52 protein-coding genes, 2 tRNA genes and 1 pseudogene (1 of these 55 running past the window's edge) are annotated in these 57,671 nt (G+C 57.7%); 21 read left to right on the forward strand and 34 right to left on the reverse strand.

Annotated elements, in window-relative coordinates:
- A partial coding sequence (locus GOV88_RS10470) for a type ISP restriction/modification enzyme (protein ID WP_305848808.1) occupies positions 1-1,532 on the forward strand: 1,532 nt, incomplete at its 5' end.
- An 85-nt stretch (positions 1,533-1,617) separates the two neighbouring features.
- On the opposite strand, the gene GOV88_RS10475 is transcribed toward GOV88_RS10470, so the two are convergent.
- A tRNA-Thr gene (locus GOV88_RS10475) sits at positions 1,618-1,693 on the reverse strand.
- Positions 1,694-1,983: 290 nt separating this feature from the next.
- Here GOV88_RS10475 and GOV88_RS10480 point away from each other — a divergent pair.
- Genes GOV88_RS10480 through arsB form a run of 4 tightly spaced genes read left to right on the forward strand, consistent with a single transcriptional unit; the run spans position 1,984 to position 6,102 of the window.
- Entirely contained in the window at positions 1,984-2,817 is an 834-nt protein-coding gene (locus tag GOV88_RS10480) for a helix-turn-helix domain-containing protein (protein ID WP_171240387.1), read from the forward strand.
- Positions 2,814-3,812 carry an ArsJ-associated glyceraldehyde-3-phosphate dehydrogenase gene (locus tag GOV88_RS10485; RefSeq protein WP_171240388.1) on the forward strand — a complete coding sequence of 333 codons (999 nt, stop codon included), beginning with the start codon at positions 2,814-2,816 and terminating at the stop codon, positions 3,810-3,812. Before GOV88_RS10480 ends, GOV88_RS10485 begins: the two co-directional genes overlap by 4 nt.
- Complete coding sequence (arsJ, locus tag GOV88_RS10490; protein ID WP_171240389.1) at positions 3,809-5,074, forward strand: organoarsenical effux MFS transporter ArsJ; 1,266 nt, start codon at positions 3,809-3,811, stop codon at positions 5,072-5,074. The genes GOV88_RS10485 and arsJ overlap by 4 nt, the downstream gene beginning before the upstream one ends.
- Positions 5,075-5,115: 41 nt before the next feature.
- Complete coding sequence (gene arsB, locus GOV88_RS10495; RefSeq protein ID WP_254449223.1) at positions 5,116-6,102, forward strand: ACR3 family arsenite efflux transporter; 987 nt, start codon at positions 5,116-5,118, stop codon at positions 6,100-6,102.
- A 6-nt stretch (positions 6,103-6,108) separates the two neighbouring features.
- Here the strand turns inward: arsB and glf are convergent, their stop codons facing one another.
- The 3 genes from glf to GOV88_RS10510 are packed head-to-tail and all read right to left on the reverse strand — an operon-like array spanning position 6,109 to position 8,953.
- Positions 6,109-7,266 carry a UDP-galactopyranose mutase gene (gene glf, locus GOV88_RS10500; protein ID WP_217358917.1) on the reverse strand — a complete coding sequence of 386 codons (1,158 nt, stop codon included), beginning with the start codon at positions 7,264-7,266 and terminating at the stop codon, positions 6,109-6,111.
- Complete coding sequence (locus GOV88_RS10505) at positions 7,263-8,156, reverse strand: hypothetical protein (RefSeq protein ID WP_171240391.1); 894 nt, start codon at positions 8,154-8,156, stop codon at positions 7,263-7,265. The genes glf and GOV88_RS10505 overlap by 4 nt, the downstream gene beginning before the upstream one ends.
- Positions 8,153-8,953, reverse strand: coding sequence for a glycosyltransferase family 25 protein (locus tag GOV88_RS10510; protein WP_171240392.1), 801 nt, complete (start codon positions 8,951-8,953; stop codon positions 8,153-8,155). Before GOV88_RS10510 ends, GOV88_RS10505 begins: the two co-directional genes overlap by 4 nt.
- A gap of 542 nt (positions 8,954-9,495) precedes the next feature.
- Here GOV88_RS10510 and GOV88_RS10515 point away from each other — a divergent pair.
- A complete protein-coding gene (locus tag GOV88_RS10515; RefSeq protein ID WP_171240393.1) occupies positions 9,496-11,280 on the forward strand; it encodes an ABC transporter ATP-binding protein in 1,785 nt (594 codons plus the stop codon).
- Between the two features lie 149 nt (positions 11,281-11,429).
- Here the strand turns inward: GOV88_RS10515 and GOV88_RS10520 are convergent, their stop codons facing one another.
- The 3 genes from GOV88_RS10520 to GOV88_RS10530 all read right to left on the reverse strand — a co-directional run bounded on the left by GOV88_RS10520 (position 11,430) and on the right by GOV88_RS10530 (position 13,683).
- On the reverse strand, positions 11,430-12,464 hold the full coding sequence (locus GOV88_RS10520; RefSeq protein ID WP_171240394.1) for an NADP-dependent oxidoreductase: 1,035 nt from the start codon (positions 12,462-12,464) through the stop codon (positions 11,430-11,432).
- A 29-nt stretch (positions 12,465-12,493) separates the two neighbouring features.
- Positions 12,494-12,904: a DoxX family protein gene (locus GOV88_RS10525; protein ID WP_171124215.1), complete on the reverse strand. Its 411-nt coding sequence runs from the start codon at positions 12,902-12,904 to the stop codon at positions 12,494-12,496.
- Positions 12,905-13,002: 98 nt separating this feature from the next.
- The gene (locus tag GOV88_RS10530; RefSeq protein WP_171124660.1) at positions 13,003-13,683 is read right to left on the reverse strand and encodes a type 1 glutamine amidotransferase domain-containing protein; all 681 of its coding nucleotides are present in this window, start codon (positions 13,681-13,683) and stop codon (positions 13,003-13,005) included.
- Positions 13,684-13,970: 287 nt separating this feature from the next.
- On the opposite strand from GOV88_RS10530, the gene GOV88_RS10535 reads away from it, so the two are divergent.
- Entirely contained in the window at positions 13,971-14,555 is a 585-nt protein-coding gene (locus GOV88_RS10535; protein WP_171240395.1) for a TetR/AcrR family transcriptional regulator, read from the forward strand.
- A 121-nt stretch (positions 14,556-14,676) separates the two neighbouring features.
- Here GOV88_RS10535 and GOV88_RS10540 read toward each other — a convergent pair.
- Positions 14,677-14,753 (reverse strand) — tRNA-Arg (locus GOV88_RS10540).
- A 114-nt stretch (positions 14,754-14,867) separates the two neighbouring features.
- Between GOV88_RS10540 and GOV88_RS10545 the strand changes: the two genes are divergently transcribed.
- Positions 14,868-15,893, forward strand: a complete 1,026-nt coding sequence (locus GOV88_RS10545) for a LacI family DNA-binding transcriptional regulator (RefSeq protein ID WP_171124211.1) — start codon at positions 14,868-14,870, stop codon at positions 15,891-15,893.
- Between the two features lie 4 nt (positions 15,894-15,897).
- Positions 15,898-17,109 (forward strand): winged helix-turn-helix domain-containing protein, encoded by a 1,212-nt coding sequence (locus GOV88_RS10550; protein ID WP_171240396.1) that lies wholly within the window; start codon positions 15,898-15,900, stop codon positions 17,107-17,109.
- Between the two features lie 3 nt (positions 17,110-17,112).
- Here the strand turns inward: GOV88_RS10550 and GOV88_RS10555 are convergent.
- Together GOV88_RS10555 and hpaR are read right to left on the reverse strand one after the other, a co-directional pair.
- Positions 17,113-17,801, reverse strand: a pseudogene (locus tag GOV88_RS10555) (fumarylacetoacetate hydrolase family protein).
- Positions 17,802-17,914: 113 nt separating this feature from the next.
- On the reverse strand, positions 17,915-18,343 hold the full coding sequence (gene hpaR, locus GOV88_RS10560; RefSeq protein ID WP_171123943.1) for a homoprotocatechuate degradation operon regulator HpaR: 429 nt from the start codon (positions 18,341-18,343) through the stop codon (positions 17,915-17,917).
- Positions 18,344-18,580: 237 nt separating this feature from the next.
- On the opposite strand from hpaR, the gene GOV88_RS10565 reads away from it, so the two are divergent.
- Positions 18,581-19,351, forward strand: a complete 771-nt coding sequence (locus GOV88_RS10565; RefSeq protein ID WP_171240397.1) for an HpcH/HpaI aldolase/citrate lyase family protein — start codon at positions 18,581-18,583, stop codon at positions 19,349-19,351.
- A gap of 4 nt (positions 19,352-19,355) precedes the next feature.
- Here GOV88_RS10565 and GOV88_RS10570 read toward each other — a convergent pair whose 3' ends face one another.
- Positions 19,356-20,498, reverse strand: a complete 1,143-nt coding sequence (locus GOV88_RS10570; RefSeq protein ID WP_171124202.1) for a DUF3095 domain-containing protein — start codon at positions 20,496-20,498, stop codon at positions 19,356-19,358.
- 142 nt (positions 20,499-20,640) lie between these two features.
- Here GOV88_RS10570 and GOV88_RS10575 point away from each other — a divergent pair, with 142 nt between their 5' ends.
- The 4 genes from GOV88_RS10575 to GOV88_RS10590 all read left to right on the forward strand — a co-directional run bounded on the left by GOV88_RS10575 (position 20,641) and on the right by GOV88_RS10590 (position 25,035).
- Positions 20,641-21,813, forward strand: a complete 1,173-nt coding sequence (locus tag GOV88_RS10575; protein ID WP_171240398.1) for an MFS transporter — start codon at positions 20,641-20,643, stop codon at positions 21,811-21,813.
- 23 nt (positions 21,814-21,836) lie between these two features.
- Positions 21,837-22,871 carry a glycosyltransferase family 4 protein gene (locus GOV88_RS10580; RefSeq protein WP_171240399.1) on the forward strand — a complete coding sequence of 345 codons (1,035 nt, stop codon included), beginning with the start codon at positions 21,837-21,839 and terminating at the stop codon, positions 22,869-22,871.
- A 111-nt stretch (positions 22,872-22,982) separates the two neighbouring features.
- Entirely contained in the window at positions 22,983-24,005 is a 1,023-nt protein-coding gene (locus GOV88_RS10585; protein WP_171124196.1) for an aspartate-semialdehyde dehydrogenase, read from the forward strand.
- Positions 24,006-24,156: 151 nt separating this feature from the next.
- A complete protein-coding gene (locus tag GOV88_RS10590; RefSeq protein WP_171240400.1) occupies positions 24,157-25,035 on the forward strand; it encodes an endonuclease NucS domain-containing protein in 879 nt (292 codons plus the stop codon).
- 69 nt (positions 25,036-25,104) lie between these two features.
- Here GOV88_RS10590 and GOV88_RS10595 read toward each other — a convergent pair whose 3' ends face one another.
- The 7 genes from GOV88_RS10595 to GOV88_RS10625 form a co-directional block, all read right to left on the reverse strand.
- Positions 25,105-26,151: an ABC transporter ATP-binding protein gene (locus GOV88_RS10595; RefSeq protein ID WP_171240401.1), complete on the reverse strand. Its 1,047-nt coding sequence runs from the start codon at positions 26,149-26,151 to the stop codon at positions 25,105-25,107.
- A complete protein-coding gene (locus GOV88_RS10600; RefSeq protein ID WP_371808232.1) occupies positions 26,151-27,398 on the reverse strand; it encodes a hypothetical protein in 1,248 nt (415 codons plus the stop codon). The genes GOV88_RS10595 and GOV88_RS10600 overlap by 1 nt, the downstream gene beginning before the upstream one ends.
- A 5-nt stretch (positions 27,399-27,403) precedes the next feature.
- Positions 27,404-28,612 carry a carbohydrate ABC transporter permease gene (locus tag GOV88_RS10605; RefSeq protein WP_171124188.1) on the reverse strand — a complete coding sequence of 403 codons (1,209 nt, stop codon included), beginning with the start codon at positions 28,610-28,612 and terminating at the stop codon, positions 27,404-27,406.
- The gene (locus GOV88_RS10610; protein WP_171240403.1) at positions 28,612-29,844 is read right to left on the reverse strand and encodes a sugar ABC transporter permease; all 1,233 of its coding nucleotides are present in this window, start codon (positions 29,842-29,844) and stop codon (positions 28,612-28,614) included. The genes GOV88_RS10605 and GOV88_RS10610 overlap by 1 nt, the downstream gene beginning before the upstream one ends.
- 66 nt (positions 29,845-29,910) lie before the next feature.
- Positions 29,911-31,266 carry an ABC transporter substrate-binding protein gene (locus GOV88_RS10615; RefSeq protein ID WP_171123920.1) on the reverse strand — a complete coding sequence of 452 codons (1,356 nt, stop codon included), beginning with the start codon at positions 31,264-31,266 and terminating at the stop codon, positions 29,911-29,913.
- Positions 31,263-32,417: a LacI family DNA-binding transcriptional regulator gene (locus tag GOV88_RS10620; protein WP_171240404.1), complete on the reverse strand. Its 1,155-nt coding sequence runs from the start codon at positions 32,415-32,417 to the stop codon at positions 31,263-31,265. Before GOV88_RS10620 ends, GOV88_RS10615 begins: the two co-directional genes overlap by 4 nt.
- 306 nt (positions 32,418-32,723) lie before the next feature.
- Positions 32,724-33,374, reverse strand: coding sequence for a carbonic anhydrase (locus tag GOV88_RS10625; protein WP_171123916.1), 651 nt, complete (start codon positions 33,372-33,374; stop codon positions 32,724-32,726).
- A gap of 150 nt (positions 33,375-33,524) precedes the next feature.
- Here GOV88_RS10625 and GOV88_RS10630 point away from each other — a divergent pair, with 150 nt between their 5' ends.
- From GOV88_RS10630 to GOV88_RS10640, 3 genes are all read left to right on the forward strand, one after another.
- Positions 33,525-33,908: a hypothetical protein gene (locus GOV88_RS10630; RefSeq protein WP_171240405.1), complete on the forward strand. Its 384-nt coding sequence runs from the start codon at positions 33,525-33,527 to the stop codon at positions 33,906-33,908.
- Positions 33,909-33,972: 64 nt separating this feature from the next.
- Positions 33,973-35,355: a M17 family metallopeptidase gene (locus GOV88_RS10635; RefSeq protein ID WP_171240406.1), complete on the forward strand. Its 1,383-nt coding sequence runs from the start codon at positions 33,973-33,975 to the stop codon at positions 35,353-35,355.
- Complete coding sequence (locus GOV88_RS10640) at positions 35,352-36,089, forward strand: C40 family peptidase (protein WP_171240407.1); 738 nt, start codon at positions 35,352-35,354, stop codon at positions 36,087-36,089. Before GOV88_RS10635 ends, GOV88_RS10640 begins: the two co-directional genes overlap by 4 nt.
- Here GOV88_RS10640 and GOV88_RS10645 read toward each other — a convergent pair.
- From GOV88_RS10645 to GOV88_RS10690, 10 genes are all read right to left on the reverse strand, one after another.
- Complete coding sequence (locus tag GOV88_RS10645) at positions 36,086-36,436, reverse strand: DUF2794 domain-containing protein (RefSeq protein WP_171123908.1); 351 nt, start codon at positions 36,434-36,436, stop codon at positions 36,086-36,088. The two genes, GOV88_RS10640 and GOV88_RS10645, sit on opposite strands and share 4 nt — an antisense overlap.
- A gap of 72 nt (positions 36,437-36,508) precedes the next feature.
- Positions 36,509-38,176, reverse strand: a complete 1,668-nt coding sequence (locus GOV88_RS10650; RefSeq protein ID WP_171240408.1) for an iron ABC transporter permease — start codon at positions 38,174-38,176, stop codon at positions 36,509-36,511.
- Positions 38,177-38,286: 110 nt separating this feature from the next.
- Positions 38,287-39,504, reverse strand: coding sequence for a phenylacetate--CoA ligase family protein (locus GOV88_RS10655; RefSeq protein ID WP_171240409.1), 1,218 nt, complete (start codon positions 39,502-39,504; stop codon positions 38,287-38,289).
- 19 nt (positions 39,505-39,523) lie between these two features.
- Positions 39,524-40,357, reverse strand: a complete 834-nt coding sequence (locus GOV88_RS10660; protein ID WP_171123903.1) for an ABC transporter ATP-binding protein — start codon at positions 40,355-40,357, stop codon at positions 39,524-39,526.
- A gap of 73 nt (positions 40,358-40,430) precedes the next feature.
- The gene (locus GOV88_RS10665) at positions 40,431-41,711 is read right to left on the reverse strand and encodes an ABC transporter substrate-binding protein (protein WP_171240410.1); all 1,281 of its coding nucleotides are present in this window, start codon (positions 41,709-41,711) and stop codon (positions 40,431-40,433) included.
- A gap of 72 nt (positions 41,712-41,783) precedes the next feature.
- Entirely contained in the window at positions 41,784-42,860 is a 1,077-nt protein-coding gene (locus tag GOV88_RS10670) for a branched-chain amino acid ABC transporter permease (protein WP_171123898.1), read from the reverse strand.
- A 3-nt stretch (positions 42,861-42,863) separates the two neighbouring features.
- Positions 42,864-43,121 carry a hypothetical protein gene (locus GOV88_RS10675; protein WP_171123896.1) on the reverse strand — a complete coding sequence of 86 codons (258 nt, stop codon included), beginning with the start codon at positions 43,119-43,121 and terminating at the stop codon, positions 42,864-42,866.
- Positions 43,122-43,123: 2 nt separating this feature from the next.
- Positions 43,124-44,110: a branched-chain amino acid ABC transporter permease gene (locus GOV88_RS10680; protein ID WP_171124173.1), complete on the reverse strand. Its 987-nt coding sequence runs from the start codon at positions 44,108-44,110 to the stop codon at positions 43,124-43,126.
- Positions 44,111-44,139: 29 nt separating this feature from the next.
- Positions 44,140-44,958: an ABC transporter ATP-binding protein gene (locus tag GOV88_RS10685; RefSeq protein WP_171123892.1), complete on the reverse strand. Its 819-nt coding sequence runs from the start codon at positions 44,956-44,958 to the stop codon at positions 44,140-44,142.
- A 78-nt stretch (positions 44,959-45,036) separates the two neighbouring features.
- Positions 45,037-46,980, reverse strand: a complete 1,944-nt coding sequence (locus GOV88_RS10690) for an AMP-binding protein (RefSeq protein ID WP_171240528.1) — start codon at positions 46,978-46,980, stop codon at positions 45,037-45,039.
- A 217-nt stretch (positions 46,981-47,197) separates the two neighbouring features.
- Here GOV88_RS10690 and GOV88_RS10695 point away from each other — a divergent pair, with 217 nt between their 5' ends.
- Positions 47,198-47,602 carry a hypothetical protein gene (locus GOV88_RS10695; RefSeq protein ID WP_171240411.1) on the forward strand — a complete coding sequence of 135 codons (405 nt, stop codon included), beginning with the start codon at positions 47,198-47,200 and terminating at the stop codon, positions 47,600-47,602.
- 23 nt (positions 47,603-47,625) lie between these two features.
- On the opposite strand, the gene mutT is transcribed toward GOV88_RS10695, so the two are convergent.
- Genes mutT through GOV88_RS10710 form a run of 3 tightly spaced genes read right to left on the reverse strand, consistent with a single transcriptional unit; the run spans position 47,626 to position 50,102 of the window.
- Positions 47,626-48,024 carry an 8-oxo-dGTP diphosphatase MutT gene (gene mutT, locus GOV88_RS10700; protein ID WP_171240412.1) on the reverse strand — a complete coding sequence of 133 codons (399 nt, stop codon included), beginning with the start codon at positions 48,022-48,024 and terminating at the stop codon, positions 47,626-47,628.
- Positions 48,021-49,247 (reverse strand): bifunctional glutamate N-acetyltransferase/amino-acid acetyltransferase ArgJ, encoded by a 1,227-nt coding sequence (gene argJ / locus GOV88_RS10705; RefSeq protein ID WP_171240413.1) that lies wholly within the window; start codon positions 49,245-49,247, stop codon positions 48,021-48,023. Before argJ ends, mutT begins: the two co-directional genes overlap by 4 nt.
- Positions 49,248-49,253: 6 nt before the next feature.
- Positions 49,254-50,102 (reverse strand): peptidylprolyl isomerase, encoded by an 849-nt coding sequence (locus GOV88_RS10710; protein ID WP_171240414.1) that lies wholly within the window; start codon positions 50,100-50,102, stop codon positions 49,254-49,256.
- Between the two features lie 176 nt (positions 50,103-50,278).
- Here GOV88_RS10710 and secA point away from each other — a divergent pair, with 176 nt between their 5' ends.
- From secA to GOV88_RS10725, 3 genes are all read left to right on the forward strand, one after another.
- The gene (secA, locus tag GOV88_RS10715) at positions 50,279-52,996 is read left to right on the forward strand and encodes a preprotein translocase subunit SecA (protein ID WP_171240415.1); all 2,718 of its coding nucleotides are present in this window, start codon (positions 50,279-50,281) and stop codon (positions 52,994-52,996) included.
- A 100-nt stretch (positions 52,997-53,096) separates the two neighbouring features.
- Complete coding sequence (locus GOV88_RS10720) at positions 53,097-54,014, forward strand: hypothetical protein (RefSeq protein ID WP_171240416.1); 918 nt, start codon at positions 53,097-53,099, stop codon at positions 54,012-54,014.
- Between the two features lie 23 nt (positions 54,015-54,037).
- Entirely contained in the window at positions 54,038-55,594 is a 1,557-nt protein-coding gene (locus GOV88_RS10725; protein ID WP_171240417.1) for a phosphate ABC transporter substrate-binding/OmpA family protein, read from the forward strand.
- 3 nt (positions 55,595-55,597) lie between these two features.
- Here the strand turns inward: GOV88_RS10725 and radC are convergent, their stop codons facing one another.
- The 3 genes in view from radC to GOV88_RS10740 are tightly spaced (at most 35 nt apart) and all read right to left on the reverse strand, a layout consistent with a single transcriptional unit that may run on beyond the window.
- Entirely contained in the window at positions 55,598-56,353 is a 756-nt protein-coding gene (gene radC, locus GOV88_RS10730) for a DNA repair protein RadC (protein ID WP_171124657.1), read from the reverse strand.
- 35 nt (positions 56,354-56,388) lie between these two features.
- Complete coding sequence (locus tag GOV88_RS10735; protein WP_171240418.1) at positions 56,389-57,123, reverse strand: ABC transporter permease; 735 nt, start codon at positions 57,121-57,123, stop codon at positions 56,389-56,391.
- A protein-coding gene (locus tag GOV88_RS10740) for an ABC transporter ATP-binding protein (RefSeq protein ID WP_171240419.1) crosses the window boundary here: on the reverse strand, positions 57,120-57,671 show its 3' portion. Its footprint extends 174 nt past the window's final position; 552 of the gene's 726 nt are visible here — the last part of the coding sequence; the start codon falls outside the window, past its right edge — the gene reads right to left on this strand; its stop codon occupies positions 57,120-57,122. The genes GOV88_RS10735 and GOV88_RS10740 overlap by 4 nt, the downstream gene beginning before the upstream one ends.

The raw sequence follows: 57,671 nt of genomic DNA on the forward strand, positions 1-57,671 counted from the left end.
CAGATCCTCTCTTAGCTCAGGCGGCCATCTGTCCCAAAATCCCTGATAACGGACACCTCGTCGATCTGGGCGGCGACGTACGTGCCAACCCCAAGTTGTCGGGGACCACACACAATGTCTTCGGTATTCAGACCGGTGTTGTCATCGGCTTCTTTGTCAAAGGCGGCAAAGGTAAGGGAATCCACTACGTCAGGCGACCCGAAGACGAGGTGGCGAGGGACAAGCTCGACTGGCTAGCACGGAACGAGCCCACTGAACTACCTTGGGTCCAGATAAGCCCCTCAAAGCGCGGTAACTGGCTCGACCATGTGGAGAACGAGTGGGGCGAACTGCTGCCTGTTGCCAGCAAGAAAACCAAAGCGGCAAAGGTAAAGGGACAGGAAAGAGCGATTTTCAAGCTGTTCAGTCTCGGCGTTTCCTCGAACCGAGATGAATGGGCTTATGATATGTCATGGAACGCCATCCGGGAAAAAAGCGCCTATTTCGCAAAAGTTTATAACACAAGCGTAACTGACAAAAGTTATCCGAGCCCAGATGAGATTACGCAAGGTCAACGACTACCAATTAAGTGGAGCAGCGAATTAAGGAGATACGCTGAAAGACAGCACTTGATCGACTACGGCGAGTTTTCGCTTAGGGAGGCGCTGTACAGGCCGTTTGTTCGTATTCCTACACGATTCGCACCTCTCTTCACCCATAGGCCATACCAACAGGATCAAATCTTCCCGTTCTCCGCACGCGACGATAACAATTACATTTGCTTCACTGACCCGAGTGCACAAAAACCCTGGATGGCATTAGCCGGATCACACCTTCCCGATTTGCATTTGGTGGGTCCTGCTGCAGGCACCGTCGTGCTGCCAATGCTACGATACCCGTCTGCGGACGAGGGCATCGACAATATTACCGATTGGGCTTTGAACAAATTCACCAAGCGTTACGGTAAGCGGGCCGGTGTCACTAAGGATACAATCTTCACCTATGCTTACGCCTGCCTGCACGACCCTGTTTGGAGGGAGACCTACGCCATCAATCTGCGACGTGAGTTCCCTCGTATCCCATTCCAAGAGGACTTCGCCTCATGGGCTAAGTGGGGTCGGCAGCTGATGGACCTACATATCGACTATGAGAAAGTTGAACCGTGGCCAATTAACCGCACCGACACGCCTGACGAGAAGTCTCGCAAAGCCGGTGTCGCGCTGCCCTTGAAGCTGAAAGCACACCCCGAGGAAGGCAGGATCGAGATCGATAGCGAGACCACCCTCTCTGGGTTCCCGCCCCGTGCTTGGGAGTATCGTCTGGGCAATCGTTCTGGACTCGACTGGGTGCTCGACCAGCACAAAGAGAAGAAGGTGCGGGACGCCACCGTCGAGGCTTGGCTGCAGGACAACCCAGACTACCGATACCGTTTCGCCGACCACAAAGAACGTGTCATCGATCTATTGGCATACGTAGCTCGAGTTAGTGTTGAGACTCTAGATACCTTGGAAGCAATGCGCGCTGCATCTGTCGTAAAGTCTTCTCAAAACTAGCTCCGAGCTATCTCAAAAGCGGGACACTTGGGGTTGAACTGACGCGAAGATAGTGCAACTTAAGTATTTGATTAATCGAGAGAACTGGTGCCGCTGAAGGGACTCGAACCCCCGACCCCATCATTACGAATGACGTGCTCTACCAGCTGAGCTACAGCGGCTTTCCGGACCCTACTATGGCCCTACTTGTTCTACTCCTTTGCCGCGAACTCTTTGGTTTCGCAAGCCATTCTCGCGGGGACCCGCTAACTACGAAGGACCTGCTCTACCAGCTGAGCTATTGAGGCAAACGCAGGACCGTTTAAACGGTCCCAAAGTGGCGTGCAAGTCTTGATCTGCCGGATTTCCTCCACCGAACAGGTGCTGCGCTTTCCAGCTTCAATTGTGAATTATTTGTAACAGCGTGGATCACGCGTTGCCGACTCATTCATAATTCAATATTTCATGAAATATGATAGATCAGATAACCGACCAACTTGCCATTCTTGGCCACCCGCAGCGCATCTCCGTGTTTCGCATGTTGATGCGACGATTTCCTGACACCGTCCCGGCAGGTGAGTTGGCAACGGAACTGGGGATCAAGGCCAGCACCTTGTCGAACTACCTGAACGCACTTCAGCGGTCGGGTCTGGTGATGCAGGAACGGGCGGGAACCTCTCTGCTCTATTCGATTGAAATGAAGAATGTGCAGCACATGCTGGAATTCCTGCTGAACGACTGCTGCCGTGGACGACCTGATATCTGTATGCCTTCAACACAAGGAGCCAGGAAAATGACGGATCGGAAATTCAACGTACTTTTTCTGTGTGTGGGAAATTCCGCCCGCTCGATCTTTGCTGAATCCCTTCTGCGGACGTTGGGCGGGGATCGGTTCAACGTCTATTCCGCGGGCACGCAACCTACGTCGAAACTCAACCCCTTTGCCGTTCAGGTGCTGAGCGATAAGGGGCACGATACATCAGGCCTGCGCTCGAAACATATGTCCGAGTTCGCCACAGACGATGCGCCCGAGATGGATTTCGTCTTTACGGTCTGCAATCAGGCCGCCAACGAAGAATGCCCCGCTTGGGAAGGTCAGCCCATCAGTGGCCACTGGGGTATGGTCGACCCGGTCAAGACAACCGGCACAGAGGCCGAGCAAAGCCTCGCCTTCCAAAACGCATATGGTGCGCTGAAACGGCGGATCGAAGCGTTCACCTCGTTGCCGGTCGAAAGCCTGGATCGGATCGCATTGCAAACTGCCGTCGACGATATCGGCAGAACCCACGTCGAGGACACGAAATGACCACTTACGCGGTAAACGGCCTCGGCCGGATGGGAAAACTGGCCCTGAAACCCCTGCTGGAGAAGGGTGCCAAGATCGCCTGGATCAACGACGGGGTCGGTAACCCCGAGATGCACGCGCATCTGCTGGAGTTCGACACGGTGCATGGCCGTTGGGATGCCGAATTTACCTACGACGCGGACAGCGTTACGATCAATGGCACCCGCCTGCCGTTCATTGGCACCAAAGACCTGTCCGACCTGCCGCTGGACGGTGTGGATGTGGTGATCGATTGCACCGGCGTGTTCAAAACGCAGGCCAAGCTGGCCCCTTATTTCGAGGCGGGGGTGAAGAAGGTTGTTGTCTCGGCCCCGGTCAAGGATGGGCCTACCGCCAATATCGTGATGGGCGTGAATGAGGGCACCTATAACCCTGCTATGCATCACATCGTGACGGCTGCGTCCTGCACCACGAACTGTCTGGCCCCGGTCGTTAAGGTCATCCACGAAAATCTGGGTATCCGCCATGGCTCGATGACCACGATCCACGATGTGACCAACACCCAAACCATCGTGGACCGCCCCGCCAAAGACCTGCGGCGTGCGCGGTCGGCGCTGAATTCGCTGATCCCGACCACCACCGGGTCCGCCACGGCGATCACGCTGATCTATCCCGAACTGAAGGGCCGATTGAACGGCCACGCGGTGCGGGTGCCGCTGCTAAATGCCTCGCTTACCGACTGCGTGTTCGAGGTTGAACGCGAAACTACCACTGAAGAAGTTAACACCTTCTTCAAAGCTGCCGCCGAGGGCGAACTAAGGGGCATTCTGGGCTATGAGACCCGGCCGCTGGTCTCAACCGATTACACCAATGACGAGCGGTCTTCGATTGTCGACGCGCCTTCGACCATGGTGGTGAACGGAACGCAGGTGAAAATCTATGCGTGGTATGACAACGAGATGGGCTATGCGCATCGTCTGGTTGATGTGGCGCTGATGGTCGGGGCCGCGCTGTGACCGACCGGCCCGAAGGACTGTCGGCCTATATTGCGGTCACGGCAGCTTATTGGGCTTTCATGCTGACCGACGGAGCTCTGCGGATGCTGGTGCTATTGCACTTTCATACGATGGGGTTCTCGCCGGTGCAGCTGGCGTATTTGTTCGTCCTTTACGAAATCGCCGGGATAGTCACGAACCTGGCGGCCGGTTGGATCGCGGCGCGGTTCGGCCTGACCTCAACGCTGTATGCAGGGCTTGCGCTACAGGTCGGGGCGCTGCTGGTGTTAGCGCACCTAGACCCTAACTGGGCAATTCCGGTCAAAGTCGTCTTTGTGATGATCGTTCAGGGCGCCAGCGGGGTAGCCAAGGATCTGGCCAAGATGTCATCCAAATCCGCCGTGAAACTGCTGGCCCCAACAACGGGCGGAGGACTGTTTCGCTGGGTCGCCATTCTGACCGGATCGAAAAACGCGGTCAAGGGTTTGGGCTTTCTGCTGGGGGCCGGTCTGCTGGCAACGGTGGGCTTCATGTGGGCGACGCTGGTGATGGCCATTGTGCTGGCACTCATTCTGGTTGCGGTCTTTGTGTTGATGCCACCCGGCCTGCCGCAAGGACGCAAGGGCGCCAAGTTTTCCGAGGTCTTTTCCAAATCCGCAAATGTAAACTGGCTGTCTGCAGCGCGTGTCTTTCTGTTCGGCGCGCGGGATGTGTGGTTCGTGGTTGGTATTCCGATTTATTTCTACGCGGTCCTGTCCGACGGGACCGAAGAAGGAAACCGCGCGGCCTTTTTCATGATCGGCACCTTCATGGCCGTCTGGGTTATCCTATACGGAGCAGTTCAGGCCAGCGCGCCCAAAATTCTGCACGCGTCCGAGCGGACCGAGGGCGACCTGATCCGGGCAGCCCGCAATTGGGCTTCGGCCCTGTTCTGTGTCCCGGCTGCATTGACGGTGGCTGTCCTGATGTCGTCGGGGCCTGAGGCATGGCTGACCGTGACACTGGTTCTTGGCTTACTGGTGTTCGGGGCGATATTTGCGGTCAATTCCTCGCTGCATTCCTACCTGATCCTTGCCTTCACCAAGTCCGAACGGGTCACGATGGATGTCGGGTTTTATTACATGGCAAACGCGACGGGCCGTTTGCTGGGCACTGTCCTGTCCGGCCTGACCTATCAGATCGGCGGCCTTCCACTGGTGCTGGGAACTGCTGCTATTATGGTAGCCTTGGCGGCGCTGACCTCAAGCAAGCTCACCGATCAAACGAATGAGGCGTACTCTTGAGCATTTTCGAACGCTACCTGACTGTTTGGGTCGCCCTGGCCATGATCGCAGGCGTGCTGATCGGGCTGGCAGCCCCCGGTCTGGTGGCATTTATCGCATCGGCTGAGTTCGCCAGCGTCAATCTTGTGGTGGCCGTTCTGATCTGGGCCATGGTCTATCCGATGATGGTCAGCGTCGATTTCGGCGCTGTCGCTGGGGTCGCCCGTCAGCCCAAGGGCCTTATCGTCACGCTGGTGGTCAACTGGCTGGTCAAGCCGTTCACAATGGCTTTGCTGGCAGTCTTGTTCTTTGACCACGTATTCGCGCCGTGGATCAAACCAGAAGACGCCGCGCAATACACCGCTGGTCTGATCCTGCTGGGCGCGGCCCCTTGTACGGCGATGGTGTTTGTCTGGTCTCAGCTTACCAAAGGGGATGCGACCTATACACTTGTGCAGGTCTCAGTGAACGACCTGATTATGGTCGTGGCCTTTGCCCCGATCGTCGCGTTCCTGTTGGGGGTTACCGACATCTCGGTCCCGTGGCAGACCTTGGTTCTGGCAACGGTTCTCTACGTGGTGCTGCCCCTGATTGTCGGTCTGCTCACACGGCGCAAACTGGGCTCGCAAGAGGCCATTGACGCGTTCTCAGCTCGGGTAAAACCGTGGTCCGTGCTGGGTCTGATCACCACAGTGGTCATCCTGTTCGGCCTGCAGGGGCAAACCATTCTGGTCAAGCCGCTGGTGATTGTGCTGATCGCCGTGCCCATTCTGATCCAAAGCTACGGCATATTTGCGCTAGCCTATGGTGCGGCCTATGCGTTGAAGGTGCCCCATCGCATCGCTGCCCCCTGCGCCATGATCGGCACATCCAACTTCTTTGAACTGGCCGTCGCCGTCGCCATCAGCCTGTTCGGGCTGAACTCGGGCGCGGCCTTGGCAACCGTTGTGGGTGTTCTGGTTGAGGTACCGGTAATGCTGTCACTCGTGGCTTTTGCAAACCGCACGCGCAACCGGTTTCCGGATCCGGCGGTCCCGCACAAGGCATGACCCCGCCTAGAGCACCGAAACAAAAAACGGTTTGAGGTCGTCACCTCGTTCCAGCGACGCAAGAACAGCCGCAGCCGTATCCAAAGACTCGCGGATCGTGACGTCCATATCCAGATAGCGATAAGTTCCCAACCGGCCAACAAAGGTCACGTTCGCGGTCTTGTTAGCTAGCTCGACATATTCGCCAAGCAGCGCTTTTTCCTTCACCTGCCGGATCGGGTAATAAGGAATGTCGCCCGGCTGGGCCGCGCGCGAATACTCGCGATAACAGACCGACCCGTCATGTGTTTCCCAAGGGGCAAAGTGCTTGTGTTCGGTGATCCGCGTATAAGGGACGTCTTCTTCGCCGTAATTCATGACGGCACAGCCTTGATAATCCCCGTCATAGGTAAAGCGTTCAAAATCCAGCGTGCGATACCCGAGACGCCCAAGCTCATAATCGAAGTAGCCGTCCAGCGGCCCCGAATAGAAGACGTGGCCAAACCCCTCGGCCATGTTGCGGTCGAAGGTCGTGTTCAGTTTGACCGTGATCGAGGGGTGATCAAGGATATCCGCGATCATGTCGGTATAGCCGTTTTCTGGCATCCCCTGAAACTGATGGAAAAAGTAATTGTCGTCGTAGTTGAACCGCACCGGCAGGCGTTTAAGGATCGACGCAGGCAATTCGGACGGGTGACACCCCCACTGTTTGATCGTGTATCCTTTGAAGAACGCCTCATAGAGGTCGCGCCCGACGAACCGCATGGCCTGTTCCTCAAAGCTCTGCGGATCAGTGATTGAACTGTCGGCCTGTTCTTCGGTGATAAAGCTATGGGCTTCGTCCGGGCGCATCGTCTTGCCAAAGAACTGGTTGATTGTGTGCAGGTTGACCGGCAGCGAAAAGACCTGCCCCCGAGAGGTTGTCTTTACCCGGTTCTTGTAGGGCAGGAAATTTGCATACCGATTGACATAGGCCCAAACCTCTTCGTCATCGGTGTGAAAGATATGGGGGCCATAGACATGAACCATGACGCCGGTATCCGCGTCGCGCTGGGTATGACAGTTGCCGCCGATATGGTCGCGGCTGTCGACAACTGTTACTTCGTGCCCTGCTTGGGCCAGTGCTCGGCCTATCACGGCACCGGACAGTCCAGCGCCAACCATCAGGAAACGACTTGCTTTCATTTCAAAGCCTTCGTCTTCAAGTTTATCGTCGTCATATCAAGCGGCTTGATCAACTGCCGCCGTGCGATCTTGAGGACACCAGACCGCGCCTCGCCCGAATTGCGAAAACTCGACAGTTTTGACAACCACGCCCGGCACATGAGCCATCCCAGTTGAAGCCGACCTGAAACAGGCTGTCCGCCTTTCAGTATCCCGGCAAAAATAATAGGTACCGTACGGCGGGACAGATCGAACATTTCTTTTAGTACGGCCTCTTCTTCTTCCGAACTGAGATTGCCAGTCTCGGCCATGGCAGCTTTCAGATTCTTGCCGACCGGACGGGTATGATGCATTGCGATTTCATCCAGAATCGCGGTTCGGAAGGCCCCGGCTTCGGCCCAGCGGCACCAGATGTAATCCAGCCCGTAGCCGCTCATGGTGTTTTCGAACAGCGGCAACGCCTTTTTCAGAATGTCCCGATGCATACATGGGGCCATGATCTCAATGTAATTGGTGTACCGCAGAACAAAGCCGGGGCACTGGCTAAACACAAAATGGGAAAAATAGCTGTCCGGGGTGAGAGATGGCTGTGCAATACGCAGTCCAAAGCCACCCATGGCATCGAACAGCGCGTTCACCATTGACGCGCTTATGTCCAGATCATCGTCCGGCAGCCAGTAATAGTCGTATTGGTCCAGATTACGGTTCGAAAGCGTCTTGTACAGCCCGTCCCATTTACCGCCTTTGACCAAAACCGCTTCGACGCCGGGTTCGGGCGTAAATTCCGCATATGCTTCGTCCGAAAAGTAGCTGATCAATAGATCGTAGTTTCGGTCCTCATAGGGGATGTCCAGCCACCGGTGGTGAAGTGAGTTGCTGCCCGCACGGACAACCACAAGGCTATTCTTCATACGTGGGACCGGACCTGCTGTTCGGGGCGAAGCAAAGGACCCAGCCCGTCAATCATGTCCGGGTTCAGCGGGTGGCTCAACCGGCCATGCGTAAACTTGGCCTGATAGACAATGTTGCGGACAAATCTTTCGACCGCCGAACCCGGCTTGGTCTTGCGACGGGCAGTTTCGATATTGCTGTCATGCGAATCTCGCTCGGCAATCATCTGCTTGCCCAAGGTCAGTATGGGGACCTTATGTTCCCAATAGAATTTCAGGTCGATATCGACAGGTCGCGCGATCGGAGCATCAACCTGCAGCAATCTGGCAGCCGCGCGCCGCCCAAGGATATAACCTGTAGTTCTGGGCGGCAGGATGTCAGACAGAACTAAGTTCTGATCGGCAAATTCCTTGATGATCTGCGCGTTCTTGCCCGGAACACCGTCCAGTTTGATCATGACGTCCTCAAAGCACTCGGGACATTCGGCAAGTGCGTTCAAAAAGGATCGTGGGTCACGGATGAAAGTGGCATCGTCTTCCAGAACAAGGCCCACACAATCTCTGGATTCAGCGATGTGCTGCCAGATCTGGCGGTGCCCAAGCGTGCAGGCCACTTCATTTCGACTAAGGGGGCGCTTGAACTTAGCGCGGTTCATTTCTTCATCATAAATGAGTTTCAGGTCTGACCGGCCCAGCTGTTCGCCCGCGATCGCATCCGAAAACTCATGACTCAATCCAAAGCGGGCCAGTTCTGCTTCGCAGAAACGTCGCCGCTCTACATCTTTTGGCAGGCTAAGGATAACGGCAGTGATCGACACGACTTTAATACCATCTTAATATTCCGCGTTCCTAATACTAACATTTAAGCAGTAGAAAAGCGAAAGAACGAGCGTTTTTTTCGAAAGCTACGCTAAAAACCCACAGCGGCAAAAAACCGCGCAACTACAAGTACCTATCCAAAAGGCCAGAAAATCAAATTTACGCCCGCAAACCTTGCGACCTGGCATGGATACAGGCAAGCGACGAAAAACAAAGAGAAAAAGTGCTGTTCGCGGCAAAAACACACGCACGAGGCTTCAGAAATTTTTCTGCTTTTCAAATACTTAAAAATCGCAACGAATCACTCGAAACACCCCATCATTCAAACGCCCTTGCCCGGCTTTATCGGATGCTGACAACAAAAACGTCTTCTCTTTTCATCAATGACTCTTGCCGACAGCTTTCCTGACACCTATCTGGTTGGGGCTATCGCCAAACAGTCAGAACAAACCGTTGGGTCAATTCATTTCATCTGCCCTTTAGAGAAGAACGGTTATAGGTTATCTGAGCGAGCGCACAGTTTCACGATCTGGAGAACGCAATGATTAAGCGCGCCTGGGACAAATGGCGGTCAGGCTATATGGGCCGCCTCATCAGCGAGAGCTTCTTTGCGCAAGGTGGACTATACGCCGTCGCGATTGTTGCGATGATTGCCGTGGCGGTGACGACCGCCGGATCCGCCTACATGATGGAATACATCGTCGATGCGATGACCAGCCCCGAGATGCGCGGCTGGGCTCATTTGATCGCGCTGGGCGTCATTGGCCTGTTTTTGGTGAAAGCCATCGCTTCTTACATTCAGGCGGTCTATCTGGCCCGCGCCGGGAACCGGATCGTGGCCGTTCAGCAGGAAAAGGTCTATCGCAAACTGCTCAGGCATGGCGTTTCTTTTTTTTCCGAAAATGAATCTTCCAACCTGTTGATGCGAACGACCAACGGGGCGCAGGCGGCGCGAAAGCTGATCGACGTCCTTGTCACCGGCTTTGTCCGCGACACCCTGACACTGGTCGGGCTTGTTATCGTAATGGTGTATCAGCAGCCGGTTTTGTCGGTGATGTTCTTTATCGTCGGCCCCATAGCGTTGATGGGCGTCCGCTACCTGTTGAAAAGCGTCCGGTCGATCATGCAGGCCGAGTTCAAGTCCCTGGCCGAGATCATCCGCGTTCTACAGGAGACATCCGCCGGAATCAAAGTGATCAAGGTGTTTTCGCTTGAGGACAAGATGATCAACCGGATGGATACCGCCATCCACAAGGTTGAGCAGCGTTCCAACGACATTGCGCGGCTTCAATCCATCGCCAGCCCGTTGATGGAGTTTCTTGCTGGTTTGGCCGTCGCGGGCGTCCTGATCGTCAGCACAATCGGACTTGCCGGAACCGAGCAGCCAACCGCCGGTCAGCTCATGTCGTTTATCACCGCTCTGCTTATGGCCTATGAGCCCGCAAAACGGCTGTCCAAAATGCGCGTCCAGATCGAAACTGCAATGGTCGGTGTCGGCTTGTTGTTTAGCCTGTTGGATCAGGAAGACACGATGCAGGAAAGCCCGGATGCCAAAGACCTTCTTGACGGTCCGGGTGAGATCGCATTGCGCAACGTGACCTTTGGGTATCTGGGGTCGATGCCGGTGATCGAAGACTTGAGCCTGACGTTCGAGGCACGCAAGACCACAGCGCTGGTGGGTCAGTCGGGCGGCGGCAAGTCAACGCTGTTTGGCCTGATTATGCGCTTCTATGACCCTGACGAAGGCAGTGTGGAAATCGACGGGCAGGACTTGCGAAATGTCAGCTTCTCATCATTGCGACGCAAGATTTCCTACGTTGGTCAGGACACCTTCCTGTTTTCCACCTCGATCATGGAGAACCTTCGCTGCTCGGCGCCGGATGCAACAGATGAAGAGGTCATCGCGGCAGCGAAAGCCGCCCATGCGCATGACTTTGTCAGCGAGTTGCCCAAAGGCTACGATACTCCTGTTGGCGAAAACGGCACCTTCCTGTCAGGTGGCCAGAAGCAAAGGGTCGCGATCGCTCGTGCGATCCTGCGCAAAGCCGAGATTCTGTTGCTGGACGAGGCGACAAGCGCGCTGGATGCAAAATCCGAGTCGTTGGTCAAAGAAGCACTGGATGCCTTGACCAAGGACGTCACGGTGATCGTGATCGCACACCGCCTGTCGACGATTCTGGAGGCCGACAAGATCATGGTTGTTCAGGACGGCGCTGTCGTCGAACAAGGCAACCTTGATGAGCTACTGCACAAAAACGGCAGTTTCCGCAGCTTGTTTGATGAGCAATTCAAGAAACGGGAACCAGAAGCCGAAGTAGCGGAATAAACCCGTTTGGCGCTGTGGATGCGATGGACCGTCCGCTAAGGTAAGCCGCGCGACCGGTCTGGCCGCATCCCAATCAGATCCCAGTCAAAGGTCGAATTCTACCGGGGCCACCTGTTGGCCCCGGAATTTCGCGATGCCGCCGGACAAGGTCACGCGGCGACGTTGATCACCATCTTTCCGAAATTACCCCCCTGCAGCAATTGGTTCAGAGCTTGTGGCGCGTTTTCGAGACCGTCGACCATGTGTTCCTTGTACTTGATCGACCCGTCTTCAATCCAACCCGTCATGTCGCGGGTGAATTCCTGATAAACCGACGGTGGGAAACTATCGAAGATGATGAAGCCCTGCATTTTGACCTTTAGCCGCAGCAGGGTTCCCATGATCGCGGGGCCCATATCCGGGCCTTCGGGCAGGCCGGTCAGGTTGTACCAGGCAACGATGCCGCACACCGGAATGCGCGCAAACGGGTTCAGCAGGGGCAACACGGCGTACAGGACTTTGCCGGCCACGTTCTCAAAATACACGTCGATGCCGTCTGGACACGCCGCGACGAGCTGGGCTGCAAAATCATCAGCGTTATGATCAATGCAGGCGTCAAAACCAAGGTTTTCGACCACATGAGCGCATTTTTCAGCCCCGCCAGCAACGCCGACAACCCGACACCCCTTAAGCTTGGCGATCTGCCCAACCGTTGCACCCACTGGCCCCGCAGCAGCGGCAACAACAACGGTTTCACCCGGTTTCGGCTCACCGATTTTCAGAAGACCTGCGTAGGCCGTGTATCCGGGCATACCCAGAATGCCCAAGGCCCAGGACGGGTTCTGCGGCGTCTTGCCCAGATTGATGACCTGGGTTCCGTCAGAAATCGCGTAATCCTGCCAACCGCTGCCGGACAGAACGTAATCCCCCGCTTCATACCCCGCCAGGTTGGATACAACCACCTGACCCACAACCTGCGCTGTCATGACGCCACCAATGGCAACCGGTTCCGCGTAAGATTTGGCATCGTTCATCCGACCGCGCATGTAGGGGTCAAGCGACAGATAAACCGTGCGGATTAGCATTTCGTTTTCGCCGGGCGTTGGCACGTCCGTGGTTTCCATCCGCAGCGTGTTTTCGTCCGGCAAACCTACGGGACGTTCGTTCAGAACGATCCGGCGATTGGTATCTGCTGATTGTGACATTTTATCTCCCTTTGATCTCGGTTATTAGGTCAGGCGGCATATGCGTTGTCTGATTTTGACAGCAAAGTCAGATCAAGCGGCCTTTTTGGGCTGGCTCCGGCAAGGATGAGTGTTCCAGCCAAAATCCCAAGGTTTTTGACAAAATTCTGAACCTCATGCTGGCCTTGGACACCTTCAAAATTCCAAAAGTCATGCAGGCAAAAGTTCACCAAAAGGATATAGGCAACAAGGCCAAAACTGGCCGCGCGAACAAAACGATTGAACAGTAGCAAAAGCGCACCTGCAATGTTGGCAACTCCGGCCACCACCAGCAACGGCACTGGCGCGGGGACGTTATGCTGCTGCATCAGCGCAACATGCATATCAAATGCAGCGAACTTCATCAGTCCGGGGATGAGGAAATAGACGGCTAGAAGGCATCGACCAAGTGTTATGCTCATGATATTGCGACTTCCTAAATTACGTAATTGCAAATTTTGCTAAGGTTTCCAGCCTGAATCGAAAAGACGGGGCCGCTGTTCACCGCCCCGCTTTTTGATCACGAATTCACGGCTGCGATTAGTTTTTCCGCAGCGCCTTCAGATGAGGCCGGGTTCTGACCAGTGATCAGCAAGCCGTCCTGCAAGACATAGGGCGCCCAATCTTCACCACAGGAATATTCGCCCCCATTGCTTTTGAGCATATCCTCAACCAGGAATGGGACGATTTTGGTCAATTCAACTGCTTCCTCTTCCGTGTTGGTGAAACCCGTAACCTTTTTACCGGCAACCAGCGGATTGCCGTTGCCGTCTTTCACGTGTTTCAGAACGCCGGGCGCATGGCATACCAGCGAAACCGGTTTTCCAGCCGCATGGAATGCTTCGATTAAGGCAATCGACTGTGCGTCTTCGGCCAAATCCCACAACGGACCGTGCCCACCCGGATAGAAGACCGCATCAAATGTGTCATGGGCGACATCAGCCAGTTTAACGGTGTCTGCAAGTTGCGCCGTGGCATCGGCATCAGCTTCGAACCGCCGAGTCGCATCTGTCTGGAAACCTTCTTCGGCGCTTTTAGGATCAAGCGGAGGCTGACCACCCAGCGGAGATGCCAAGGTGATTTCCGCGCCAGCATCTTTGAAGACGTAGTAAGGCGCAGCCAGCTCTTCGAGCCAGAAACCGGTTTTTAGCCCGGTTTCACCGAGTTTGTCATGCGAGGTCAGTACCATCAGGATTTTCATGTTCTGCTTTCCAAGTTGGGTCAATTCAGTTGGATCGTGCATTCCACCTGCACCGCGACCGGGGGCACGCCCCCGCGTTCATCGCGGCAAAGAGGGTCTTGGGCGACTCACCTACGCCAAACTAGACCGGTCGTCTAGTAATTTATTTTTCAAATCTTTGGCAAAAAATTTCATACTTTTGCCAAATATCTCAATTCTTGGTCGACCTATTGTACGTTCGCGGCTGGAGTATTAGACTATCCGTCTATCATGGAAGCAGACCTGAACCGGGTAAGAAGGCGGGGCAGATGAATACGCGATCTAACATTGTAACCGCTGGCCAATCCCTGATCGGTCAAAAAGGTTTCAGCGCCGTTGGCCTTGCAGAAATCCTAAAAGCTGCAGGTGTACCGAAAGGCTCGTTCTATCATTTCTTCGAATCCAAGGATGCGTTTGGCGTGGTATTGCTAAACGAGTACTTTGAATCCTACCATGCAAATCTGGATCATCTCTTTGCGAAACAAGGGCTTACAGCGGCTGAGATGTTGATGCTGTATTTTTCGAACTGGCGCGAAAATCAGGGCCTTGAGGATTGCGAAAGCCGGTGCCTGGCTGTGAAGCTTGGCGCGGAGGTATCGGATTTCTCTGAACCGATGCGGAGCGCACTAAAAACTGGAACAGACGGTATCATCTCTCGCCTCGCAACTGTCGTCCAAGCGGGCGTGTCAGATGGGTCCCTTCGCGTGTCTCAGACCCCAACTGCTGTGGCAGCCAGTCTGTATTACTTGTGGTTGGGGGCCAGCATCATGGTCAAGATATCCAAGTCGCATGATCCATTTGAAATTGTGCTGACAAACACACGGCAAACTCTGGGTATAGGCGCATCTAACTAGGGGATCTGCGCACAGTTCTGGGTCTGAGGGCGGCTTACCTTTCAGCGGACGAACCCGACCTAAGGGTGCATGCCAAGAGCGGTTAAGCGCAACGCTGCAAGCCAGCAAGCCATTATTAAGCTGGCGACCCCGGCAGGATTCGAACCTGCAACCTGCCCCTTAGGAGGGGGCCGCTCTATCCAGTTGAGCCACGGGGCCGCGCAAGGCTCTCTCTACCTGTGTTTTTTCTGGTTGTCATGGCCTTTGCACAACAGTTGTAAATTGCGCGCTGTTCACGCTACCATTCCACAAAACAACAACGCAGGTACCCCAGTGACGACAGATACAAAACGCCCGCTTACCCTTCGTGATGTCTCTGAGGCGTCCGGTGTATCCGAGATGACGGTTAGCCGGGTATTGCGAAACCGGGGGGACGTGTCTGACGCCACCCGAACCCGGGTCTTGGCCGCTGCAAAAGAACTGGGCTATGTGCCGAACAAAATCGCAGGCGCGTTGGCATCAAGCCGGGTCAATCTGGTGGCTGTCATTATTCCATCGCTGTCCAACATGGTTTTCCCGGAAGTTCTGACAGGGATCAATCAGGTGTTGGAAGATACCGAGTTGCAACCCGTGGTCGGCGTCACCGATTACCTGCCGGAAAAAGAAGAAAAAGTTCTGTACGAGATGCTTTCGTGGCGGCCCTCAGGCGTGATCATCGCCGGGCTGGAGCACACGGACGCGGCCCGCGCCATGCTGGATTCTGCGGGCATTCCAGTGGTCGAAGTCATGGACACCGACGGTAAACCGGTGGACGCGATGGTCGGGATTTCGCACCGTCGGGCCGGGCGCGAGATGGCGCAGGCGATCCTTAAGGCTGGCTATGAACATATCGGGTTCATGGGCACCAAAATGCCGCTGGATCACCGCGCGCGTAAGCGGTTCGAAGGGTTCACCGAAGTGCTGGGCAAGCACGGCATCGAAATCGAGGATCGAGAGTTCTACTCTGGTGGCTCGGCACTGGCCAAGGGGCGCGAGATGACGCAAGCCATGCTGGAACGCTCACCTGAATTGGATTTCCTGTATTATTCCAACGATATGATTGGCGCAGGTGGCCTGCTTTACTTACTGGATCAAGGCATTGATGTGCCTGGCCAGATCGGCTTGGCTGGGTTCAATAATGTCGAGCTTTTGCAAGGTCTGCCGCGCAAGCTGGCCACGATGGATGCCTGCCGGTTGGAGATCGGGCGCAAAGCGGCCGAGATCATCGCCACGCAACTTGCCGATCCGAACGCCGAGGTCGACACCCGCGTGACCTTGACCCCCAAGATCAGCTATGGCGACACGTTGAAACGACGCTGACCTGATGGCGCTTCGTCAACTGGACAACCGAACAGCGCGGGCCGTGTTCCTGGATCGGCACGCCCTTCTTGAGCCGCCGACGGGCAGCGCCAAGGGGACCGCTCTTCTGGACCTGATTCAGCGGTTGGGGTTTGTGCAACTGGACAGCATCAACACGGTGGCTCGCGCCCATGACATGATCCTGTTTTCGCGCAGGCCCAGCTATCGCGCGAAGAATCTGAAACACCTGTACGAACGCGACAGGGCATTGTTTGAACATTGGACACATGACGCCGCGGTTATCCCCATGGAGTATTACCGGCATTGGCATCTCAGGTTTCAACGAGACGCGGATATGTTGAAGTCCCGGTGGAAGAACTGGCGCCGGGACGGGTTCGAACAGCGGTTTGAAACCGTCTTGCAGCATATCCGTGACCACGGGCCAGTGTCGTCGTCAGACGTCGGCAAGGACGAAAAGAAAGGATCGGGCGGCTGGTGGGACTGGCACCCATCCAAAACCGCGCTGGAGTTCCTGTGGCGGTCCGGGGCGTTGACTGTGATTGGGCGACAAGGGTTTCAGAAACGCTATGACCTGACAGAACGTGTGATCGACGACCATCTTTGCCCCGGCAAGCTGCAGGTAGACCCGGAAGAAACCGTTGATTGGTTGTGCAATGCGGCGATGGACCGATTGGGGTTTGCAACCTCGGGCGAACTGGCCGCGTTCTGGGACACGGTAAGCACCACAGAAACCCGGGAATGGTCTAAACAGGCTCTAACAAAAGGAGAGTTGGAGGAAATCGAAGTCACCTGTGCTGATGGAAGGACGCGCAGGATGCTCTCACGGCCCGGCTCCGAAGACGTAAATCACTTGAACAAACCGCCGGGCCGTATCCGAGTGCTTAGTCCGTTCGACCCCATGCTTCGCGATCGTAACCGGGCGGAAAAGCTGTTTGGGTTTCACTACAGGATCGAGGTGTTCGTACCTGCCCCAAAGCGGACCTACGGCTACTATGTGTTTCCACTGTTGGAAGGTGACCGAATGATCGGTCGCATCGACATGAAGGCCCACCGCGACGACGACGCATTGCGAGTCAGCGCTGTGTGGCCGGAACGGTCCGTCCGTTGGTCTGCGGCACGGACGGGTCGGTTGGAATCCGAGCTCGACCGGGTGCGCAGATTCACCGATCTTGGCCGCGTAGAGTTTGCGGAAAACTGGCTAAAAGACCCTATTTAGGGTCTATTCTGCCGCAGAGAGGGTCAAGCTTATGGGTTGCAAGCCGTCAATCGTACCCGCCAGCCTGTCACCGGGTTGCACCGGCCCAACGCCCGCCGGGGTGCCCGTCATGATCAGATCACCGGGGCGCAGATGGTAATAGCCTGAAAGATGGCTGATGATTTCGTCGATCTTCCAGATCAGCTCGTGCAGCGTTGCGTCCTGACGCACATCGCCATTCACGCTTAGAACGATACGCTTGTCGTCATCCGGCGACCAATCCGCAGCGGGTGTCAGGGGGCCAAAGACTGCTCCGTTCTCAAGGTCTTTGCCCAGATCCCAGGGCCGCTGCTTGTTCCGCTCTTTTATCTGCAAGTCCCGGCGGGTCATGTCCAATGCGCAACCATAGGCATATACGGCGTCTGCGGCCTCTCCTCGGGACGCACGAAAGACGGGTTTGCCGATCGCTACGGCCAGCTCCATCTCGTGATGAAAGTTGTCTGTCCCCGGCGGGAAGGGCACTGTGGCACCGGACAAAACCGCATTGGCTGCGGATTTCGTGAAATAGAACGGTGCTTCGCGATCAACCTCGTGGCCCATCTCGGCCGCATGCGCCGCATAGTTCCGTCCAACACAGAAAACGCGGCCCAACGGGTAAGGGGTCGAAAGCCCTCGACCGGGATTTCAAGCGGTTTTGGTAGCGAAAACGGCATAGCGACCCCTTTATCTGGCAACAACAGCGCATCTTAGAGGACAAACCACTGGGGGCAAGCAGGTGAACCGCCTGTTGGAAATGACGTCCTAAGTTCAGATCCCCGTGAATGGGCTAAAGGTCATGCAGCTCGTTCAACAGGTCCAGCAATGCCTCGTGCCGCTTTTGGCCCAGTTGGTCTTTGATTTCTTCGGCAAGACGTATCATCACTTCGATATTGTCCTGAATAATCCGCTCACCCTGCGCCGTGACCTCGACAATCTGACGGCGCTTGTCGCCGGGATTAACCCTGCGCCGGATCAAACCCTTGGCTTCCAGTTTTTGCAATATCCGCGTAAGGCTGGGCAGCAGAAGACAGGCGCGCTCGGCGATCCGTGTCGGCTCCTGCGGGCCCTCCTCTTGCAGGACACGCAGGACACGCCATTGCTGTTCAGTCACGCCTGCATCTGACAGCATTTTGCGAATAGGTCCCATGACACGCTCCCGCGCCCGCAGCAATGCTATGGGCAATGAGCGTGACGTAAGTGGAAAGTCATTGGGCATAAGGAATCTTGGACGAAATCTCATCAGACTGCAACTCAGCCGAAGTTTATTAAATACGCCTTATTTAGAGACTGTTTAAGATTTTTGATGAGCGCTAACGCGATGGGCTCAGCGCGAACCGTTATGGGCGGTGATCTGCCATGCGCTTTTGGGCTGGTCAAACTCGGAACCACTGGGAATGATGCTCTCAAGGTTCGATCGCCGCACTCGCCACATCACGGATGAAAAGGTTCCAACATGCCCGCCCCTACAAACACCTTTAAGCTGGCTTTGCAAAATGGCGACAGATTGATCGGCTGTTGGAGCAGCTTTGCCGAGGCCGTCACGGCCGAAATCATGGGTACGGCCGGGTTCGACTGGCTGGTGATTGACGGAGAACATGCGCCAAACGACATCCGGTCTGTGCGCGATCAACTCATGGCGTTGTCGTCCAGTCCCACCCATCCCGTTGTCAGGGTACCCGTGGGCGACACCGCATTGATCAAGATGGTTCTGGACGCCGGGGCGCAGACCATTCTTGTTCCCATGGTTGAATCCGCGCAACAGGCGCAGGAACTGGTGCGCGCCTGCCGCTATCCACCACAGGGCGTGCGGGGGGTCGGGGCCATGGCGTCACGCGCGACGATGTATGGAACGACCACCGATTACATCCAGACTGCGGACACCCAGATTTGCCTGCTGGTTCAGGTTGAAAATCGCGCCGGAATCGAGGCTCTGGACGAGATTCTGAAGGTTGAGGGCGTCAGCGGCGTGTTTATCGGACCTGCGGACCTGTCCACGGATATGGGCCATCAGGGTGACAGTACCGCACCCGAAGTCCGTGCCGTAATTGCCGATGCCATGACGCGGATCAGGGCTGCGGGCAAGGCTCCGGGCATTCTGGGCACGACGGACGAGGCCAGTCAGGCCTATCTGGATATGGGCGCGCAGTTTCTGGCGGTTGGCATTGATGTCATGTTGCTGACCCGGGCTGCACGCGCACTGGCTGCGCAATGGAAAGGGAAATAACGCCTCAGCCCTGCATGGCGGCTGCCGCTTGCGCATAGCCGCCGGATGCGCCGTCAATAAAATGAACGTGGTCGTCGCGCGTGGCCGAGGGGACAAAACAGGTCATCATCGCCTCATCTTGCGCATGCAGACCATAGCGGATCTTTCCCTGACCACGGGCCTGTTCGAGCATTATTCGGATTTGCGATAGCGTCGCCTCGTCGCAATCCAGTGTCATCTTCAATCCGTCGTCGAACTTCCGGTAATCCGCGTTACGGCTGACCATTTGTTGATAGTGTTCGGGCTGGAAGTCACCCATGGGTCGCCCGACCTTGAACAAGAGGTAAATCAGCAGATTTTGTGCCAGCAACCCAAGTTTTTGCAAAGTGAGATTGCGACCCCGTCGCGACACATGCGCGTCGATATCCAACCCCGGCGGAGGCCAATTCATTGGCGGGCCGTTCACAGGCACAGGATGTCCCGCCCGCTCTAACCCTTCTGAGGCGACCAGAACAGATTGCGCCAAATCCGCAAAATCGCTCTCAGTCGCTTGCGCAGTCGGCTCGATCACCAAAGACACGATCTGACCATGGGCCGCCCTGATGTTTGACCAGCGACAGGACAGGCCCGTTAGATCCGGTTGCGCGCCCGGTTCCGCGACAGGCACAGCAAACGCACCCGCTTTCATCTGCGCCTCGGCCCAGGCCAACCCACCGCCCGAGAACATGGCATAGTCCACGCCATCGGACGGCGCGTAGCGGGCGACACGCAAATCCCGATCCGACGCCCGGATTTCGGCAACGGGCATCAACGCGGCGCGCAAAGATATTCCGAATTCGTCCTCGGCCCAGCGCCGCAAGGCAGCCAACGTGGATCGGGCGTCGTCAGCCGCACTAGCGGGGACGGCAAACCCTGCGCCGTCGCCGCCAAACACATAGGGGAAGTCGCTGCCCTTCATGGCGTTGATCATGGCTGAAATAACCGCGGCGCCGACCATATTCACGGTCTTGTAGCGGCCTTTGGCAATTTCGCCCGTTGAATCGACAATATCCGCCACCCCGACGACCCAATTGTCAGGAAGGGCTGAAAACTGCACGGGGTCGGCAAGCCGGGCAAAGTCGCGCAGCAAAGGAAGACTGTCATAAAACGCGGCCTGAGCGTCTTTCATAATCGCCTCGATCAGAAATCACCTCCTAGGGTAGTGCGATTGCGGTTGCTGTCCCGTGAAATCGTCACGACACACGTGCTTGTGTGCGGCGATTGTACGTGCCAATCAGGGGCGGTCAGCCGTTGGGGAAGAGGGGCGATACATGAAGGCAGGATTGGTGGTGTTGTGTCTGGGCTATGTGCTCAGCCAGTTTTTTCGTGCTTTCCTTGCCGTTCTCAGTGTCGATCTTGGCCGCGACACAGGGGCCACGCCCGAGGACCTAGCCTTTGCCTCGGGCCTTTGGTTTTTGATCTTTGCCGCCATGCAGCTTCCAGTGGGTTGGGCGCTGGATCGGGTCGGCCCGCGCCTGACGGCCGCCGCACTTTTACTGATCGGAGGTGCCGGTGGGGCTGCATTGTTCGCAATCGCTTCTACGCCCTTCCACGTTGCCATCGCGATGGGGCTGATCGGGGTTGGCTGTTCACCGGTCCTGATGGCGTCTTATTACATCTTCGCGCGTGAGTTTCCCCCGGCGCGCTTTGCGACGCTAGCCGCGCTGATGCTGGGTGTCGGGTCAGTGGGTAATTTGGTGGCCTCATATCCCACCGCACTTGCCGTCGAATTGATGGGCTGGCGCGCAACCATGTGGGTGCTGGCGTTGTTCTCAGGCGCGATTGCGCTGGGTATTCTGACTACCGTGCATGACCCCAAACGGGTTGAAACAGACCACAAGGGTTCGGTTCTGGACCTAGTGAAACAGCCCGCTTTGTGGGCGATCCTGCCGCTGATGCTGGTGGCCTACGCGCCTTCGGCGGCTACGCGCGGGCTTTGGGCCGGACCTTACCTGAGCGATATCTTCGCCCTCAGTACCACGCAAATCGGCACGGCGACGCTGATCATGGGAGCCGCCATGATTGCCGGGACCTTTACCTATGGGCCGCTCGACCGGATTTTAGGCACGCGGAAATGGGTGATCTTTGGCGGCAATGCGCTGGGGGTGATCGCTTTGTCACTGCTGTGCCTGTGGATCGACAACAGCGTCTGGGTGTCCATCGTATTGATTTCGATCATTGGCTTTGTGGGGGCCAGCTTTCCAGTCATCATGGCGCATGGCCGCGCCTTTGTACCGCCACATCTTGTGGGCCGAGGCGTAACCCTGCTGAACCTGTTCGGGATCGGTGGCGTCGGCTTCGCGCAGTTCGTCACCGGCCGCATCCATGCGGCCACAGTGGACATCAGTCCAAGCGCACCCTACACAGCGATATTCGGCTTTTTCGCGGTCACGCTTGCCATTGGCTGCGTGATCTATCTATTCAGCCGGGACAGCGTCGACTGACGCTGAAACCGTCAGGAGCAACCATGTCCGACCCGCGCGTTATCGCCCCCAATCTGAAACGCAGGCTTTCAGGCGTAACGGCGACGATTGCGCGGTTGGTGCCGTTGCAAGTGCAGTGGATCGACATAGCCGCCACCGGCCCCGGCCTGCCTGCCGACATTCCGCATATCCCGCTGAGCCGCCTGCCCTTTTTGTCGCGTAAATCCCTGCGTGTCTGGCATGCGCGCCGCAACACCGAGATGCTGTTGGGTCTGTTCCTGCGCAACATCCTGCGCCTGCGGTTGAAGCTGCTATTCACCAGCGCCTCGCAGCGCAGCCATTCGGGCTATACCAAATGGCTAATCGGCAAGATGGACGCCGTGGTGGCCACCTCGCGCAAGACCGCCGGGTATCTGGATCGGGACGCGCAGGTCATCATGCATGGCATCAACCTGCAGGATTTCACCCCGCCCGAGGATAAGGCGGCGGTTCGTACCCGCTTGGGTCTGCCGGATGGTCTGTTGCTGGGCTGCTATGGCCGCATCCGCCAACAGAAAGGCACCGACGCTTTTGTCGATGCGATGATCGAGCTGTGTGGCCAGTTCGATGACGTCCACGGCATCGTCATGGGCCGCGCCACAGAAAAGCACACCGCCTTTCTGGCCGAGCTGAAAGACAAGGTCGCGGCTGCGGGCCTGTCCAACCGCATTCTGTTCATGCCCGAAGTCACGATCGACCAGATCGCCGAATGGTATCAGGTGCTGGACCTATTCATCGCGCCCCAGCGGTGGGAGGGATTCGGCCTCACCCCGCTGGAGGCGATGGCCTGCGGCGTGCCCGTCGTGGCCACTGATGTCGGAGCGTTCTCGGAAATCGTCACCGACCCTACGCTGGGCCGTATCATCCCGCCGGGCGACATCCCCGCCATGGTGGACGCCAGCGCCCAAATGCTGAAAAACCATGATTCCCTCACCCAATCCGGCCGCGCTGCCCGTGCCCATGTCGAACAGAATTTCGACATCAACGGCGAAGCAAAGACCCTTGTTGCCCTCTACGAACGGCTTCTGACCGAAAACTGAGGCGATGCGCCGCGTCAAATCGGTGTCATTGGGTGAAATATGCCCCGAAAACTCTTTTTTCTTTGCTGCAACGCGGCTATGAACGCGCGTCCTTAACTTTGGAGACATGAAATGGGCTATCGCGTCGTTGTCGCCGGCGCCACGGGTAACGTGGGCCGCGAAATGCTGAACATCCTGGCGGAACGCCAGTTCCCCGTCGATGAACTTGCTGTTCTGGCAAGCCGTCGTTCGCTGGGAACCGAAGTAAGCTTTGGCGACAAGACACTGACCACCCAGGACATCGACACCTTCGACTTCACCGGCTGGGACATGGCGCTGTTCGCCATCGGCTCGGACGCGACCAAAGTCTACGCGCCCAAGGCGGCCGCTGCGGGTTGTGTGGTGATCGACAACAGCTCGCTCTATCGCTACGACCCGGATATTCCGCTGATCGTGCCGGAATGTAACCCGCAGGCGATCCACGACTATAAAAACAAGAACATCATCGCCAACCCCAACTGCTCGACCGCGCAGATGGTTGTCGCGCTGAAGCCGCTGCATGACCGCGCCAGGATCAAGCGCGTTGTCGTCTCGACCTATCAGTCGGTGTCGGGCGCGGGTAAAGACGGTATGGATGAGCTTTGGGATCAGACCAAAGCCATCTACAACCCCACCACCGAGGTTGAGCCGAAGAAGTTCCAGAAACAGATCGCCTTCAACGTCATTCCGCAGATCGACGTCTTCATGGAAGACGGCTCGACCAAGGAAGAGTGGAAGATGGTTGTCGAGACCAAAAAGATCGTCGACCCGTCGATCAAAGTCACAGCTACCTGCGTCCGCGTTCCGGTGTTCGTTGGCCACTCCGAGGCCGTGAATATCGAGTTCGAGGAATTCCTGGACGAGGATGAGGCCCGCGACATCCTGCGCGAGGCCCCAGGCATCATGGTGATCGACAAGCGCGAAGACGGCGGCTACGTCTCGCCGATCGAATGCGCGGGCGATTTCGCCACGTTCATCAGCCGCATCCGTCAGGATTCGACCATCGAGAACGGCATCAACCTGTGGTGCGTGTCCGACAACCTGCGCAAAGGCGCGGCCCTGAACGCTGTGCAGATCGCCGAACTGCTGGGCCGTGAGGTTCTGAAAAAGGGCTGAGGTTCGGTAAACCTGATCAAGGCCTTTAAGACACACCCCGCCATGAAATTGGCGGGGTTCTTTTTTTGAAAGAGAATTTATCTTTCCATCCTGGCGAGTTAAGCCGTTACCCTGCTTCTGAACTCATTTTGGCATGCAGGTGATCGCAGTAATGGTACCCCCAAGATCCTTCTCAAATGGTATTGAGATTGAAGACGTGGAAGGTGGCCTTTTCGTGCATCAATACGACGAGGCCTACATCGCGCGAAACTGGGATCTTACCCCACCCGTAGAGCATCTGATCGAAACGGCACTGACCAGTGACTTGACCTGTATGATCCGAAACGATCATCCGCGCCGCAACGCGCGTTGGCCCAACCCGCGGGGCGTTGTCTATCTCGCCTTTTCACCATCCAGAGACAATCAGTGGTCTCTCGCTATTGATACATTTTCAGTCGCACGCGGCGACTATGGCCACGCCGTGTTCAACGGAAAGTACCATGAACAGTTTGTAGCGAGCGGCCTTTCCTTCGAGTTCGAGAAGCGCAACAAGACGGCAGGTCATCTGGTTGTTTACCGTGACAGGGTTATCCAGACACTCGAGCATCTGGCGGAATTTGATCACTCTGTCCTTTCTCTGAACCGAAAACCTCATACCGGCGAAGGATTTACTACTGAGTATGTCATCCAGCGCGAATTACTGTTGAACTGGTCCCAAACGCCGTGGAGCGCACGCTACGACGTTTATCAGGATGAATATCCGCTGGACGGCGGCCTGAATTCGCGGCGGATCGATATTCTCGCCCGAGACCGTTTGAATGGCGATTGGCTGATCATCGAACTGAAACGTGCCGAAGCCAAGCCGGCAGCAATACATCAGGTCTCGGACTATTTGCTTGCGCTGGGCAGGTTGGACGGCTTCGCAAATGGACAACTGAGGGGCGTCCTTGTTGCCGAACGCATTTCAGAGGATGTTCGATCCATAGGCAGGTCCGAAAACATAGACATGTACGAGGTCAGTTGGCCGCTGAAACTGAAGCAAGTGGGCTAGACACAGCCCGAAAGGATCGAAGGGCGAAAGACAGTGGCTGCGCCCATTCGACAGGCGCAGCCACCGCGATTACAACGCCTGCCCCTCCCCATCAAAAAACTGCAATTTCTCGGGCGCGAAATGCAGACCGATCTGCGCCCCGGCCTTGATTTCGGTATCTCCCCCAAGGCGAACGGTGACTTTTTCTTCGGTGCCGCAATCGACGATGATGAACATGTCGGCGCCAAGGTATTCGACAACCTCGACCACGCCGTCGCTGTGGCCTGTGCCCGGTTCGACCACGCTGATATGTTCGGGGCGGATGCCCAGCCGTGTCGCCTCGCCCGTCCGGTCAAATGGACCGCTGCCGCCGTTTTCCAAACGGAACTGATCCCCGGCCACGGTACAGGGCAGGACGTTCATCTTTGGGCTGCCGATGAACTGCGCCACAAACAGGTTGGCCGGGCGTTCATACAGCTCGCGCGGGGTGCCGACCTGTGCGATCTTGCCGAACTCCAGCACCACGATTCGGTCGGCCAGCGTCATCGCCTCGACCTGATCGTGGGTCACGTAGATCATGGTTCGGTTCAGGCTTTGATGCAGCTTGGCAATCTCATAGCGCATTTCGACCCGAAGGGCGGCATCGAGATTGGACAGGGGTTCATCAAACAGAAACGCGGTCGGGTCGCGTACGATGGACCGACCGATGGCCACGCGCTGACGCTGCCCACCGGATAGGTCCTTGGGGCGGCGTTCAAGATAAGGCTCTAACTTGAGGACTTCAGCCGCTTTTCCGACACGCTCGGCGATATCGGCCTTGGACACACCCGCCACCTTCAGCGAGAACCCCATATTCTCGGCCACGGTCAAATGGGGGTACAGAGCATAGGACTGAAACACCATCGTCAGCCCCCGTTTCGAGGGCGGGTGGTCGGTCACATCCGCCCCGTTGATCAAAAGCCCCCCGCGCGAGATATCCTCGAGCCCGCCAATCATGCGCAACAGGGTGGACTTGCCGCATCCCGAGGGGCCGACAAAGACGACAAACTCACCTTTTTGAATCTGCAGGTCGATCCCTTTGATCACCTGCACCTCGCCGAACCATTTCTCGACGCTTTTGAGTTCGATGCTGCCCATCAGTTCCTCCCTGCCCAGTGCAGCCAAACGGCGGCGGTCCATGTGAATGAATTGCCACCTGCGGGACCTCCGGTGAGCGGATCAAAATACTCGGCAAAGCCATGTCCGGCGATCAGGCGCGCGGTTTTCAGGCGCAGAGCTTCGGCTTCGACCCCGTGGCCCATTTCAGCCAGTCCAAAACCGGTCAGCATGTTCATGAATGCCCATGTCGGGCCGCGCCAGTATCGGCGTTCGTCGAATTTAGGCATGTGCGGGTCATAGCTGGGAATCGGATGCGGTACCGTGGTCAGAACCGTCTTGACCCGGTCCAGCATCCGGGCCGATTCAATTCCTGCGTACCAGCACAAATAGCTTGCGTTAGAGACACTTTCTGCCCATTCGCCAGTATGCGCATCCCGCGCGTCAAACGCGCCCAGCGCCTCATTCCAAAGGGATCGCGCACCAGCCTCAAGCCGATCAATATCGGCGCTGAGACCGTCAGCCTCAAGCCCGAGATCATTGCTCACGGCCAGCAGATCGCGGGCAGCGCGCAGGGTGGTGAAGCTCATGGTCGGATCGGCCACGCGAAACGGATTCACCTCTAGCAGCTTCGCCTGATCCCATCCCGCCTCACGGCCGATATTCACCAGTTTGATGTAGCGGTCGTAGTCGTATTTCGTCGGACGGTCGGCGCTGTTGACATGGCTGGTATCACGGCGCTGATATTCACCCACGTCCGAGGCATCAATTGCCGCCATCGTATTGTCCCAGTCGGGGGCATTGTCGCGCCCGGCCTCCCACGGGTGGGTGGTGCAGACCGCGCCGTGATCGTCCAGCCGCCACGCCATGATCCAACGGTGCCAGGCCAGCATCTTGGGGAACAGCGCCCGCATCCGTTCTTTGCCTGCCACCGGATCCATATCCACTACCCGCCGCGCCATTGTTGCCGCCAATGGAGGTTGAATGATCCCCGAAGACGGGATCGGCCCCGTTCCGCCCCACACGTCCGGTCCTGGAAAATAGCCCGGATCGGGCTTGTGAAACAGGATATGCGGGACCATGCCGTCCGCCCATTGACCCGAGAACAGCGTCTCAAGCTCAACCCATGCGCGGTTGATGTCGAACTCGGCAAAACCCAGCGCAGCAACCGCGCTGTCCCAGTTCCATTGGTAGGGATACAGTCCGCTGGTGGGGATCGTGTAGCCGCCCCTGTCATTGGCAATCAGGATATTGCGAGCCGATTCACTCGGCGTAGTATAGTAGTTCATGTCAGTCATCCTTTGACCGAGCCTGCCGTCAGGCCCTTGGTCATGAACCGTTCAAGCCCCAGAAACAGGGCCATGATCGGAACGGTGGCAATCACCGCGCCGGCCATCAGGTGTTGGCGGGGAATCTCCGAGGAGTTCAGCATCGTAACGCCTCGGGTCAGGGTGAATTTCGACGGGTCGTCGAGCAGCATGAAGGCCAGCAGGAACTCGTTCCACGCAATCATGAAGACATAAAGCGACACCGACGCCAGCGCAGGCAGGCTAAGCGGCAGGGTGATCTTCCAAATCACCGCCAGCCGCGACAGACCATCCATCAGACCGGCCTCTTCCACTTCGGTCGGCAGACCCCGGAAGTAACCTTGCAGCATATAGAGCGCGACCGGGATCGTGGTAACCGGGTAGATCATGACAATGCCCAGGATCGAGTTGCGCAGACCCGTCAGCGAAAACGCGATGTAAATCGGCAGCGCCAGAACGATCATCGGCACCATGTAAATCAGCAGGATCGAGCGTGAGAACGCCTTTTGCCCTTTGAACCGAAATCGCGCGACGGCATAGGCTCCGGGAACGCTGAACAACAGGGTGATGAACACCGTCAGGACTGACACATAGAACGAGGTCCACAGGTAAGTGCCGAAATTGAAGTCTCGGAACAGCTCCGAATAGCTGCGAAACAGCGCCCAGCCTTGCGACAGGTCAACCGAGAAATCCAACGGGTTCTGCAATAGGGCCTGTTGCGATTTCAGGCTGGTCATCACCATGACATAGAAAGGGATGACGACAATGGCGGTGAAGAAAATATAGCCGAAGCCGGTGCAGAACCGGATCACGGCGTCTTCAAATTCGTGGCGGGTGAGCTCACCTAAGGGCGTGTCCCGCAGGATCGCCGCCAGAGACAGGTGCGTAACAATGGCCATAGCAAGAACCGTGACCAATACGGCCTGCAAAGACGTATCCGAGCCGATCAGGACCGGGCCAAATCCGGTCAGGGCAGACAAGCCCAACAGGGCCGAGATCCCCAACCGCGCCGGTGCACGCTGTGCCGGAAACCGGACATAGACCAGCCCGGCCAAAGCCCCCCAGATCAGGCAGAGCAAGACCTGCGGGCGAAACGCTGCCCCGGTCGAAAACGACATGGTGATGGCGACAGTGGTGGCAATCACAACCAGCCAGAGCGCGCCCAGAACCGGGCCGGTGATATATCCTTTGCGCATCACAGACCCTCCTCTCGGCTGATGAAGCGGAAGAAGACAAAGCTGAAGGCGATCAGGCACATCAGGATCACAACGGCCACCGCTGCGCCTGCCCCGATATTGGAAATCGCGAATGCCTGTTCATAGACATTCACGGTTAGGGTGCGCGTGCCCGCATTGCCGCCGGTCAGCAGGAAAATGTCGTCGAACTTGTTGAACGTCCAGATAAAGCGCAGCAGGAACAGCACCGACAGAATGCCCAGCAGTTGCGGGATGCTCAGCAGCCAGAACTTCTGGAAGGGCGACGCCCCGTCCATATCCGCCGCCTCATACATGCTGGAGTCGATGGACTGCATCCGAGCCAAAATGAAAAGGAAGGACAGCGGGAAATAGCGCCAAATCTCAAACACAGTGACCATGATCAACGCCAAAGGCCGCTCGCCGAAGAAATTAATTGGCTCGCTACTCAATCCCATTTGCACCAGCAACGCATTGGCCGAGCCTGAGAACGGGTCAAACAGCGTAACCCACGTAAAGGCCACCGCGATCACCGGTGCGACGTAAGGAAACAGGTAAAGCCCCCGGATGATACCCTGCCCTTTGAAACTTTTGTTCAGCAACAGAGCCGCAAACAGACCAATCACCAAGGCTCCGATGGTACCGAAAACCGTGTAGAACAGCGTGACCCAAAGAACGCCCCAGAACTCATCCCCGTCGAATACGCGAGCATAGTTTTCCAAGCTGAACTGGAAATCGGTCAGAACGCTTGGCCCGCTGCCGGTGACGCCGGGTTCGGACCCTTCGATCGCGTCTTCAAAGGCGTCAGGGTCTCCGTCCACGGTGACCGGAATTCGAATGCGTTCGCGCTGACCTCCTTCCAGAGTGCCGAAATCACAGAACAAATCCGGCCCGTTCAGCACGCAAGGGGCGGAAACTTCGCCCACCGTTACACCATCGGGCAATACATCTGTCACGGTCACGCCTTCAATGGCGATTTCCTGGCTTGAATTGCGCACGCGGTATTCGATCCGCAGATCCTCGCCTGATCCGCGCAGGCTTTCGCGCACAACGGGCGCAGGCGGGCGCAGGTCAGACAGGGTGAACGGCTTGAAACTGATCCAGAAGATCGCCAGCAAGGGCAGGATCACCACAAGCGATACACTGATCACGGTTGGGGAAAGCAAAGCCCAGGCCAGACGCGCCTCGCGTTTGGCAAGCGCCCCGGTTCCGGTCGGTGGGGTGGCCGAAGACATAGGTGGACCTCAGAGGGTTAGGTGCAGCGGCGCGCACGCCGCTGCAGATACCGGTCAAGCAGGGGTCTACTGAACCTTGGCAAGTTCTTCGTTCATCGCGGCCACGGCAGCGGCGGCGTCGATTTCATCGTCGATATATTGACGCACGATCCGGTTGATGACCTGAGAGTTGATCATCTTGGACGCCAGCGAAAGCTGCCCTTCGGCCACGCCCCAACGCTGCGCAACGTCCAAACCGCCGACGATCTCGTCGATCATCGCCTGATCGTATAGCTCACCCAACGGGGCCTTGCGATCAACGCCCACGGGCAATTCCGCCCACGCTTCGGCAAAGGCCGTCGGGTTGTCGGCGTTACCGCGACGCACCGGGAACTTGCCTTCGGGCGCGATGGACAGCGTCTGGGTATAGCCATCATCCATGGCGAATTTCACAAACTCCATCGCCGCGTCAGTATCGGCGTCATTGGTGATCCCGAAATACCGCACATCCCCCCATGCTGCGCCGTCCGGGTTGGATGGTCCAGAGAAGTTGGTCACAATCCCCGTTTTCGACGCCAAATCGCGCGAGGTCGGGTCATCGGTGATGGTGGGCGGCGCGCTGTCGCGTAGACCTGCCAGTTCATCCAGAATGAACGGCGACCAGATGATCATCGCGGCTTTGCCATCGAAATACAGCTCGCGCGATTGCTTCCAGAACAACTCGCCCGGAGGCGAGGCTTTGGAAATCGCCTTGTAAAAGTCCAGAACTTCGGTGGTTTTGGCCTCATCCAGCGGCTGGAACCCGTCCGGGCCAACGGGCGAAACGCCGTTGGCGAGGAAGACATGCTCCAACACCTGGCTCATGAAGTTTTCGTCAACCTTCGTGGCCGAGACAAATCCGTACATTTCCGGCGGGTTGTGCAACTTGTCCAACGCAGCCAGAACATTGGCATAGGAACTTGGGGCTTCCAGACCAGCCTCGTCGAACAGGTCCTTGCGGTAGACGACCATCTGGGTCCAGCCATCAACCGGGACCGAGGCCGTTTCACCATTGAACGCCGCCATTGCCAGCGCCCCGGGGGCGAATGTGTCCGCGCCCAGTTCCTCGATCACCTCTGTTGCGGCTTCGGTATCCAGGATACCCGCCTCGGCCCAGGGCAGAGCGTATTGCAGTGTGTGATAAACGACGTCCGGCAGATCACCGGCAGCAAAGGCCGCGGTTGCACGCGTACCCAGATCGCTTTCGGTGACAGGGATCACTTCGACTGTCGTTCCCGTTTCAGCTTTGAACTGGTCGGCCATCTCCTGCTGCTTGGCCAGACGTTCGGGCTGTTCCTCGGTGGTCCAGAAGCGGATCGTATCCGCCTGCGCCGACAGCGCGCCAAGCATCACTGCCAGCGACGTGCCCAGCATCAGGCGGGACATCTTGGGTGTAAGTTTCATGATCGGTCTCCCCGGTTATGATTATTGTCAGTCTGTATTATGCGCGCCAGTTCCTGTGGCGTTCGTGTTGGCGGTCCGTCCGATCCACCCTCAACCAGGGTGGCTTCGGTCAGTTCGCATAAACCTGCGGGGTCGTCGCCCCGGATTTGCCGGATCAGCATCGTCGCCAAACGCTGTCCGGCCATGTGTGAATCTACCGCAAAGCTGGTCAGAGCCGGGCGCGCGTACCGGGATTCGGGAATGCCGTCATAGCCAATGATGGACACGTCACGACCGATCTCAAGCCCCAGATCCTGCGCGACCGGGTAAAAGCCCAAGGCCGCCAGATCGGTGGCAAAGACAATTGCTGTCGTGGGCTGTTCGACCTGCATCAAGGCCATGGCCTGCGCAGCGCCTTCATCCCGTGTTCTGGCCCCGTCCCGGATCAGGTCGGGGTCCAAGGGCAATCCAGCCTCGTGCAGACCTTCGGCATACCCATCGCGGCGCAGGTGGCTGTAGTTGAACTTGAGGTCACTGCCGACATAACCAATGCGCGTATGTCCAAACCCGGCCAACCGCAAAACCGCCTTGCGCATCGCCGTTTCACCGGCGATATCGAACCAAGAGGTTTCCTCCCACGTGTTCGGCTGCCCATACCCGGTACGGCCATACAGGATGTGGGGAACCCCAAGGCTGCGCAAAAGGCCGATCCGGGCGTCCTTGACTGCGGTCCGGGGCAGAATGAAACCATCCGCTTTGCGTTCTTCGAACAATCTGCTGAGGACTTTCAACGTGTCCCGTTCCGAGGTCGCGGTCGAAATCGTCATCGTCCAGTCAAGGTGACTTGCAGCCTCGCACGCACCAGCCAGAAAATCCTGCAGGAACGGGTTGTGACGATCAGGTTCGTCGCTGTTCAACACCATCGCAATCGCACGAACCTGCCCGGTACGGATGGCCTGCGCATGGCTCAGAGGTCGATAGCCCAACTTGCGCGCCGCCGTTTCCACCCTGGCGCGGGTCACAGTCGAAATATCAGAATACCCGTTGAGCGCCCGCGACACAGTGCTTTTAGACAAGCCCAGATGCGCGGCCAATTCATCAAGCTTGACGCGCCCAGAAACCGAGGGGCGATCTGCGGTGTCCCGCGGCCGATGTGAAAGATTCGCTGTCATTGATTGCAATTTTTTGTTCCGAAACCGGTTTCGGCAACGAAAAAGTTAAAAAAAGTGCAGAATGGCTATTTTTTTGGCTTCTTCTTATTGGGAAATCGCCCCGCTGGGCCGTCGCAAACGGACGAACGCCTTTAATTTAACCAATCAGGATTGCGTTTGAAGTAATGTCCCAGGTGGTCGGACCACACAATTTACGTATCGACCGACCTGAATCGGTTCAGGCTGGGTGCGGTACGTTGGACAAAAAAGGGCGCGGAATCGGCAACCTGATCCCACGCCCGTCAAATTGAAAGAACCTTCGGCGGTTTAAACGACGACGAACTTCTTCGCCTGCGGATCATAACATTGCAGTCCGCCTTCACCGATATCGGTCCACAATCCATGCAGGCTGAGCGAGCCATCCTCGACCGCCGACGACACAAACGGGAAGGTCATCAGGTTTTCCAACGAGGCCACAACCGCTTGCCGTTCAAATTGACGCGCTTGCTCTGCCCCGTCTTCGACATCAGAAACAAGTTCGTATTTCGGTTTCAGGATATCCATCCAGCGGCCAACAAAGCTTTCTTTCGCTTCCAACTGCGGGGCCTGTCCCTTGCACATGTCAATGCACCCCTGAACCCCGCCGCATTGCGAATGGCCCAGCACGATCAGATGCGCCACTTTCAGCGCAGTTACGGCATATTCGATTGCCGCGCTTGTGCCGTGGTGGTCACCGTCAGGGGCGTAAGGCGGAACAAGGTTGGCGATATTGCGGTGAATGAAGAACTCACCCTGATCAGCCCCGAAGATCGAAGTGACATGAACCCGACTATCGCAGCACGAAATCACCATGGCGCGCGGACGCTGTCCCTCTGTAGCAAGACGGCGATACCAGACCTGGTTCTCGGAATAAGTGGTGGCTTTCCAGCCATGATACCGTTTGACCAGATAATTCGGCAAAGGCTTGGCATGATCCATGTTCGTGTCCCTGATTTGTTCGCTGTGGGCTGCTCTAGCCCGAATTCGAGGAAAATTCGAGCAATTATCCCTCAGGAACGCAAGGTTTTGCAAAGAAGTTCTCGGTCAAAGTCGCCTTGTACCGTGGGGGTATAGTGAATTGGGGAATAAGTGGTGGAAAATATTTTCACGCTTGAACACAAGGAAACTGTCCGACTGGACCCGGACCGGGTGAACGGGTTGTATCGGCAGCTTGGAGAAAAGAATGCACTGGACGTGTTGTGCCGCACGGTCAAGGAGCTGGCCGTTCGCCTGTCGAATTGCGAACGGTTCTGGCGGCAGCGCGATTGGACCGGGCTGCGAAAATGTTCGCGGTCGTTGGTGGCAATAGCCGACCAGGTCGGCATGACAGCAGTGGCTGGTGTCGCAGATGACGTCGCCCGAAACGTAGATGCAGGAGATGCGGTCGCCACGGGCGCCACCCTGTCTCGTCTGATCCGCGTGGGCGAGAAATCCCTGACGGTGATCTGGGATCAGCAGGACCTTTCTGTCTGACAGGGGCTTGCAGATGGAATGTGGGCGGCTAGGCTGGGCGCAAATCGAACCAGCCGAGTTACCCATGACCCTGACCTTTGCCTCGCCCTCAGACAATTCTGTCCCGCTGCACGTGATCGCCCAACCCGATCTGGATGATTGGGTAAAGGATCAGCCTGATGCCGTGCAGAACTGGGTCACGAACAACGGGTTTACGGGGGCGATGGGCCAGACCTTGTTGGTTCCCGGAACGGACGACGCGCCGCTTTACGCTTTGGCGGGGTATGGCAAACCCGCAGGCCGCGCCCGCAAGCGTTTTCCACTGGCGGCTGCGGCAGAGGCGCTGCCGAAAGGCACCTATCACATCGCTTGGGGCGTTCCCAAGGACGCTCTGGAAACTGAATGCTTTGGCTGGTTGATGACCGGATACGCATTTGACCGCTATGCCAGTCAGTCGCCGGCCAAAGCCCGGCTGGTTGCCCCCGACGGCATTGATGCCGCGCGTCTTGAGGTTCTGGCCAAAGCCGAAGCCCTGATCCGGGATCTGGTCAACACCCCCGCGTCGGATATGGGGCCAGAGCAATTACAGGCCGCCTCCGAGGGCCTCGCGCAGGAATTCGGCGCATCCTGTTCGGTGATCGCAGGCGATGCGCTGCTGGATCAGAACTTTCCGATGATCCACACGGTTGGCCGCGCTGCCGCGCAGGAACCGCGGCTGATCGAGATGAACTGGGGCACAACAGGGCCAAAGCTGACCTTGGTCGGTAAAGGTGTGTGCTTTGACACGGGCGGTCTGAACCTGAAACCCGGCGCGTCGATGGGGTTGATGAAGAAAGATATGGGCGGTGCCGCCAATGTTCTGGGGCTGGCCCGTATGATCATGGCGCTGAAGCTGCCGCTGCAACTGCGGGTTCTGATCCCCGCTGTCGAGAATTCGGTGTCCGGAAACGCCTTTCGGCCCGGCGACATTCTGACCTCGCGCAAGGGCCTAACGGTCGAGATCAACAATACCGACGCCGAAGGTCGCCTTGTTCTGGCAGACGCGCTGGCGCTTGCGGACGAAGGGACACCAGACCTCGTGATCTCGATGGCGACGCTGACCGGCGCTGCGCGGGTGGCCGTGGGAACCGATCTTGCGCCCTATTTCACCGACAGCGACAACGCGGCAGACGCGCTGACCCGCGCGGCGCGCAAGGCCGCCGATCCGGTCTGGCGCATGCCGTTCCACGACCCGTATGAAGGGTTGATCGAGCCGGGCATCGCCGATCTGGACAACGCCCCGGCCGGTGGGTTTGGCGGTTCCATTACCGCCGCGCTGTTCTTGCGTCGCTTTGTAGGCGACAGCCGTTACATGCATTTCGACATCTTCTCATGGCAGCGCAGCAACGAACCCGGTCGCAGCAAGGGCGGGTTTGGCCAAGGGCCACGCGCCTTGTTGACGGCCTTGCCCGAGATGCTGGACCTATGACACGCCAACGCATCATCCAACCGGTTACCGACCTGTTGCGTGAGCCGGACGGTCCGCGCGACCGACAGTTGCTTTTTGGTGACGCTGTCGAGCTCTCAGAACGGGCAAACGGCTGGAGCCGGGTCATCGCAGAAAAAGATGGCTATGCCGGCTGGGTCCGCTCGGAACAGCTTGGCCCGGACCTAAGCGCAACGCATTGGATCACGGCACCAGCCACCCACGCCTATGCTCGGCCAGACATGAAAAGCCCCGACCGGACCTCTTTGAGTTTTGGAAGCAGGGTTGCGGCCACGTCCGAGGTAAATGGCTTTCTGGACACAGAGCTTGGGTTCATCCCGACCGTTCACGCCAAACATGTGGGCGTTCCGCTGACCGATCCTGTTGCAGTAGCCGAACTTTTTCTGGGCACACCCTATCTTTGGGGCGGAAACAGCCGGTTCGGGCTGGATTGTTCAGGACTGGTTCAGGCCGGGCTGCTAGCCTGCGGACAACCCTGCCCAGGAGACAGTGGCGATCAGGAGCGCGAACTTGGTCATCTGCTGCCGCAGGGCACCCCTCCTCAGCGCGGCGATCTGCTGTTTTGGAAAGGGCATGTGGCCTGGGTTTATTCCGAGGATATGCTGCTGCACGCCAATGCTTTCCACATGGACGTGACGTTTGAGCCAATGGAACAGGCGATCACGCGCATTCTGGAACAGGGTGACGGGCCGGTGACGGCCCATAAGCGGCTCTAATCAAGGTCAACTGAACGGATCAGCTTACGCTCAAGCACGCGCAGCACCGTGCGCAGATCGTGGCCGCGTTTCAGGATTCGGCCATCCATGCCCACGACCGAATACATCCCTTGTTTCTGTCGAAGCCGGGGGTGTTTCTCGACCCGATAGATGGGATGTTCCGCAGTTCGGCGAAAGATCGAAAACACGGCCATGTCCCGCAAGTTGGAAATACCGTAATCGCGCCATTCTCCGGCGGCGACCATCCGGCCGTAGACGGACAGAATATGGGACATCTCATGCCGGTTAAACGCGACGGGCATCTGGGCCGAGTTTGCAGAGAACCGGCTGGGAGGCTGCATGTTCATACCCCAAGCCTTGCCGGAAAACGCGTCTGAATCAAGTCCGGCGACACCCGGGTGTGATATTTTTGGATCGCTCTAACGCCGCTGACCAACCTGTCGACAGATCAGGATGACCGGCAACAGCCCCACCGCCAGGATGACCAGAGAGGGGACCGCAGCCCCCTCGAGCCGTTCATCCGAGGCCAACCGATAGGCCTGCACCGCCAGCGTATCAAAGTTGAACGGGCGCATGATCAGGGTCGCGGGCAGTTCTTTCATCACGTCCACAAACACAATCAGCAGCGCCGTCAGCAAGGACGGTGTCAGGATAGGAAGATGAACCCGGCGCAGTGTTCCCAGCGGGGTTTGCCCCAAAGACCGCGAGGCCGCGTCCATGTTGGCATGAACTGTGCTTTGCCCACCTTCATAAGCGCCGAGCGCCGCCGCCAAGAACCGCACCATATAAGCGGCGACCAGCAGCCAGATTGAGCCCGTCACCAGCAAACCCGTCGAAACATCAAAGGTCGCCCGCATCCAAGCATCCAGTGCATTGTCGAAACTGGCAAATGGCACCATCAGGCCCACCGCAATGACACCTCCGGGCACCGCATAGCCCAACCGCGCCATGTACCCCGCGCCAGATGACAACCGCCCGGGGCGCAACCGCTGAAAGAATCCGACGGTGATCGCGGCGCAAACCGTAATCACGGCGGCAGTACCGGCCAAAGTCAGCGAGTTCTTAATGAAGCCGATATAGCGGCGCGACAGCAGGTTCTGCTCTGACTCCAGCCCCATCTGAATCAAGATGAACACCGGCAGCAGGAAGCCCAGAAGAACCGGAATGGCGCACAGCGTAAAGCCCGCGGCAGCCTGCCAGCCCTTTAGCCGCGCCGAGGGCAGTGACGCATGACTTTTCCCTGCCTGATAGTATTTCGCCTTACCGCGCTGCATCCGTTCGGCCACGGCCAAGACCAGCGCAAAACCCAGCAGGCACAGGGCCAACTGCGCGGCGGCAGCGCGGTCTCCGATGGAAAACCAGCTTGTGTAGATACCGGTGGCGAATGTTTGCACGCCAAAATAGGCGACAGTGCCGAAATCGGCGATGGTTTCCATAATCGCCAGCAGCACACCCCCCGCAATTGCCGGGCGCGCCATGGGCAGCGATACGTGCCAGAACGCCAGCCAAGGGCTTTTGCCTAACGCCCGCGCCGCAAGAAAAGCCGTGGCGCTTTGCTGAAGAAACGCGGCGCGGGCCAGCAGGTAGACATAAGGATACAGCACGAGGATCAGCATCACCGCCGCACCCTCGGTCGAGCGTATCTCGGGGAACCAATAGTCGCGTGGCCCCCAGCCGGTCACATCGCGCAGGGTGCTTTGGACAATGCCGGGGTGATCCAGAATGAACGTATAAGCATAGGCCAGCACATAAGCCGGAAAAGCCAGCGGCAAAACCAAAGCAATCTCAAGGAACCGAACGCCGGGAAAGCGTGTCATGGTCACAAGCCACGCAGCACCGACACCGATGGCAAACGTACCAATCGCCACCAGAACGACCAAAATCACCGTCGTAAGCGCATAGCGCGGCAAAACGGTTTGCAACAGGTGCGAGATCGTATCCGTTCCGCCCGTTGCAGCCGCCAGAACGACGGCGAGCATCGGCAACAGGCAAGCGGCCGCAACAAGACAGGCGACCGTGCCAACCAGCCGGGTACCAAACGCGCCGTGGTTGCGCGTGCCATGTTCTGAAACTTCTATGTCGGCCATGATCCCGGCTTGTAACTGGCGAATGCGCAGAGTTGGCCATTAATCGACCAAAACGCTAAGAAACACCAGTCTACAGGGGAACAAATCTGCGGCACAAACTGCCGCAGACTTTATTCATAGACCCGCTGATCCTCGATCACCAAACCATCCTTGGGCAGCGAACCGGGTTCGACAACCTCGATTGCGCCTTTTAGCTTCAGCACTTCGATCACGGATTTGGCATAGGTCATGTCATCTCCGCTGGGGCTTTCAATCTGAACGGTCATTGTATCCATCTCGCCCTGACGGGCTGCGATGACACGAGCCTTTACGATCTCGGCGTGTTTGTCGACTAGCGCGGCCACCTGTTCAGGACGCACGAACATGCCCTTGATCTTGGTCGTCTGGTCGGCACGACCCATCCAGCCTTTGATCCGCGCATTTGTACGACCGCAGGGCGACTGGCCGGGCAGGATCGCCGACAGATCACCGGTCGCGAACCGGATCAACGGATAATCGGGGTTGAGCGAGGTTACGATCACCTCACCCACTTCACCCTCGGCCACAGGGATGCCGGTGCCGGGGGTCACGATCTCGACGATGATGTGTTCGTCCAGAATCATCCCCTCCATCGCAGGGCTTTCGTAAGCGATATTGCCCAGATCAGCGGTGGCATAGCATTGCAGGCACGAAATCCCGCGATCCGCATATTCCTGACGTAAGGATGGGAACAGCGCGCCGCCTCCCACAGCAGCCGTAGCGAATTGCAGGTCCACACCCATCTCATCCGCTTTATCCAGTATGATCTTCAGATAGTCGGGCGTTCCGGCATATGCGGTGCAACCCACATCACGCGCGGCGGTCACTTGCAGCTCGGTCTGGCCGGTGCCTGCGGGCAACACGGCGGCGCCCACGGCCCGCGCGCCGCTTTCAAATATCATGCCGGCAGGCGTCAGGTGATAGCCGAAACAGTTCTGCACGATATCGCCCGGCCCCACGCCTGCCGCGTGCAGGAACCGGCCCATGCGCCACCAATCGGGATCGGTGTTGCCCGGTTCGTAGATCGGACCCGGAGACTGAAACACATGATGGAAATGCCGCGCCGGAGTGACCGTGAACCCGCCGAACGGAGGTCGCTGAGCCTGTGCCTGCGCCAGTTCAGATTTTCGTAGAACCGGCAGTTTGACCAGATCTTCGATGGTTTTCACCGCATCGGTATCCACCCCGGCCAGATGAGCCTGAAACCCCGGCGCGGATTGGGCGCGTTCCAGCTGAACTCGCAACCCTTGCGCCTGATCAGCTGCGCGCTGATCGGCTGATCGGGTTTCGAGTGCGTCGTAGTAAGTCATCGCCAGATCCTCCACCCGCTCACAACCACCTCTTGCGGCGGCGGTATGAGCGTACATCTCGGAAACTTTTTCGGCCTTCATCGGACATGCCCAGATAGAACTCTTTCACGTCCGGGTTTTCACGCAACTCATCGGCAGGTCCGTCCATAACGACACGGCCCGATTCCAGAATGTACCCGTAATGGGCGAACCGCAGAGCAACGTTTGTATTCTGTTCGGCCAGCAGGAAGGACACGCCCTCTTTTTCATTGAGATCCTTCACGATGCCGAAAATCTCTTCGACCAATTGCGGGGCCAGCCCCATTGAAGGCTCGTCCAGCAGGATCGTTTCCGGCCGCGACATCAACGCCCGGCCCATGGCAACCATCTGCTGCTCACCTCCCGAGGTATAACCCGCCTGCGACCGGCGTCGTTCAGCCAGACGTGGGAAGTAGGTGTAGACCAGATCAAGGTCTTTCTGGACCGCGGCTTTGCCGTCCTTGCGGGTATAAGCTCCGGTCAGAAGATTTTCCTCGACCGTGAGGTGTTCGAAACAGTGACGGCCCTCCATCACCTGAATCACGCCTTTTTCAACCAGATCCGCCGGATCGCTTTCATGCACGCTTGCGCCGCGATACTTGATCGACCCTTTGGTGACTTCGCCCCGTTCCGAATGCAGCAGGTTCGACACCGCCTTGAGCGTCGTCGTCTTGCCCGCGCCATTACCACCGAGCAGAGCAGTAATACCGCCTTTGGGAACGGTCAGGCTGACACCCTTAAGGACGAGGATCACATGGTTGTAGATCACCTCGATATTGTTGACTTCAAGCAGGGTTTCCGCCTGCACGTCAGTGGTTTGAGCCGCATCCAGCATCAGCGCGTGTCCTCGTGCGAGTGTTGGGGTCGGGACGGCGGTCTGCCGCCGCCCCGGATTTCAGTACGCCGGATCAGCAGCGCGATCCGATGTTGTTTTCCGACGCATAAGCGCTCGAGTCTTCGTCGATCAGCGGACCGATCACGTCGCCATCGGTTGCCTTGAACTCGGAAATCAGGCTCCAGGTTTTGTTGGCCGCATCCCATTGGGTCACACCAACCAGAGCGTCCCCGCCGTGGTTCTCACACGAGACCGAGAATGCCGGACCAAAACCAGGCAGACCCAGTTCGGTCATCTTGGCTTCGTTGATTTCCAGCGCCTCCATACCGTCGCGCATCATCGCAGGGGTGATGTCGGCAGTACCGTGGATTTCCTGCGCTTTCTTGGCAGCTTCGGCCGCAAGCATCGCGGCATAAAGACCACGGTTGTACAGAACCGTACCGACCTGATCGCCAGCACCGGCAGCTTTACCCGCATCGACGACATGCGTCTTCAGATCGTCAAAGACCGGGAAATCCGTGCCCACGTTGTGGAAGGTCAGCGCCTTATAGCCGTTTGCGGCCTCGCCCGCTGGCAGCACATCGTTTTCAGAACCGGACCACCAGATACCGATGAAGTTTTCCATCGGGTAACGGATGTTGGCAGCTTCCTGAACGGCCACCTGGTTCATGACGCCCCAGCCCCACATCAGAACATAATCGGGGCGATCACGGCGGATTTGCAGCCACTGCGATTTCTGTTCCTGGCCCGGATGGTCAACCGGCAGGGCGACAAGCTCAAAGCCATGCTTGGCCGAAAGCTCTTCCAACGTGCGGATCGGTTCCTTGCCATAGGCCGAGTTGTGGTAGACCAGAGCAATTTTCTTGCCGCTCAGGTCCCCGCCATTCTCTTCCAGCAGGTAGTTCACCGCGCCCGAGGCACCATCCCAATAGTTTGCAGGATAGTTGAACGTGTGGCTGAACACATCGCCGTTCTTGGCGGACGTACGGCCATAGCCCATCGTGTGCATCGGGATGCCGTCTGCCGTGGTCTTAGGAATCAGCTGATACGTGATACCGGTCGACAGCGGTTGATAGACCAGCGCACCTTCGCCCTTGGTCGATTCATAGCATTCCACACCTTTTTCGGTGTTATACCCTGTCTCGCATTCAATCACCTTCGCCAGAACGCCACCGATCCCGCCGTCACGTTCGTTCAGCAGGGTAAAGTAATCCGCATACCCATCCGCAAACGGAATACCACCCGCCGCGTAAGGTCCGGTACGGTAGCTGAGTGACGGGAATACGAGATCGGCCATAACCGGTCCTGCCGCCATTACGGCGCCCAGCGCCACGGTTGCCAATTTCAATTTCATCGGGTTTCTCCTCCCTTGGTTGGTCCGATGTTGGGTTCGGGCTTTGCACCCGTTATCTGATTGGGCCTGCCCCTAGTGCGGGAATGGCCAGAGTCTGAGTTTCTCTTTGGCGACGCGCCACAACTGCGCCAGCCCATGTGGTTCCAGGATCAGGAACATGATGATCAGCCCACCGACGATCACCAGCTGCAAATGCGCCACGATATCCGTGGGCCAACCCAGCATATCCGCGCCAACCACTTTCAGGACCACCGGCAACAGCACAAGGAACGCCGCCCCCGCAAAGGACCCGAAGATAGAGCCCAATCCCCCGATAATGATCATGAACAGAACCAGGAACGATTTGGTAATGCCGAACACCTCGCCAACCTCAACCGCGCCGAGATAGACTGCAAAGAACAACGCGCCCGAGATGCCCACAAAGAATGAGCTGACGGCAAAGGCGGTCAGTTTCGCCTTGAGAGGGTTCACCCCGATGATCTCGGCCGCGATATCCATATCGCGGATCGCCATCCACGTACGCCCGGTAGTGCCGCGTGTCAGGTTGCGTGCGATCACGGCGCAGACGGTCAGAAAGATCAGGCAGAACAGATACGTGGCCCATGCCGGAGCATTCGGTCCAGTGATGATGATCCCGAACACATCGCGTTCCGGTGCGTTGATCTGACCCGAAGCCGAGTAGTTGTAGAACCACGGCACCCGGTTGAACAGCCACACAAGAAAGAACTGCGCGGCCAGCGTCGCCACCGCCAGATAGAACCCCTTGATCCGCAACGATGGAAGACCGAACAGAACGCCGACAATGGCAGTGATGCCGCCGGCCAGAATGACATGGATGAACATGCTGACGTCAGGAAAGGCCGTCATCAGCTTGTAGCAGGCATAAGCCCCCACCGCCATGAAGCCGCCCGTACCAAGACTGACCTGCCCGCAATATCCAACCAGAATATTCAGGCCGATCGCCGCGATCGCGTAGATCAGGAACGGCAGCAAAAGCGCGTTAGCCCAGTAGTCGTTGATGATGAACGGTATGATCCCGAACGCGACCGCCAGAACCACATAGTACCGATACCGGTCGAACTTGATCGGGAAAGTCTGGCTGTCATCCACATAGGAAACTTTGAAGTCTCCGGCTTCACGATAGAACATGTGTCACTTTCCCCATTGTTCCTGCGCCCGGTTCCGGGCTGCGGCGTCCAGTTGATTGGACCCTTTTGCGTATCCGCTCGCCTCTGACGCGCGCACCAGTTTCATGTAGGCCATGATGCCCGTGACCAGCCCGGCAAAGGCAAGGATCGCAGCGACAACCAGTTGGGTTGCGGTCAGATCGTCCGAGGTGACGGCGATATAGCCAAAAGCCCAGAACCCCGACCATGCGATCACATTGATGATGGCAATCATTTTCTGCATCGCTACACCCTCTCGATGATCTTCTCACCGAACAGACCCTGCGGTCGGAATACGAGGAAGATCAGCGCCAGAACATAGGCGAACCAGTTCTCGGTCGCGCCACCGACCATCGGGCCGATTGCGAATTCAAACAGCTTTTCACCCACTCCGATGATCAGCCCGCCCACAATCGCTCCGGGGATCGAGGTAAAGCCGCCCAGCATCAGCACCGGCAACGCCTTAAGCGCGATCAGCGACAGCGAGAACTGAACGCCCGACTTGGTGCCCCACATGATCCCAGCAACCAGCGCGACAAACCCAGCAACCGACCAGACCATGATCCAGATGAAGTTCAGCGAGATTCCCACCGACAGCGCGGCCTGATGATCATCCGCCACCGCTCGCATCGCCCGGCCCTGCTTGGTGTATTGGCTGAACACCACCAGCGCGGCCACCAGCAGCGCCGCAATCAAGGTCGCCACGATGTCCAGGTTGTCGATGAAGAAGCCATAGCCAAAGATGTTGAACGTGGTCTCGTCGATCCACAGGTTGATGCCTTGTGGCAGGCCCACGTCCAGGGTCTTGATCTCGGATCCCCACATCAGGTCGGCCACGCCTTCAAGCAAATAGGCCAGACCGATGGTCGCCATGAACAGAATGATCGGTTCCTGACCAACCAGATGGCGCATGACGAACCGTTGCACCGCCCAGGCAAGGAACACCATCACGGCCATGGTCAGCAGGATCGCCAGCAACGCCGGGACATTCCACCCGAAATAGTGGATATGCGTCCCGAAGATCGCGTTGATCAGATGCGCGAACGGCACTTGCCCATTCATGATCCCGACAAGGGTCATGGCCGCGAACAGGGCCATAACACCCTGAGCATAATTGAAAATCCCCGAAGCCTTGTAAATAAGCACAAAGCCCAGTGCGACCAGCGCATACAGAACCCCGGCCATCAGGCCATTTAGGATGACCTCCATCGCGAAAATCAGCTGATCAGGCATGTTCGCCCCCTCTCATGTCTGTCAGTTGGTCAGTCATGGCTCACCCCCAGATAGGCGTCGATGACTTCCTGGTTGTTGCGCACCTCGTCCGGTGTGCCGTCCCCGATCTTCTTTCCGTAATCCATCACGACAACCCGGTCGCTCAGATCCATCACCACGCCCATGTCGTGTTCGATCAGGGCGATGGTGGTGCCGAACTCGTCATTCACATCCAGGATAAAGCGGCTCATGTCCTCTTTTTCCTCGACGTTCATGCCTGCCATCGGTTCGTCCAACAGCAACAGCTTGGGTTCGGCCGCCAACGCACGGGCCAGCTCTACGCGTTTTTTCAATCCGTAAGGCAGGCGCGACACCGGAGTTTTCCGGATGTGTTGGATTTCAAGAAAGTCGATGATCTTCTCGACCGCCTCGCGGTTTTCGGTTTCTTCCGCCTCGGCTTTCCCCTTCCACAGCGCCTGCTGGAAAATGTTGGTCTTCATGTAACCCAGCCGCCCTGTCATGACGTTATCCAGAACGCTCATGCCTTCGAACAGGGCAATGTTCTGGAAGGTTCGCGCAATCCCCTGCTGTGCCACCTCAAAAGGCCGCATCGGAGGGCGCTTCGCCCCGTGAAACCAGACCTCACCCTCTTGCGGGACATAGAACCCCGATATCACGTTCAGCATCGAGGACTTCCCCGCGCCGTTCGGGCCGATAATGGCGCGGATCTCACCTTCGCGGATGTCGAACGAGATATCCTTGATCGCGACCACACCACCGAAACGCAGGGTGATATTCTTCATCTCCATCACCACGCCGCCGATCTTGCGGCCATCCTCGGTGACATATCCTTCGGAACTATCCAGCATCAGTCACTCCCTGACTTGCGCAAAAACGGGACGGAGGGCGGGGCGAAGACCGCAGGTCGAGCGGCGCTCGAACGGCCCTCATTCCGCCGCCACCTTGTGCTGTGCCGCCGGTACAACCGCTGCGTCGATGATTTGCAACGTAGCGCTGATCGACCCTTTGCGCCCGTCCTCATAGGTCACTTCGGTCGTCGTCGAGACATTGGGCGAGCCATCATACAGGGCAGCAATAATGTCGTGGAACTTCTCCTCGACGAACCTGCGCCGCACCTTGCGGGTCCGGGTCATCTCACCATCATCGGCGTCCAGTTCCTTGTGCAGAACCACAAAGCGATGCACCTGACAGCCCGACAGCATCTCATCGGCCGCAACCGACTTGTTCACCTCTTCCACATGGGCCTTGATAGTCTCTAACACACGGGGATGGCTGGTCAGTTCCTGATACGACGCATAGGCAACGTTGTTGCGTTCTGCCCAGTTGCCTACCGCCATCAGGTCAATATTGATGAAGGCCACGCAACGATCCTTGCCGTTTCCGAACAGCACAACCTCAAGGATATCAGGATAGAATTTCAGCTTGTTCTCGACATATTTAGGCGCAAACATCGATCCGTCGGCCATTTTGCCCACATCCTTGGCGCGGTCGATAATCCGCAGATGGCCGCTGCTTTCCTCGATGAACCCGGCGTCCCCGGTCGCGACCCAGCCCTCGGCATCCTTGGTGGAGGCGGTCGAATCCGGGTTGTTGTAATACTCCACAAACACGCCCGGCGAGCGGTAGTGAATCTCGCCACTGTCATCGACCTTCAGCTCGACCGCGGGTGAGGGCACGCCCACCGTATCGGCGCGCACTTCGCCATCGGGCTGCTGGGTGATGAACACCGTGGCCTCGGTCTGGCCATAAAGCTGTTTGAGATTGATCCCCAACGAGCGGTAAAAGTCGAAAATCTCGGGCCCGATCGCCTCACCCGCCGTATAGCCCACCCGGAACCGCCCATAGCCCAGCGTATCCTTAAGCGGGCCGTAAACCAGCATATTGCCCAGCGCGTATTTCATCTTGTCGCCAAAACTGACCGGCTTGCCATCCAACAACAGGCCACCGACTTTTTTGGCGTGGGCCATGAAATTACGGAACATCTTCCGCTTCAGGCTGCCCGCGTCCTCCATGCGGATCATCACATTGGTTAGCTGGGTTTCGAAGACGCGCGGTGGGGCGAAGAAATAGGTCGGCCCGATTTCGCGCAGGTCGGTCATCATTGTGTCGGCACTTTCGGGGCAGTTCACGCAGAAGCCGCACCAATAAGCCTGACCGATGGAAAAGATGAAATCGCCCACCCAGGCCATCGGCAGATAAGACAGGATGTCTTCGTTCCGTGTCAGGTGGTCGAACTCAGAGGAATTCTTTGCGCTTTCGATCACGTTACGGTTCGACAGCACCACGCCCTTGGGCTTTCCGGTCGTACCCGAGGTATAAAGCATCACGCAGGTGTCGTCATAGGTGATCGCGGCGATCCGCTTATCCAGCTCGGTGTCGAACCGTGCGTGTCCCGCGCCGCCTTCGGCCATAATGTCGTCCAGCGCGTTCATCTGGGAATGGTCGTATTTCCGCATCCCGCGCTTGTCGGTATAAAGGATGTGTTTGACCTGATGCAGGTTTTCCTGAATCTCGATGACCTTGTCGACCTGCTCCTGATCACCGCAAACGACGTATTTCGCGCCGCAATGTTCCAGCACATAGGCCATCTCTTCGGCGACCGAGTCCTGATACAGAGGCACCGGTACAGCACCCACCATCTGAGCGGCTACCATTGACCAGTAATGTGCCGGGCGGTTTCGCCCGATCACGGCGATATGGTCACCCTTTTCCACGCCGATTTCCAGAAATCCCAGCGCCAGTTTACGGATTTCAGCGGCGGCCTCGGCCCAGGACCAGCATTGCCAGATCCCGAATTCCTTTTCCCGGTAGGCCGGGGAATCCCCGAACTGCGTCGCATTGCGGTGTAGCAGCGCCGGAAGAGAGGTCATCCCTTCAGCGCCCGACTGCGTCTGAGCCAATCTCTTTCTCCTCCCTATCCAACCCCTCCCTTGGGTCGGAAATGGCGGGTCCGGTTCAGACCCGGACACCACTGCCCCTATGACAGGACACGAGGACGATCAGCGGCAAGTTTTGCCTGATGTTTTCTCAATTCTTACGAATTGTAACAGGGGTGGAGCGTAAAGTACTTGGCTTCAGGATAAACAGTTGCATGATTGTTCAGTTGCCTTGGGCAGCACAGTCGCAAAACCGGACTTCATTTCAGAAAGGCTGGGATTAAGAAACGGGCCGAGCATACAGGATTGGGAATTCGAAGTTGTAGATTCCACCGATCTAGGTGTTTATCTTAAACTGTTTGATGAAATGTCTGGTCGAGAAGACATTCGCTTTACGTTGGCGGATATGATCATCCAAGCATTTGACGAATCCGGGCTTGATTTAAAGACAAACCCAGAATGGCAAGAATTTCTCAAGACTCTTTCCCGCGAAATAGACATTCATGCGTCGCAGATCTGGTATTGGGCGAACTGGGAAGTTCAACTCGAAGACGCTTGGGATGTTACACCCTACATGCGTTCTTTGTGCCAAACCCATTTTGCTTATGAGACTTAGCTCGCAAGCATTTTATGAACATACTACAACCAATCCCTCAGTATCGGAATCAGCGGCACATCCGCCGCGGGCATCGGGTAATTCCGCAACTCATTCGCCCGCACCCACTTCAATGCCTGACCCTCTTTGGACTGCGGGATACCCTCCCACTTGCGGCAAGCAAACAAAGGCATAAGCAGGTGGAAATCGTCATAGCTGTGGCTGGCAAAAGTCAGTGGCGCAAGGCACGAGGCCCAGGTGTTGATGCCCAGTTCTTCCTCCAGCTCGCGGATCAGGGCGGCCTCGGGGGTTTCGCCGGGTTCGATCTTTCCGCCGGGGAACTCCCACAAACCAGCCATGGACTTGCCCTCCGGGCGCTGCGCTAGCAGCACCCGGCCTTCGACGTCGATCAGGGCGACAGCCGACACCAAAACGGTCTTCATGAACGATAATCCGCGTTGATCTCGATATAGCCGTGGGTCAGGTCGCAGGTCCAAACGGTGGATGCGCCCTCACCCAAACCCAGATCGACCGCGACCACCAAGTCTTGGCCTTTCATATAAGCGGCCGCGTCTTCCTCGCGGTAGTCAGGGCTAACCCAGCCTTTCTCGGCCACCAGAATATCGCCGAAAGAGATACTCAGACGGTCGCGGTCGGCGGCGGCACCGGATTTCCCGATGGCCATGACCACGCGGCCCCAATTGGGGTCTTCGCCCGCAATCGCCGTTTTCACCAGCGGTGAGTTGGCAATCGCCAGCCCATGCACCTTGGCATCCGCGTCCGAGGCCGCGCCAGTCACACGGATTTCTACGAATTTCGTGGCCCCTTCGCCGTCGCGCACCACCTGCTGTGCAAGGTCCAGCATCACAGCCTCAAGCGCCTGCGCAAAACCCGCGTTGCCAGTGGCATCCACACCCGAGGCCCCGGTTGCACACAACAATAGGGTGTCCGAGGTCGAGGTATCGCTGTCCACGGTGATGCAGTTGAAGGTACGATCCGTCTGCGTGCCCAGCATCGACTGCAGCGCCGATTGCTCGACCACCGCATCGGTGAAGATGTAAACCAACATCGTCGCCATATCCGGCGCGATCATACCAGAACCCTTGGCGATCCCCGCAATAGAGACTGTTTTTCCATCAATCTCAACCTGCGTCGAGGCCCCCTTGGGGAAGGTGTCGGTGGTCATGATCGCCCGCGCAGCATCCTCGATCGCGTGGCGGCTGAGGCCCGATTTCAACGCTTCAAGCTGGGCGGTGATCTTGTCATGGGGCAGCGGCTCACCGATCACGCCAGTTGACGAGGTGAATACCCGTTCCACCGCAACACCAGTGGCTTTGGACACGGCTTGCGTCAGCTCGGTCACCGATGTCCGGCCGTGATGCCCGGTGAACGCATTGGCATTGCCTGAATTCACAAGGATCGCCGCCGGACCATCGCTGGCCCCGCCGATTTTGTCCTGACAATCCAATACGGGTGCCGCGCGAGTGGCCGAGCGCGTGAACACCCCCGCCACCGAGGTACCGGGATCCAGCACCGCCAGCATCACATCGGTCCGGCCCTGATAGCGCACGCCCGCTTCAACCGTGGTAAAGCGCACCCCGTCAATCGCGGGCAATTCAGGAAACGCCGCCGGAGCCAGCGGCGAAACTTTGGTGATCGTCGCCACGGTCGCTTACTCCTGAATCAACTCAATCTGGCGAACGACGTCGGGGCTTACCCCTTCCAGTTCGGGCCGCTCGATCTGTGCTGCCTCAGTCAATTCTTCGATACGGGCCTGAATCGCTTCGTTTTGAACCGTCTGTGTCAGTTCATCGCGGATGGCATCCAGCTCCGGGGCTTCGGATTTGCGTCTGTCATTCAATGTCACAACATGCCAGCCGAACTGAGTTTGCACCGGGTCGGAAACCTGACCTTGCTCCAGTTCCAGAACAGCGGCCTCAAACTCGGGCACCATCTGGCCTTTGCCGAACCATCCCAGTGAACCGCCATTGGGTCCGGACGGGCCTGTCGATTTCTCTTTGGCAAGTTCAGCAAAATCCGCGCCGCCATCAAGCTGGGTCTTGATTTCCTTTGCCTCGTCTTCCGTCGCCACAAGGATGTGGCTGGCGTTGAATTCATCCTCGCCCTCAAACTGCGCATACTGCGCGTCGTAGGCAGATTGGATGGCTTCCTCGGTAACCGCATCCTCGATCAGCGCATTCACGGTCTGAACTGCCAGCAACGACCGGGTCTCATTCGCCAGCGCAAGGGCGTTCAATTTCGTCAGCGCTTCCTGCTGCTGTCCCAGCAATTGCTGCTGGACCAGTTGCTCGATGATGAAGTCGTACAGAACATCGTCTTCGATCTGCTGATAGTTGGGCGGCAGGGTCGCAACAGTAGCGATGACATGGCCCAAAGTGATCTCGTCCCCGTTCACGCGGGCAACAACCGTACTGGCATCAGGCTGTGTTTCGGCGGCCAGCGGCAGGGCCATCATGGCAGTCAGGGCCAGAGATGGCAGAAAAGTGAAGCCTTTGGGCATTGAATCATCCTATTTCTTTGCCACGACGGGGCGCAGCGTTGACACTCAGGAACCTGCCGCTTACATCGCTTTGAAGCCTTGGACAGGGCCGCCTTTCACCCCCCGTATCTATGGGTTGCGCGCAAGGTGGGCAAGCCTGTCGCAACCAAGACAAGAACAGATCCGCTGGAGTGAACATGCTGGGACTCGGAACGCTCGCCAAAAAGGTGTTCGGAACACCGAACGACCGCAAGATCAAGGCGACCCGCCCGCTGATCGAACAGATCAATGCGCTGGAGCCCGAGTTCGAGAAATTGTCCGATGAGGGTCTGATCGAAAAGACCGCCGAGCTGCGCAAACGCGCACTGGATGGCGAAAGTCTTGACGCCCTTCTGCCCGAAGCCTTTGCCAACGTCCGCGAAGGGGCCAAGCGGGCCTTGGGTCTGCGCGCGTTCGACGTGCAGTTGATGGGCGGGGCCTTCCTGCATCAGGGCAACATCTCGGAAATGAAAACGGGTGAGGGCAAGACGCTGGTCGCCACTTTCCCCGCTTATCTGAACGCACTGACCGGCAAGGGCGTTCATGTTGTTACGGTGAACGAATACCTGGCCAAGCGCGACTCGGAATGGATGGGCAAGGTGTTCGGCGCTGTCGGCATGACCACTGGTGTTATCTGGTCGGGCCAGCCCGATGCCGAGAAAAAAGCCGCCTATGCCTGTGACGTGACCTACGCCACCAACAACGAACTGGGCTTTGACTATCTGCGCGACAACATGAAGGCCGATCTGGCCGAGATTTATCAGGTCCACCACAATTTTGCGATCGTGGACGAGGTTGACTCGATCCTGATTGACGAGGCTCGGACGCCGCTGATCATCTCGGGCCCGTCACAGGATCGGTCCGAGCTTTATACCACGATTGATGCGCTGATCCCGTCCTTGCAGGACGACCATTTCTCGTTGGACGAAAAATCCCGCAGCGTGACCTTTACGGATGAGGGCAACGAGTTCCTCGAACAGCAACTGATCGCCGGCGGACTGATCCCCGAAGGCCATTCGCTGTATGATCCTGAAAGCACCACGGTTGTTCACCATGTGAATCAGGGCCTGCGCGCGCACAAGCTGTTCACGCGCGACAAGGATTACATCGTGCGTGATGGCAACGTAGTTCTGATCGACGAATTCACCGGCCGTATGATGCCGGGCCGCCGTCTGTCGGAAGGTCTGCATCAGGCCATCGAAGCCAAGGAAGGTGTGCCTATTCAGCCGGAAAACGTGACGCTGGCCAGCGTGACCTTCCAGAACTATTTCCGTCTGTATGACAAGCTGGGCGGTATGACCGGCACCGCGTTGACAGAGGCCGAAGAATTTCAGGAAATTTACGGTCTGGGCGTGGTCGAGGTTCCGACCAACAAGCCGATCGCCCGTGCGGATGAAGACGATCAGGTTTATCGCACCGCTGGAGAAAAATACGGCGCGATGATCCAGGAAACAAAGGAAGCGCAGGAACGCGGGCAGCCCGTCCTTCTGGGCACTACCTCGATCGAAAAGTCCGAACTTCTGAGCCAGATGCTGACGAAGGAAGGTGTCGAGCACAACGTCCTGAACGCGCGCCAGCACGAGCAAGAGGCGCAGATCGTCGCCGATGCAGGCCGGTTCGGTGCCGTCACCATCGCCACCAACATGGCGGGCCGCGGCACCGACATTCAGCTTGGCGGCAATGTCGAGATGAAGGTCCTGCAGGCGTTGGCTGAAAATCCCGAGGCCGACCCTGCCGAGCTTCGCTCTGCCGAGGAATCCCGGCACGCAGAAGAGAAAGATAAGGTTCTGGCTGCAGGTGGTCTTTATGTCATGGCGTCCGAACGCCACGAAAGCCGCCGCATCGACAACCAGTTGCGCGGCCGTTCCGGCCGACAGGGTGATCCGGGCCGCACCGTGTTCTACCTGAGCCTTGAGGATGACCTGATGCGCATCTTCGGGTCGGAACGTCTGGATAAGGTCCTGCACACGCTGGGCATGAAGGAAGGCGAGGCAATCATTCACCCTTGGGTGAACAAATCGCTGGAACGCGCGCAGTCCAAGGTCGAAGGGCGCAACTTCGACATGCGCAAGAACGTCCTGAAATTCGACGACGTCATGAACGATCAGCGTAAGGTGGTCTTTAGCCAGCGGCGCGAGATCATGTCGTCGGATGACCTGTCCGAAATCGTGTCGGATATGCGGGAACAGGTGATTGACGACCTGATCGACGAATACATGCCGCCGAAATCCTACGCCGATCAGTGGGACACCGAGGGTCTTCATGAGGCGGTCAAAGACAAGCTGATCATCGACGCCCCCGTGCAGGACTGGGCAGCCGAAGAAGGCGTAGATGACGAACAGGTGCGCGAACGCCTGATCAATGCCTCGGACGAGATGATGGCCCAAAAAGCTGCAGCCTTTGGCCCCGAGAACATGCGCAAAATCGAAAAGCAGGTGTTGCTGAACACGATCGACAGCAAGTGGCGCGAGCATCTTCTGACGCTGGAGCATCTGCGCTCGGTCGTGGGATTCCGCGGTTACGCCCAGCGCGACCCGCTGAACGAATACAAGAACGAAAGCTTCCAGTTGTTCGAAGGCATGTTGGAAAGTCTGCGGGAAACTGTAACCCAGCAATTGTCGCGCGTCCGACCGCTTACCGACGAAGAACAGCGCGAGATGTTGGCGCAAATGCAGGCGCAGCAGGCACAGGCGCAACAAGCCGTCGATCAGGCGGTGGATCAGGCCGAAGCAGAGGCCGAGGCAGAAGCCTCGGGTGATGCGCGCCCCGGCTTTGTCGAAGATGACCTTAGCACATGGGGCAACCCGTCGCGCAACGACAGATGCCCCTGCGGATCAGGGAAAAAGTTCAAGCATTGCCACGGTCGTCTGACCTGACGCCGACGTAATTCAGACACAATGAGTCCGTTTCACGGCCACATATTGGCCGTGATTCATCTCCAGTATGCGACTCGCTCCTTCAACTGGGGAGGGTGTCTTGTTTGTAATTAAGAACTACGTGACCACCGGGGGCACGGTCGCCTGCGCCCTTGCGATCGGTTACCTGATGCAGAATGGATCACCTGCGCAGCCGAACGGCACGCAGACCGTTGTCAATACGACCGCAATGACAGACCAAGCTTCGATCATCGCCGGGCTGGAGGATATTGTTCTGACCTCCTCGTCTCCAGCCACGGACGCGACCCAATCCAGAAAATCCCTGCAACCCAACCGTTCGGCCCCCTCAGAACCGATGGATTGCAATCTAAGCGCGCGGGCGCATGCCGTTCCGGGTGCAGCCGCCGCGCTGACTGTCAGGGCGCCCTGTCACGCCAATCATCGGGTTGACGTGCTGCACAGTGGCCTGACCGTGACGCAGATGACCGACGAAAACGGGCGGATGGAGCTGACGCTTCCGGCGTTGTCCGAATATGCAATCTTTCTGATCTCGGTCGACGATCAGAATGGTACGGTCGCAACCACGCATGTCCCGGACCTGAACCAATACAACCGGATTGCCCTTCAGTGGACGGGCGAGACCGATCTGCAAATCCATGCCCTTGAATTTGGGGCAAGCTATGGCGGCGCGGGTCATGTTTCCTCTGATCCGAATGCGCAGGGCGCGGGCAATGTCGTTACTCTTGGCCATTCCGGTCTGGAAAGCGCGCGCAATGTCGAAGTGTATTCCTTTCCAGCCGCTCAGATCAGCCAGTCAGGGTCAATTGCCCTGACGGTCGAAGCCGAAGTGACAGACGCCAACTGCGACCGCGATCTGAGCGTTCAGTCCTTTGAATTGCGCTCGGATCGCCGGCTGACATCGCGCGAGATGACGCTCAACCTGCCGAATTGTACCCAAACGGGTGAGTTTCTTGTGTTGAATAATCTGATCGAAGACCTGACAATCGCCGCAAATTAAACGCAGGCAGGCTCGATCTTCTTATGACCTTTCTTCGTGTGGCGGTCGCTGCACTTATTTCGCTGACGCTATCCAAAAACGTGTCCGCGCAGGATATCACCCTGACATCCCACGACGGCAAGGTTGAGGTTGTCGGCAATCTGCTTGGCTTTGATGGTGAGTTCTATCGGGTGGACACTCCGTTCGGAACGCTGACCGTTGATGGATCAGGCGTCACGTGTGACGGCCCAGCATGCCCCAGCCTGACTGATTTCGTGGCAGAGGTGCGTTTCTCAGGCTCGTCCGTGATGGCCGAAAAAGTTCTGCCGGCACTGATCACAGGTTTCGCCCGGCAAGAGGGGTTGCTGGCCACGTCTCATGATTCCGAGTCTGGCAACCTCGTGATCGAGCTGCAGAAAACGGGTCGGAATGCACCGCTGGGGCGGTTCTTTTTCAGCGCAAACAACACAGGGCAGGGTTTTGTCGATCTGACCAATAACGAGACCGACATCGTGATGGCCCTGCGCGAAATACGCGATGATGAGCAAACCGCGGCAGAGGCGGCCGGTCTGGGAGACCTGACCCATGTGCGCCGGTCGCGTGTTGTGGCATTGGACGCGCTGGTCCCGATCGTTGCAATGGATAATCCCGTGCGGCAGATTTCCCCAACCGATCTGGTTCGGGTTTTTGCCGGAGAGATTATGAACTGGGCCGAATTGGGGGGGCCGGATGCGCCGATCTCAACCTATTTGCCTAGTGCTGGTTCAGGACTGGCCCAGATTGCCGAGGACCAGTTGTTTGTGCCATCAGACGCAGCCCTGTCGGAAAGCGTGGTTCGCCATATTCACAGCGGTTCGCTTGTGCAAAAGGTGGCAAAAGACCCGTTCGCCGTCGGGTTGGCAAGTCAGGCTGAACTGGACACTGTTCGTGCGCTGCCGTTGACCGGGGGGTGCGGTCATGCGCTTTCTGCCACGCGGCAGACTATTAAGACCGAGGATTATCCCCTTACTTCGCCCATGTTCCTGTATCTGCCCAACCGCCGCCTGCCCCGGATCGCAAGGCAGTTTCTGGCCTATACCCAAAGCGATGCGGCACAGTTACAGATCCGAAACTCTGGTTTTGTCGATCAAGCCCCGGAAATGATGCAGATCGGGTTACAAGGGGATCGGCTGGCAAACGCCATAGCGTCAGGCGGCCCCGAGGTCGGGCTGGACGAATTGCAGCGCATGATCGAAACGCTGCGTCCCCTCTCACGCTTGTCACTGTCCTTTCGGTTTGAGGCGGGGTCGTCCCGGCCTGACGCGCAATCGCGGTCCAACATACGGCAACTGGCACAACAGATTGAATCCGGGGCATTCGATGCGCGCAAGCTGACCTTTGTCGGGTTCAGCGATGGCGACGGTCCCGCCGCAGGCAATGCACGTATCGCCCTGCTGCGCGCGAAAACGGTTCGCAATGCAGTGGTGGCAGCCGTCGAGACCACGGTGCCAGACAGCGTCGAACTGAATGTGGATGCATTTGGTGAAGCGATGCCAATGGCTTGCGATGACACGAATTGGGGCCGCAAGGTCAATCGCCGGGTCGAGGTCTGGGTCGAGTGACAGCTACAGATACCCTTCGGAGCGGAAACTCAGCTCATTTGATTTTCCGATGATCAGGTGATCGTGCAGCGTCAGCCCTAAGGCTGTGCACGCATCCTGAATTCGGTTTGTCATGTCGATGTCCGATTGCGACGGCGTCGGATCACCTGAGGGATGGTTATGCACAAGGATCAGGGCCGAGGCGTTTAGCTCAAGCGCGCGTTTGGCGACCTCGCGCGGGTAGACTGGCACATGGTCCACCGTGCCCTTGGCTTGTTCCTCATCCGCGATCAGCACATTCTTGCGGTCCAGAAAGAACACCCGAAACTGTTCAGTCTCGCGGTGCGCCATGGTTGTGTGGCAATAGTCCAGCAAAGCATCCCAGCCGGAAATCACGTGCCGGTGCATCACCCGCGCCCGTGCCATCCGGTGGGCGCAGGCTTCGAGTATCTTGAGGTCGGTGATCACCGTATCGCCCACGCCTTTGATCTGCCGCAGCCGTTCTTCTGGCGCAGTCAGAACGCGGTTGAAATCGCCGAATGTGTCCATGAGGGCACGCGCCAGAGGTTTAACATCCTGCCGAGGGATCGCGCGGAAAAGGACCAGTTCCAGCAACTCGTAATCCGGCATGGCAGCCGAACCGCCAGCCATGAACCGTTCGCGCAGCCGCTTGCGGTGATCCTTGATATAAGACGGCAACTTACCCGTCGGCAAAGGTTGCCCCGGGGCTTCGTCAAAGTCGAACAATGAGGGGGCTTCGGCAAAGGCATCCTGAGTCATACTCAAAGATTGGCTCAGAATCAGTTTCTGAATGGTTAACGCGCCTCGCTTGCCATGCGCGCAGTGGCCCGTCGGACAATCAGGTGCAAAAGGATGGAAAATACCCCCAGCGTCAGCATCGCAGCAAACATCAGATCGGTTTTGGCGCGCCCATTGGCCAACAGCATCAGATAACCCAACCCTTGCGAGGACCCGACCCATTCGCCGATCACCGCCCCGATCGGTGCATAAACGGCCGCCAGCCGCATCCCCGAGGCCAGCGACGGCAGCGCGGCGGGTATACGAATGTGCCACAACACGGCGCGGGGGCTGGCCTGCATGGTGCGCGCAAGGTCCAGATACCCTTGTGGCGTCCGCATCAGCCCGTCAAAGAAGGAGGACGTGATCGGGAAGTAGATGATCAACACGGCCATGGCGACCTTGGACCACAACCCGTATCCCAGCCACAGGGTCAGTAAAGGTGCCAGCGCGAAAACCGGCAAGGCTTGGGTAAAGACCAGCATCGGCTGCACCAACACCCGCGCCGCGCGTGAATTGGCCAGTTGCAGGGCGGTCAGAACCCCCAAAACCGTCCCAAAGGCCAGACCGATCACCACCTCAACCGCCGTAATCCACGTATGTTCCGCGATGATCCAGCGATTCTGCCACCATGTCTCGGCAACCAAAGCAGGGCCGGGCAGGATGAATTTCGGCAACCCGGTCAGGCTGACGATCGCCTGCCAAAGAACCAGCGCAAACACGGTTGCAGCAAGGGCCGACAGGATCTTCATGCAGCCTCTCTCAGCAGTCGCAACAAAGCACCCTGCGTTTCCAGCGTTTCCTGATCATCCACATGGCGCGGCGCAGGCGCGGCAGGGGGATCGCATGAGGTCAGCCCCTGCGGTGTCATCACCACAATGGATTGACCCAGCCGCGCGGCCTCGCCCGGATCGTGGGTCACCAAAAGAACGGTCCTGCCCTTCAGCGCATCGGCGGCAAGGTCCTGCATATCGGCTCGTGTACGCGCATCCAGGGCCGAGAACGGCTCATCCAGCAAAACGATGGGCCGATCCTCCATCAGGGTTCGCGCCAACGCGACCCGCTGGCGTTGCCCCCCGGACAGTTCTGACGGTCTCTTGGCCATGTGATCCTGAAGCCGCATCCGTTCGATCAAACGGTCCCTGCGTTCGATATCGGGTGTCTCACCGCGCAGCCGCGCGCCCAATGATACGTTCTGCGCAACTGTCGCCCACGGCAACAACAGATCGTCCTGCGCCATATACGCGACGCGATCCGCCACGGTCTGACCATCACTTGCGGTAATCTGGCCCTCGAAATC

It is taken from the genome of Ruegeria sp. HKCCA5491 (assembly GCF_013034565.1).
GTDB lineage: Bacteria > Pseudomonadota > Alphaproteobacteria > Rhodobacterales > Rhodobacteraceae > Ruegeria.

Coding starts and splice junctions, on each gene's coding strand:
- mutT (WP_171240412.1), bottom strand. CDS start 48,024: ATGAAGACCGTTTTGGTGTCGGCTGTCGCCCTGATCGACGTCGAAGGC.
- GOV88_RS10585 (WP_171124196.1), top strand. CDS start 22,983: ATGGGCTATCGCGTCGTTGTCGCCGGCGCCACGGGTAACGTGGGCCGC.
- hpaR (WP_171123943.1), bottom strand. CDS start 18,343: ATGCCCAATGACTTTCCACTTACGTCACGCTCATTGCCCATAGCATTG.
- glf (WP_217358917.1), bottom strand. CDS start 7,266: ATGAAAGCAAGTCGTTTCCTGATGGTTGGCGCTGGACTGTCCGGTGCC.
- GOV88_RS10675 (WP_171123896.1), bottom strand. CDS start 43,121: ATGCAGAAAATGATTGCCATCATCAATGTGATCGCATGGTCGGGGTTC.
- GOV88_RS10725 (WP_171240417.1), top strand. CDS start 54,038: ATGACCTTTCTTCGTGTGGCGGTCGCTGCACTTATTTCGCTGACGCTA.
- GOV88_RS10600 (WP_371808232.1), bottom strand. CDS start 27,398: ATGAACTACTATACTACGCCGAGTGAATCGGCTCGCAATATCCTGATT.
- GOV88_RS10625 (WP_171123916.1), bottom strand. CDS start 33,374: ATGGATCATGCCAAGCCTTTGCCGAATTATCTGGTCAAACGGTATCAT.
- GOV88_RS10580 (WP_171240399.1), top strand. CDS start 21,837: ATGTCCGACCCGCGCGTTATCGCCCCCAATCTGAAACGCAGGCTTTCA.
- GOV88_RS10550 (WP_171240396.1), top strand. CDS start 15,898: ATGGCGCTTCGTCAACTGGACAACCGAACAGCGCGGGCCGTGTTCCTG.
- GOV88_RS10660 (WP_171123903.1), bottom strand. CDS start 40,357: ATGCTGGATGCGGCTCAAACCACTGACGTGCAGGCGGAAACCCTGCTT.
- radC (WP_171124657.1), bottom strand. CDS start 56,353: ATGACTCAGGATGCCTTTGCCGAAGCCCCCTCATTGTTCGACTTTGAC.
- GOV88_RS10520 (WP_171240394.1), bottom strand. CDS start 12,464: ATGTCACAATCAGCAGATACCAATCGCCGGATCGTTCTGAACGAACGT.
- GOV88_RS10525 (WP_171124215.1), bottom strand. CDS start 12,904: ATGAGCATAACACTTGGTCGATGCCTTCTAGCCGTCTATTTCCTCATC.
- GOV88_RS10530 (WP_171124660.1), bottom strand. CDS start 13,683: ATGAAAATCCTGATGGTACTGACCTCGCATGACAAACTCGGTGAAACC.
- GOV88_RS10735 (WP_171240418.1), bottom strand. CDS start 57,123: ATGAAGATCCTGTCGGCCCTTGCTGCAACCGTGTTTGCGCTGGTTCTT.
- secA (WP_171240415.1), top strand. CDS start 50,279: ATGCTGGGACTCGGAACGCTCGCCAAAAAGGTGTTCGGAACACCGAAC.
- GOV88_RS10615 (WP_171123920.1), bottom strand. CDS start 31,266: ATGAAACTTACACCCAAGATGTCCCGCCTGATGCTGGGCACGTCGCTG.
- GOV88_RS10605 (WP_171124188.1), bottom strand. CDS start 28,612: ATGCGCAAAGGATATATCACCGGCCCGGTTCTGGGCGCGCTCTGGCTG.
- GOV88_RS10680 (WP_171124173.1), bottom strand. CDS start 44,110: ATGCCTGATCAGCTGATTTTCGCGATGGAGGTCATCCTAAATGGCCTG.
- GOV88_RS10505 (WP_171240391.1), bottom strand. CDS start 8,156: ATGAAGAATAGCCTTGTGGTTGTCCGTGCGGGCAGCAACTCACTTCAC.
- GOV88_RS10590 (WP_171240400.1), top strand. CDS start 24,157: ATGGTACCCCCAAGATCCTTCTCAAATGGTATTGAGATTGAAGACGTG.
- GOV88_RS10645 (WP_171123908.1), bottom strand. CDS start 36,436: ATGAACATGCAGCCTCCCAGCCGGTTCTCTGCAAACTCGGCCCAGATG.
- GOV88_RS10565 (WP_171240397.1), top strand. CDS start 18,581: ATGCCCGCCCCTACAAACACCTTTAAGCTGGCTTTGCAAAATGGCGAC.
- GOV88_RS10535 (WP_171240395.1), top strand. CDS start 13,971: ATGAATACGCGATCTAACATTGTAACCGCTGGCCAATCCCTGATCGGT.
- GOV88_RS10515 (WP_171240393.1), top strand. CDS start 9,496: ATGATTAAGCGCGCCTGGGACAAATGGCGGTCAGGCTATATGGGCCGC.
- GOV88_RS10655 (WP_171240409.1), bottom strand. CDS start 39,504: ATGACTTACTACGACGCACTCGAAACCCGATCAGCCGATCAGCGCGCA.
- GOV88_RS10685 (WP_171123892.1), bottom strand. CDS start 44,958: ATGCTGGATAGTTCCGAAGGATATGTCACCGAGGATGGCCGCAAGATC.
- arsB (WP_254449223.1), top strand. CDS start 5,116: ATGATCGCAGGCGTGCTGATCGGGCTGGCAGCCCCCGGTCTGGTGGCA.
- GOV88_RS10570 (WP_171124202.1), bottom strand. CDS start 20,498: ATGAAAGACGCTCAGGCCGCGTTTTATGACAGTCTTCCTTTGCTGCGC.
- GOV88_RS10635 (WP_171240406.1), top strand. CDS start 33,973: ATGACCCTGACCTTTGCCTCGCCCTCAGACAATTCTGTCCCGCTGCAC.
- GOV88_RS10480 (WP_171240387.1), top strand. CDS start 1,984: ATGATAGATCAGATAACCGACCAACTTGCCATTCTTGGCCACCCGCAG.
- GOV88_RS10640 (WP_171240407.1), top strand. CDS start 35,352: ATGACACGCCAACGCATCATCCAACCGGTTACCGACCTGTTGCGTGAG.
- GOV88_RS10620 (WP_171240404.1), bottom strand. CDS start 32,417: ATGACAGCGAATCTTTCACATCGGCCGCGGGACACCGCAGATCGCCCC.
- GOV88_RS10670 (WP_171123898.1), bottom strand. CDS start 42,860: ATGTTCTATCGTGAAGCCGGAGACTTCAAAGTTTCCTATGTGGATGAC.
- GOV88_RS10710 (WP_171240414.1), bottom strand. CDS start 50,102: ATGCCCAAAGGCTTCACTTTTCTGCCATCTCTGGCCCTGACTGCCATG.
- GOV88_RS10650 (WP_171240408.1), bottom strand. CDS start 38,176: ATGGCCGACATAGAAGTTTCAGAACATGGCACGCGCAACCACGGCGCG.
- GOV88_RS10610 (WP_171240403.1), bottom strand. CDS start 29,844: ATGTCTTCGGCCACCCCACCGACCGGAACCGGGGCGCTTGCCAAACGC.
- GOV88_RS10665 (WP_171240410.1), bottom strand. CDS start 41,711: ATGAAATTGAAATTGGCAACCGTGGCGCTGGGCGCCGTAATGGCGGCA.
- GOV88_RS10690 (WP_171240528.1), bottom strand. CDS start 46,980: ATGACCTCTCTTCCGGCGCTGCTACACCGCAATGCGACGCAGTTCGGG.
- GOV88_RS10575 (WP_171240398.1), top strand. CDS start 20,641: ATGAAGGCAGGATTGGTGGTGTTGTGTCTGGGCTATGTGCTCAGCCAG.
- GOV88_RS10485 (WP_171240388.1), top strand. CDS start 2,814: ATGACCACTTACGCGGTAAACGGCCTCGGCCGGATGGGAAAACTGGCC.
- GOV88_RS10595 (WP_171240401.1), bottom strand. CDS start 26,151: ATGGGCAGCATCGAACTCAAAAGCGTCGAGAAATGGTTCGGCGAGGTG.